This is a genomic window from Telluria sp. AC161 (assembly GCF_979258535.1).
The window spans coordinates 1,086,621-1,142,479 of sequence record NZ_OZ409861.1; the positions used below are offsets into that span (position 1 = coordinate 1,086,621).

Annotated in this window: 54 protein-coding genes and 1 tRNA gene (2 of these 55 cut by a window edge); 33 read left to right on the forward strand and 22 right to left on the reverse strand. The window is 61.3% G+C overall.

What is annotated here, in order from left to right:
• On the forward strand, positions 1-709 hold the 3' end of the coding sequence (locus ACZ0AJ_RS04865; RefSeq protein ID WP_499454054.1) for a penicillin acylase family protein. The gene continues 1,697 nt to the left of window position 1, outside the view; 709 of the gene's 2,406 nt are visible here — the last part of the coding sequence; the start codon falls outside the window, past its left edge; the stop codon is at positions 707-709.
• Positions 710-729: 20 nt separating this feature from the next.
• On the opposite strand, the gene ACZ0AJ_RS04870 is transcribed toward ACZ0AJ_RS04865, so the two are convergent.
• From ACZ0AJ_RS04870 to ACZ0AJ_RS04880, 3 genes are all read right to left on the reverse strand, one after another.
• Entirely contained in the window at positions 730-2,889 is a 2,160-nt protein-coding gene (locus ACZ0AJ_RS04870) for a putative bifunctional diguanylate cyclase/phosphodiesterase (RefSeq protein WP_499454056.1), read from the reverse strand.
• Position 2,890: 1 nt separating this feature from the next.
• Entirely contained in the window at positions 2,891-5,761 is a 2,871-nt protein-coding gene (locus ACZ0AJ_RS04875) for a hybrid sensor histidine kinase/response regulator (protein ID WP_499452962.1), read from the reverse strand.
• Between the two features lie 440 nt (positions 5,762-6,201).
• A complete protein-coding gene (locus tag ACZ0AJ_RS04880; RefSeq protein ID WP_183550574.1) occupies positions 6,202-6,837 on the reverse strand; it encodes an NAD(P)H-dependent oxidoreductase in 636 nt (211 codons plus the stop codon).
• Between the two features lie 96 nt (positions 6,838-6,933).
• Between ACZ0AJ_RS04880 and ACZ0AJ_RS04885 the strand changes: the two genes are divergently transcribed.
• The gene (locus ACZ0AJ_RS04885) at positions 6,934-7,860 is read left to right on the forward strand and encodes a LysR family transcriptional regulator (protein ID WP_499454059.1); all 927 of its coding nucleotides are present in this window, start codon (positions 6,934-6,936) and stop codon (positions 7,858-7,860) included.
• 127 nt (positions 7,861-7,987) lie between these two features.
• Positions 7,988-8,548, forward strand: coding sequence for a GNAT family N-acetyltransferase (locus ACZ0AJ_RS04890; protein ID WP_499452964.1), 561 nt, complete (start codon positions 7,988-7,990; stop codon positions 8,546-8,548).
• Between the two features lie 164 nt (positions 8,549-8,712).
• Here the strand turns inward: ACZ0AJ_RS04890 and ACZ0AJ_RS04895 are convergent, their stop codons facing one another.
• Both ACZ0AJ_RS04895 and ACZ0AJ_RS04900 read right to left on the reverse strand, forming a co-directional pair.
• A complete protein-coding gene (locus tag ACZ0AJ_RS04895) occupies positions 8,713-8,907 on the reverse strand; it encodes a YbdD/YjiX family protein (protein WP_183550582.1) in 195 nt (64 codons plus the stop codon).
• A complete protein-coding gene (locus ACZ0AJ_RS04900) occupies positions 8,907-10,973 on the reverse strand; it encodes a carbon starvation CstA family protein (protein ID WP_499454062.1) in 2,067 nt (688 codons plus the stop codon). Before ACZ0AJ_RS04900 ends, ACZ0AJ_RS04895 begins: the two co-directional genes overlap by 1 nt.
• A gap of 202 nt (positions 10,974-11,175) precedes the next feature.
• Here ACZ0AJ_RS04900 and ACZ0AJ_RS04905 point away from each other — a divergent pair, with 202 nt between their 5' ends.
• The 12 genes from ACZ0AJ_RS04905 (at position 11,176) to ACZ0AJ_RS04960 (ending at position 25,153) form a co-directional block, all read left to right on the forward strand.
• Entirely contained in the window at positions 11,176-12,534 is a 1,359-nt protein-coding gene (locus ACZ0AJ_RS04905) for a cache domain-containing protein (RefSeq protein WP_499452966.1), read from the forward strand.
• A gap of 4 nt (positions 12,535-12,538) precedes the next feature.
• Positions 12,539-13,171 carry a response regulator transcription factor gene (locus tag ACZ0AJ_RS04910; protein WP_499452967.1) on the forward strand — a complete coding sequence of 211 codons (633 nt, stop codon included), beginning with the start codon at positions 12,539-12,541 and terminating at the stop codon, positions 13,169-13,171.
• Between the two features lie 79 nt (positions 13,172-13,250).
• A complete protein-coding gene (locus ACZ0AJ_RS04915; RefSeq protein ID WP_499452968.1) occupies positions 13,251-14,429 on the forward strand; it encodes an HDOD domain-containing protein in 1,179 nt (392 codons plus the stop codon).
• On the forward strand, positions 14,422-16,485 hold the full coding sequence (locus ACZ0AJ_RS04920; RefSeq protein WP_499454065.1) for a putative bifunctional diguanylate cyclase/phosphodiesterase: 2,064 nt from the start codon (positions 14,422-14,424) through the stop codon (positions 16,483-16,485). The genes ACZ0AJ_RS04915 and ACZ0AJ_RS04920 overlap by 8 nt, the downstream gene beginning before the upstream one ends.
• An 86-nt stretch (positions 16,486-16,571) precedes the next feature.
• Positions 16,572-16,661, forward strand: a tRNA-Ser gene (locus tag ACZ0AJ_RS04925).
• A gap of 173 nt (positions 16,662-16,834) precedes the next feature.
• The gene (locus ACZ0AJ_RS04930; protein ID WP_499454067.1) at positions 16,835-17,440 is read left to right on the forward strand and encodes a type IV toxin-antitoxin system AbiEi family antitoxin domain-containing protein; all 606 of its coding nucleotides are present in this window, start codon (positions 16,835-16,837) and stop codon (positions 17,438-17,440) included.
• Between the two features lie 176 nt (positions 17,441-17,616).
• Entirely contained in the window at positions 17,617-18,069 is a 453-nt protein-coding gene (locus ACZ0AJ_RS04935; RefSeq protein ID WP_499454069.1) for a DNA cytosine methyltransferase, read from the forward strand.
• Entirely contained in the window at positions 18,062-18,805 is a 744-nt protein-coding gene (locus tag ACZ0AJ_RS04940; protein ID WP_499454071.1) for a DNA cytosine methyltransferase, read from the forward strand. Before ACZ0AJ_RS04935 ends, ACZ0AJ_RS04940 begins: the two co-directional genes overlap by 8 nt.
• Positions 18,802-19,806, forward strand: a complete 1,005-nt coding sequence (locus ACZ0AJ_RS04945; protein WP_499452970.1) for a phosphoribosyltransferase-like protein — start codon at positions 18,802-18,804, stop codon at positions 19,804-19,806. Before ACZ0AJ_RS04940 ends, ACZ0AJ_RS04945 begins: the two co-directional genes overlap by 4 nt.
• 8 nt (positions 19,807-19,814) lie before the next feature.
• Positions 19,815-21,869, forward strand: a complete 2,055-nt coding sequence (locus tag ACZ0AJ_RS04950; protein WP_499452971.1) for an ORC-CDC6 family AAA ATPase — start codon at positions 19,815-19,817, stop codon at positions 21,867-21,869.
• Entirely contained in the window at positions 21,866-22,891 is a 1,026-nt protein-coding gene (locus ACZ0AJ_RS04955; RefSeq protein ID WP_499452972.1) for a hypothetical protein, read from the forward strand. The genes ACZ0AJ_RS04950 and ACZ0AJ_RS04955 overlap by 4 nt, the downstream gene beginning before the upstream one ends.
• Positions 22,892-23,509: 618 nt before the next feature.
• Positions 23,510-25,153, forward strand: coding sequence for a methyl-accepting chemotaxis protein (locus ACZ0AJ_RS04960; RefSeq protein WP_499452973.1), 1,644 nt, complete (start codon positions 23,510-23,512; stop codon positions 25,151-25,153).
• A 29-nt stretch (positions 25,154-25,182) separates the two neighbouring features.
• On the opposite strand, the gene ACZ0AJ_RS04965 is transcribed toward ACZ0AJ_RS04960, so the two are convergent.
• Positions 25,183-26,640 carry a carboxylesterase/lipase family protein gene (locus tag ACZ0AJ_RS04965; RefSeq protein ID WP_499454074.1) on the reverse strand — a complete coding sequence of 486 codons (1,458 nt, stop codon included), beginning with the start codon at positions 26,638-26,640 and terminating at the stop codon, positions 25,183-25,185.
• 304 nt (positions 26,641-26,944) lie between these two features.
• Between ACZ0AJ_RS04965 and ACZ0AJ_RS04970 the strand changes: the two genes are divergently transcribed.
• The 4 genes from ACZ0AJ_RS04970 (at position 26,945) to ACZ0AJ_RS04985 (ending at position 31,032) form a co-directional block, all read left to right on the forward strand.
• On the forward strand, positions 26,945-28,603 hold the full coding sequence (locus ACZ0AJ_RS04970) for a diguanylate cyclase domain-containing protein (protein WP_499452976.1): 1,659 nt from the start codon (positions 26,945-26,947) through the stop codon (positions 28,601-28,603).
• A 55-nt stretch (positions 28,604-28,658) separates the two neighbouring features.
• Entirely contained in the window at positions 28,659-29,390 is a 732-nt protein-coding gene (locus ACZ0AJ_RS04975; RefSeq protein WP_499452977.1) for a helix-turn-helix domain-containing protein, read from the forward strand.
• A 136-nt stretch (positions 29,391-29,526) separates the two neighbouring features.
• Positions 29,527-30,498: a porin gene (locus ACZ0AJ_RS04980; protein WP_499454077.1), complete on the forward strand. Its 972-nt coding sequence runs from the start codon at positions 29,527-29,529 to the stop codon at positions 30,496-30,498.
• Between the two features lie 99 nt (positions 30,499-30,597).
• Positions 30,598-31,032 carry a hypothetical protein gene (locus tag ACZ0AJ_RS04985; RefSeq protein ID WP_183550623.1) on the forward strand — a complete coding sequence of 145 codons (435 nt, stop codon included), beginning with the start codon at positions 30,598-30,600 and terminating at the stop codon, positions 31,030-31,032.
• Here the strand turns inward: ACZ0AJ_RS04985 and ACZ0AJ_RS04990 are convergent.
• From ACZ0AJ_RS04990 to ACZ0AJ_RS05000, 3 genes are all read right to left on the reverse strand, one after another.
• A complete protein-coding gene (locus tag ACZ0AJ_RS04990) occupies positions 30,994-32,016 on the reverse strand; it encodes an SDR family oxidoreductase (protein WP_499452979.1) in 1,023 nt (340 codons plus the stop codon). The two genes, ACZ0AJ_RS04985 and ACZ0AJ_RS04990, sit on opposite strands and share 39 nt — an antisense overlap.
• Before the next feature lie 209 nt (positions 32,017-32,225).
• Entirely contained in the window at positions 32,226-33,227 is a 1,002-nt protein-coding gene (locus ACZ0AJ_RS04995; RefSeq protein WP_499452980.1) for a sulfate ABC transporter substrate-binding protein, read from the reverse strand.
• Between the two features lie 109 nt (positions 33,228-33,336).
• A complete protein-coding gene (locus ACZ0AJ_RS05000; protein WP_183550633.1) occupies positions 33,337-33,549 on the reverse strand; it encodes a hypothetical protein in 213 nt (70 codons plus the stop codon).
• Positions 33,550-33,689: 140 nt separating this feature from the next.
• Between ACZ0AJ_RS05000 and ACZ0AJ_RS05005 the strand changes: the two genes are divergently transcribed.
• Together ACZ0AJ_RS05005 and ACZ0AJ_RS05010 are read left to right on the forward strand one after the other, a co-directional pair.
• Complete coding sequence (locus tag ACZ0AJ_RS05005) at positions 33,690-34,439, forward strand: phosphatase PAP2 family protein (protein ID WP_499452981.1); 750 nt, start codon at positions 33,690-33,692, stop codon at positions 34,437-34,439.
• 11 nt (positions 34,440-34,450) lie between these two features.
• Positions 34,451-35,287: a metallophosphoesterase family protein gene (locus tag ACZ0AJ_RS05010; protein ID WP_183550639.1), complete on the forward strand. Its 837-nt coding sequence runs from the start codon at positions 34,451-34,453 to the stop codon at positions 35,285-35,287.
• Positions 35,288-35,304: 17 nt separating this feature from the next.
• Here ACZ0AJ_RS05010 and cls read toward each other — a convergent pair whose 3' ends face one another.
• Together cls and ACZ0AJ_RS05020 are read right to left on the reverse strand one after the other, a co-directional pair.
• Positions 35,305-36,693: a cardiolipin synthase gene (gene cls, locus ACZ0AJ_RS05015; protein ID WP_183550642.1), complete on the reverse strand. Its 1,389-nt coding sequence runs from the start codon at positions 36,691-36,693 to the stop codon at positions 35,305-35,307.
• The gene (locus ACZ0AJ_RS05020; protein WP_499452982.1) at positions 36,690-38,891 is read right to left on the reverse strand and encodes a site-specific recombinase; all 2,202 of its coding nucleotides are present in this window, start codon (positions 38,889-38,891) and stop codon (positions 36,690-36,692) included. Before ACZ0AJ_RS05020 ends, cls begins: the two co-directional genes overlap by 4 nt.
• A gap of 195 nt (positions 38,892-39,086) precedes the next feature.
• On the opposite strand from ACZ0AJ_RS05020, the gene ACZ0AJ_RS05025 reads away from it, so the two are divergent.
• The gene (locus ACZ0AJ_RS05025; protein ID WP_499452983.1) at positions 39,087-39,923 is read left to right on the forward strand and encodes a branched-chain amino acid aminotransferase; all 837 of its coding nucleotides are present in this window, start codon (positions 39,087-39,089) and stop codon (positions 39,921-39,923) included.
• Positions 39,924-39,994: 71 nt separating this feature from the next.
• Here the strand turns inward: ACZ0AJ_RS05025 and ACZ0AJ_RS05030 are convergent, their stop codons facing one another.
• The 4 genes from ACZ0AJ_RS05030 to ACZ0AJ_RS05045 form a co-directional block, all read right to left on the reverse strand.
• Entirely contained in the window at positions 39,995-40,663 is a 669-nt protein-coding gene (locus ACZ0AJ_RS05030) for a YiaD family glycine zipper/OmpA-like lipoprotein (protein ID WP_183550648.1), read from the reverse strand.
• 108 nt (positions 40,664-40,771) lie between these two features.
• Positions 40,772-40,918 carry a lmo0937 family membrane protein gene (locus tag ACZ0AJ_RS05035; RefSeq protein WP_005671362.1) on the reverse strand — a complete coding sequence of 49 codons (147 nt, stop codon included), beginning with the start codon at positions 40,916-40,918 and terminating at the stop codon, positions 40,772-40,774.
• Positions 40,919-41,004: 86 nt separating this feature from the next.
• Positions 41,005-41,229, reverse strand: a complete 225-nt coding sequence (locus tag ACZ0AJ_RS05040) for a hypothetical protein (RefSeq protein WP_183550651.1) — start codon at positions 41,227-41,229, stop codon at positions 41,005-41,007.
• A gap of 174 nt (positions 41,230-41,403) precedes the next feature.
• Entirely contained in the window at positions 41,404-42,102 is a 699-nt protein-coding gene (locus ACZ0AJ_RS05045) for a glycine zipper 2TM domain-containing protein (RefSeq protein ID WP_499452984.1), read from the reverse strand.
• Positions 42,103-42,287: 185 nt separating this feature from the next.
• Here ACZ0AJ_RS05045 and ACZ0AJ_RS05050 point away from each other — a divergent pair, with 185 nt between their 5' ends.
• A complete protein-coding gene (locus ACZ0AJ_RS05050) occupies positions 42,288-43,016 on the forward strand; it encodes a Crp/Fnr family transcriptional regulator (protein ID WP_499452985.1) in 729 nt (242 codons plus the stop codon).
• Between the two features lie 102 nt (positions 43,017-43,118).
• On the opposite strand, the gene ACZ0AJ_RS05055 is transcribed toward ACZ0AJ_RS05050, so the two are convergent.
• The 3 genes from ACZ0AJ_RS05055 to ACZ0AJ_RS05065 form a co-directional block, all read right to left on the reverse strand.
• The gene (locus ACZ0AJ_RS05055; RefSeq protein WP_183550660.1) at positions 43,119-43,340 is read right to left on the reverse strand and encodes a YMGG-like glycine zipper-containing protein; all 222 of its coding nucleotides are present in this window, start codon (positions 43,338-43,340) and stop codon (positions 43,119-43,121) included.
• A 20-nt stretch (positions 43,341-43,360) separates the two neighbouring features.
• Complete coding sequence (locus ACZ0AJ_RS05060) at positions 43,361-43,687, reverse strand: BON domain-containing protein (RefSeq protein WP_499452986.1); 327 nt, start codon at positions 43,685-43,687, stop codon at positions 43,361-43,363.
• A 119-nt stretch (positions 43,688-43,806) separates the two neighbouring features.
• Positions 43,807-45,876 (reverse strand): AsmA family protein, encoded by a 2,070-nt coding sequence (locus ACZ0AJ_RS05065; RefSeq protein WP_499452987.1) that lies wholly within the window; start codon positions 45,874-45,876, stop codon positions 43,807-43,809.
• 210 nt (positions 45,877-46,086) lie between these two features.
• Between ACZ0AJ_RS05065 and ACZ0AJ_RS05070 the strand changes: the two genes are divergently transcribed.
• From ACZ0AJ_RS05070 to ACZ0AJ_RS05100, 7 genes are all read left to right on the forward strand, one after another.
• The gene (locus tag ACZ0AJ_RS05070) at positions 46,087-46,476 is read left to right on the forward strand and encodes a DUF4398 domain-containing protein (RefSeq protein WP_183550666.1); all 390 of its coding nucleotides are present in this window, start codon (positions 46,087-46,089) and stop codon (positions 46,474-46,476) included.
• Positions 46,477-46,569: 93 nt separating this feature from the next.
• The gene (locus ACZ0AJ_RS05075) at positions 46,570-47,493 is read left to right on the forward strand and encodes an OmpA family protein (protein WP_499452988.1); all 924 of its coding nucleotides are present in this window, start codon (positions 46,570-46,572) and stop codon (positions 47,491-47,493) included.
• Between the two features lie 37 nt (positions 47,494-47,530).
• Positions 47,531-48,064 carry a ferritin-like domain-containing protein gene (locus ACZ0AJ_RS05080; RefSeq protein WP_258837450.1) on the forward strand — a complete coding sequence of 178 codons (534 nt, stop codon included), beginning with the start codon at positions 47,531-47,533 and terminating at the stop codon, positions 48,062-48,064.
• A gap of 63 nt (positions 48,065-48,127) precedes the next feature.
• Entirely contained in the window at positions 48,128-48,472 is a 345-nt protein-coding gene (locus ACZ0AJ_RS05085; RefSeq protein ID WP_258837451.1) for an ElaB/YgaM/YqjD family protein, read from the forward strand.
• A gap of 13 nt (positions 48,473-48,485) precedes the next feature.
• Entirely contained in the window at positions 48,486-48,872 is a 387-nt protein-coding gene (locus tag ACZ0AJ_RS05090; RefSeq protein WP_183550679.1) for a phage holin family protein, read from the forward strand.
• 23 nt (positions 48,873-48,895) lie between these two features.
• On the forward strand, positions 48,896-49,291 hold the full coding sequence (locus ACZ0AJ_RS05095; protein ID WP_499452989.1) for a hypothetical protein: 396 nt from the start codon (positions 48,896-48,898) through the stop codon (positions 49,289-49,291).
• 203 nt (positions 49,292-49,494) lie between these two features.
• Positions 49,495-50,637: a DUF3616 domain-containing protein gene (locus tag ACZ0AJ_RS05100; protein ID WP_499452990.1), complete on the forward strand. Its 1,143-nt coding sequence runs from the start codon at positions 49,495-49,497 to the stop codon at positions 50,635-50,637.
• Between the two features lie 28 nt (positions 50,638-50,665).
• Here the strand turns inward: ACZ0AJ_RS05100 and ACZ0AJ_RS05105 are convergent, their stop codons facing one another.
• On the reverse strand, positions 50,666-51,013 hold the full coding sequence (locus tag ACZ0AJ_RS05105; RefSeq protein WP_499452991.1) for a hypothetical protein: 348 nt from the start codon (positions 51,011-51,013) through the stop codon (positions 50,666-50,668).
• 117 nt (positions 51,014-51,130) lie between these two features.
• On the reverse strand, positions 51,131-51,589 hold the full coding sequence (locus tag ACZ0AJ_RS05110; RefSeq protein WP_183550703.1) for an outer membrane lipoprotein: 459 nt from the start codon (positions 51,587-51,589) through the stop codon (positions 51,131-51,133).
• Between the two features lie 248 nt (positions 51,590-51,837).
• Between ACZ0AJ_RS05110 and ACZ0AJ_RS05115 the strand changes: the two genes are divergently transcribed.
• The 3 genes from ACZ0AJ_RS05115 (at position 51,838) to ACZ0AJ_RS05125 (ending at position 54,085) form a co-directional block, all read left to right on the forward strand.
• Entirely contained in the window at positions 51,838-52,389 is a 552-nt protein-coding gene (locus ACZ0AJ_RS05115; RefSeq protein ID WP_499452992.1) for a hypothetical protein, read from the forward strand.
• Between the two features lie 79 nt (positions 52,390-52,468).
• A complete protein-coding gene (locus tag ACZ0AJ_RS05120) occupies positions 52,469-52,783 on the forward strand; it encodes a BON domain-containing protein (RefSeq protein ID WP_183550710.1) in 315 nt (104 codons plus the stop codon).
• Positions 52,784-52,828: 45 nt separating this feature from the next.
• Positions 52,829-54,085 carry an AI-2E family transporter gene (locus ACZ0AJ_RS05125; RefSeq protein WP_332529896.1) on the forward strand — a complete coding sequence of 419 codons (1,257 nt, stop codon included), beginning with the start codon at positions 52,829-52,831 and terminating at the stop codon, positions 54,083-54,085.
• 37 nt (positions 54,086-54,122) lie between these two features.
• On the opposite strand, the gene ACZ0AJ_RS05130 is transcribed toward ACZ0AJ_RS05125, so the two are convergent.
• Together ACZ0AJ_RS05130 and ACZ0AJ_RS05135 are read right to left on the reverse strand one after the other, a co-directional pair.
• Positions 54,123-55,037 (reverse strand): YihY/virulence factor BrkB family protein, encoded by a 915-nt coding sequence (locus ACZ0AJ_RS05130; protein ID WP_499452994.1) that lies wholly within the window; start codon positions 55,035-55,037, stop codon positions 54,123-54,125.
• A gap of 86 nt (positions 55,038-55,123) precedes the next feature.
• On the reverse strand, positions 55,124-55,859 hold the 3' portion of the coding sequence (locus ACZ0AJ_RS05135; RefSeq protein ID WP_499452995.1) for an OmpA family protein. 293 nt of this gene lie beyond the right edge of the window; the window shows 736 of its 1,029 coding nt (coding positions 294-1,029); its start codon lies beyond the right edge, outside the window; its stop codon occupies positions 55,124-55,126.

A 55,859-nucleotide genomic window follows, 5' to 3' on the forward strand; every position in this document is an offset into this window, starting at 1 on the left:
CTGGCGCGACCGCGCACTGGCCGCGCTCGACGCCGGGGCGCTGGCAGGGCATCCGGCGCGCGCCGAGTTCCGGCGCCTGCTCGAGACCAGCTGGGATGGCCGCGCCAGTGTGAATTCGGTCGGCTACCGCCTCGCGCGCGATTTTCTGTGGGCGCTGCACGACCTGCTGTACGGCGGCGCCAACCTGGCGCTGAAGGACATCGACCCGAAGGCCAGCGCCGCCGGCGCCAGCGCGCGCTGGCCAGCCGTCGTGGCGCGCCTGCTCGACACACGGCCGGCCGGCTGGCTGCCGCCGGGCCACGCCGATTGGCAGGCGCTGCAACTGGCCGCGGTGGACCGCGCGATCGCCGCGCTGCAGGACGCCGGCACGCCGCTGGCGCAAGCCACCTGGGGCCAGCGCAACACGGCAGGCGTTGCGCATCCGATCAGCATGGCGGTGCCGGCGCTGCGGCCCTGGCTTGCCGCACCGGCCGACCAGCTGGCCGGCGACGCGCACATGCCGCGCGTGGCGGGGCCGAAGTTCGGCCAGTCCGAACGCCTGGTCGTGTCGCCGGGGCGCGAAGAGGAGGGTTTGTACAATATGCCGGGCGGGCAGAGCGGGCATCCGCTGTCGCCGTTTTTCCTGACCGGGCATGGGGCCTGGGTCGATGGCACGCCGACGCCGTTGTTGCCAGGCGCGGCGCGCTACACGCTGCGCCTGCATCCGTGAATCAGCTGGTGCTGCCGGCCTTACCTGGCCGGCAGCACCAGTTGTTGCACGACCTGCAGCAACTCGGTGATCGTCTCGGCGCCCGACGGGTGGCCGAGATAATAGCCCTGCACCATATCGCAGCCATATTCTTCTAGCAGCAGGAGCTGTTCGCCCGTCTCGACGCCTTCGGCCACCACGACCATTTTGAGGCCATGCGCCATCGCGATGATCGCGCGCGTGATAGCCGCGTTTTCGGAATCCTGCGGCAGCCCAGAGATGAAGCTGCGGTCGATTTTCAATGCGCGCACGTCGAAGCGCTTCAGGTAATTCATCGACGAATACCCGGTCCCGAAGTCGTCGATCGACAGGTGCACGCCGATATTGCGCAGGCGTTCGAGCGTGACCATCGTGGCGCGCGCATCGTCCATCAGCGTGCCCTCGGTGAGCTCGAGTTCGAGCAGGCGCGGCTCGAGCCCCGTGTCGAGCAGCGCCGAGAGCACGATCTGCGACAGGTTCTCGTCCTTGAACTGCTTGGCTGACAGGTTCACCGCGATGCGCAGCGTGCGCTGCGTCAGGCGCTGCCAGGTGCGCGCCTGGCGGCAGGCGGTGCGCAGCACCCATTCGCCGATCGGCACGATCAGGCCCGTTTCTTCGGCCAGCGGAATGAATTCGGTCGGCGCGATCAGGCCCCGTTCGGGGTGGCGCCAGCGCACCAGCGCTTCGACGCCGACGATCTCTGCGCTGCGCACGTCGCGCTGCGGCTGGTACACCAGATACAGCTCGTCGTTCTGCAGCGCGCGGCGCAGGCCGACTTCGAGCTTCACGTGGCTCATGATCTGCATCGTTAGCGAGGAGCTGTACAACTTGGCGTTGTTCTTGCCGCAGCTCTTGGCGTGGTACATCGCGGTATCGGCAAACTTGAGAAGCGAGACGCAATCGTCGCCGTCTTCCGGAAACAGCGAGATGCCGATGCTGGCCGTGACGAAGATCTCGTTGCCTTCGATGATGAACGAGCGCCGCATCGCTTCCTTCACCCGGTGCGCGACGTTGAGCGCATGCTCGACCCGCTCCAGGTCCGGGATCAGGATCGTGAATTCGTCGCCGCCCAGGCGCGCCAGGTTGCTGGCGCCGTCTTCGTTCATGTCGCCGCCATCGCCGCGCGAGACCAGGTCGCTCGGGCGCGTGGTGTCGCGCAGGCGCTCGGACACCATCTTGAGCAGCTGGTCGCCCGCATTGTGGCCAAGCGTGTCGTTGATGCGCTTGAACGCGTCGAGGTCCATGAACAGCACCGCGAACTTCTTGTTGCCGATCCGTGAGCGATGCAGCTCGCGTTCGAGCGTTTCCAGGAACGCCTGGCGGTTCGGGATCCCCGTCAGGCCGTCGCAATAGGCCAGGCGCCGGATCTGTTCTTCGGTGCGTTTGCGCTCGCTGATGTCGCGCACGAGACCCAGCACTTCGGACGAACTGGTAGCCACCAGCCGCGCCTCGAAATGCTGGGCCACGCCGGCGTCGACCAGCTCGTACTCGACCGAGCGCACCTGGTGCGTGGTGAGCACGGCTTTCATCTGCTCCAGCATGCGCCCGGCGATGTCGGGCGGCAGCGTCGCGGTCAGGTGTTTGCCGATGAAGCGGGCGCCGGTGCTGTCGGGCAGGTCCGGGCGGCTGGGTCCTCCTGGCCCCGGACGTTCGTGCCCCTGCTCGTAATCCAGATAGAAGCCATCGGCATTCAGGCGAAAGAAGGTATCGGGAATCGCTGCCAGCACGGCGCGGTTCTGGGCGTCGGCGATGCGCAGGCGGGCGATGGCGTCGCTGGCGCGCAGCACGTACAGCACGCGGTGCCCGAGGATCTGCCAGTTGATCGGCTTGGAGACGAAATCGGTCGCGCCCACTTCGTAGGCGTGGGTGACGGCTTCAATGTCGTCGCTGCCGGTCACCATGATGACCGGCACGCAGACGCCATCGCGTTCGGCAGCGCGGATGGCGCGGCAGGCAGCGAAACCGTCCATGCGCGGCATGTCGACGTCCATCAGGATCAGGTCGGGCTGGCCGGTGCGGGCCTGGTCGAGGGCCTCGATGCCGTCGCCGGCCTGGATCCCGTCCAGGCCAACCTGTGCCAGCATTTCGAGCATCAGCATCCGCATGACCGGATCGTCGTCGGCAACCAGGACCGTCACGCGCTGGGTGGGAACGGAAGGCATGTCAGGATTCCTTTTCAAGCGCTGCATGAAGCGACAGTCTTACCGCGCGAAATTCGCGTGCCAGGTCGGCCAGCAGCGGGCCGCCGCTGTCCACATTGCCGCTGCGTCCCAATTGTTCGAGTTCGCGGCACAGGCTCGAGAGGTGCGTGGCGCCGATATTGGCGCTGGCCGATTTCAGGCCGTGGGCCACGCGCCGCACGCTCTCGGCATCGCCTTCGCCCAGCGCCTGGCGTAGCGCATGCAAGTGGCGCGGTGTGTCGCCGACATAGGCGGCGATCACCTTATGCACCAGCGCGTCGCCGTCATCGCGGCTCAGCGCGCGGATATTCTCCAGGGCGGCGCGGTTGATCGGGTCGGCGCCTGGTTCGATTCGCGTGGGTGCAGGTGCGGTCGCCGGCTCAGGCCGGGCTGATGGCAGCGGCAGCGGCGTCGCCGGCGCGATCTCGACGACCGGCTCGTCGCCATGCTCGCGCGCCGACAGCAGCGGCATCGCGATCCAGCGGCCGATGACGGTGGCCAGCTGCTGCTGGGTGAAGGGCTTGGACAGGTAATCGTCCATGCCCGCCGCCAGGCAGGCTTCGCGGTCGCCCTGCAGCGCGTTGGCGGTGATCGCAATCACGGGCAGGCCACGCTGGCGGCCCATTTCGCGCTCGTGGCGCCGGATCTCGCCGGTGGCCGCAAAGCCGTCCATCACCGGCATCTGGCAATCCATCAGCACCGCATCCCAGCGGCCTTCGTGCACCGCGCGCAGCGCTTCCTGGCCGTTTTTCGCGCAGCCCGTTTCGAGGCCCAGGCTTTCCAGCATCGCGCGGGCGACTTCGACGTTGACCGGGTTGTCCTCAGCCAGCAGCACGCGCCGCGCGCGTTTGACCGGATGCTGCGTGTGCTCCTGGGCGCTGCCTTCGGCCGGCGGCGCGGCCGGCCTTTGCAGGCGCGCCGCGCGCACTGCCAGGCACGCATACAGATCGGCCGCGCGCGCCGGTTTGACCAGCTGGTACGCCACGCCCGCTTCGCGCCGCTGTACCGGATCGGCGGCCAGCCGTTCGGGGCTGAGCAGCACCAGGTGCGTGTCGCGCGCAAGCGGTTCGGCGCGCACTGCGGCGGCCAGGGCCAGGCCGCTGGTCCCGCGCAGTTCCATGTCCAGCACCGCGGCATCGTAGGGCCGGCCAGCGCGGGCCGCGTTGACCAGCCGCTCGAACGCGAGCGCGCCACCGACGTCGTCGCACTGCGCATGCCACGCGGTCAGCTGCTGCACCAGCGCCTTGCGGCTGGCATCCTGCTCGTCGACGACCAGCACGCGCAGGCCATCGAGTGTGTTGAGGTGATGGCCGGGCGCGTCCGGGTCGACGCGGTGCTTGTCGAAGCTGACCGTGAACCAGAAGACCGAGCCGCGCTGCTGTGCATTCTCGACGCCGATGGCGCCGTTCATCAGTTCGACGATCTGCTTTGAAATCGCCAGCCCCAGACCGGTGCCGCCGTACTTGCGGGTGGTGGAGTCGTCGGCCTGCGAGAAGGCATTGAACAGGCGCGCCCGTGCTTCGCGCGAAATGCCGATGCCGGTGTCGTGCACCTCGAAGCGCAGCACGACCTGTTGCGGGTCTTCTCCCGCCACGCGCACGCGCGCCAGGATGCGGCCATCGTCGGTGAACTTGAGCGCGTTGCCCAGCAGGTTGGCCAGGATCTGGCGCAGCCGGTTCGGATCGCCGCAGATCGCCACCGGGATATCATTGGCGATGTCGAAGTCGCACGCCAGGCCCTTGGCCGCGGCTTGCGGCGTGTAGACCTTGTGGATCTCGTCGAGCAGGTCCCACAGGTTGAAGTTGATGTACTCGATCGTGAGCTTGCCGGCTTCGATCTTGGAAAAATCGAGGATGTCGTTGATGATCACCAGAAGGTGCTCGCCTGAGCGTTTCACCAGCTGCGTGTAGTTGCGCTGGGCGTCGGTCAGCGACGTGGCCAGCAGCATGTCGGTCATGCCCAGCACGCCGTTCATCGGGGTGCGGATCTCGTGGCTCATCGTGGCCAGAAAGCCGCTCTTGGCGCGGCTGGCCGCTTCGGCCGCATTCTTGGCTTTCTCGAGCTGCTCGGTGCGCACGCCGACCTGGCGTTCGAGCTCGTCGCGGTGGTGCAGCAGGGCGGCGCCGCGCTCTTCGATCTGTGCCAGCATGCCGTTGAAGCTGTCGATCAGCACGCCCAGTTCATCGCTGCGCGTGTGCGGGATGCGCAGGCCGTAGTTCTGGCTGGCCGAGACCTTGTGCGCGGCCTGGATCAGCTTGGTGATCGGCTCGGCGATGCTGTGCTTGAGGCGCCCGGCCAGTACCAGCGACACAAGCAGCGCCGCGCCCATCGCCAGCCCGATCACGCCAAGGCTGGTGGCGATGTCGAGCCACATCGGCAACAGGTCGGCTTCGATCATCACCGCGCCCACCACCAGTTCGCCGTGCCGCACTGCCTGCACCACGCGCATGTGGCGCGCCAGCAGCGCCTGGCCGCCGCGGTTGATCCGCTCGAGCGTGCCGGCCTCGATGTCGTCCAGCGGCGCGAGGGCGGCGGCCTGGCGCCCAGGCGTATGGTAGGTGGCGATGGGCTGGCCGAAACGGTCGTACAGCACGGCGGCCGAGACGCTCTGGCGGGCTTCGAGGGCCGAGAGCGTCGCGCCGGCCTGCTTGCGGTCGACCAGCATGAGGTCGCCGGCGCAGGCCGCGCCGATGACGCGCGCGAACGCCGTCAGTTGCGCGGCTTCGGCACGCCGGTGATTGTGGATGGAGGTGACGGCAAACGCGCCGAACACGAACAGCAACGCCGTCGCGGTCGAGAGCAGCGAGATGATGGTCAGCTTCCGGTTCAGGCTCGAGCGCTCGAAGTTCGGCATCGCAATTCCCGCAGTGGGCACAGCGGCATGGACCTGCACGACGCGGATCCTCCGCGCGGGCAAGAGCCCGCAGGAAAAAAATATACGGGGTAGGGGCGTGCGCGGCTTTGCGTGAACGCAAAGGGGGCGGGCGAACCGGGTTCGTGTTGCAAACACGCCCAACTTGAAAGGGAGCGCGTAGATTGGGTGCTGAAGGCTGGATGGACTGATCCGGACAGCGACGTCTAAGCCCCATTCGGCAAAAATGTAACTAACCAACGGTGATGATCGTGACCAGCGAAAAGCGGCGATCAGGGCCGGGCCCTGCCCATGGCGCCTCATGGTCGGACGCAGAGGGCAGAGGCGATGCTGGGATAGTGAGTCATTCCCCTGATCATGACTGGGGAGAAGGGCGGCGTGCGGAGATCGACGCCGCCCGGGAGGTTACGGCAAAACGGGAATCAGTCGATTTCGCTGACGAACTGGTCGAGCGGGCGTCGCACTTTCGCCAGGCCTGCCAGCCAGTCATCTTCGGCCTTGCGGTAGCCCAGCGGCAGAATGACCACGCTACGCAGGTGGCGTTCGCCGAGGTTCAGGATGCTGTCGACAGCGGCCGGATCGAAGCCTTCCATCGGCGTGCAATCGACTTCCTCGAAGGCTGCGGCGATCATCGCCGCACTGAAGCCGATGTAGGCCTGGCGCGCCGCGTGCTCGAAGTTCACCTGTGCATCGCGGCCTGGGTAGGTTGACAGCAGTTGCTGGCGATAGGCTTCCCAGCCTTCGTTGCGGAAACCGCGCACTTCGTTGGTCAGGTCGAACATGTGGTTAATGCGCTCGGGCGTGTAGTTGTCCCAGGCCGCAAACACCATCAGGTGCGAGGCATCGACCACCTGCGCCTGGTTCCAGGCGACGTCCTTGATCTTGGCGCGCAGCGCCTGATTCTTCACGATCAGGATTTCATAGGGCTGCAGGCCGGACGACGTCGGCGCCAGGCGCGCCGCTTCGATGATCCGATCGATCTTCTCCTGCGGCACCTGACGGGTCGGGTCCATCGCCTTGGTGGCATAGCGCCAGTTCAGTTTGTCGAGCAATTCCATGTGAATCCTTTCAGATAAAAGATTCACCATTGTATTTTTTCTCAGCAGATAGATAAACTACGATTCTGGCAAATGATTTGTTCTTGAGGAAGCAAGATGGCGAGAAAGTTTGATCACCTGGCTGATGTGGAGGTGTTTCTGAGCGTCGTGGAACACGGTTCATTCAGCGCAGCGGCGGTCGTGCTGTCGACCACGCCGTCGGTGCTGAGCCGGGCCCTGTCGCGACTCGAAGCACGGCTCGGCACACAGCTCTTGCGCCGGACCACGCGCAGCCTCAGCCTCACCGACGCCGGCCAGCGCTACGCCAACGAGGCACGCGACGCCTTCGCCCGCCTCGGGCAGGCAGAGCAGGCGATGCGCAGCACGACGGCGCAACTGAGCGGCAAGGTCCGCATGAGCGTGTCCACCGGCTACGGCCAGCAGCGCCTGCCACCGATACTGGCGGCCTACGCGCGCGCCTATCCGCTGGTCGAGCTGGACGTCGATATCACCAACCGCAATGTGGATCTGGTGGCCGAGGGATTCGACCTGGCGATCCGCTCCGGCCCGCTGCCCAGCAGCACGATGGCGTCGCGTCAGCTGGAAGCATCGCCCCTGTGCCTGCTGGCATCCCCGGCCTATCTGGAGACCGCCGGATCGCTGGCAACGCTCGAGGATCTGGCGCGCCAGCAGTGCATCGCCTTTGTCCGGCCCAACACCGGACGAGTATTCCCCTGGCAGCTGCGGGACGGCGGGCGCGACATCGACTGGATCCCGCCGGCGTCGGTGATGGTCTCAACCGACGCGATGGGCGTCATCTGGCTGGCCGAGCAGGGGATGGGGATCGCATTGTGTCCGCGCCTGTTTGCCGAAACCAGCCTGGCAGCGGGACAGCTGGTGGAGATATTGCCGCAGCTAAGTGGCCGCACACGCGCATTCTCGGTCGTCTACCCGGCCCACCGGGGCCTGTCGGCAGCATCACGTGCGCTGATCGACATGCTGGTGGCAGCGCACGACCGTTCAAAAAGCCGGGGTCAGGTCTGACATTTGGACACGGGCTCTTCTTTAGTCCGTTCATAGCCAGGGTCAGGTCTGACATTCGGACACGGACTCTTCCTTAGTCCGTTCACAACGTCTTTCATAAACAGGCTATTGTTGAACTCGTGTCCGAATGTCAGACCTGACCCCGGCTGTGATTCTGGTTGCTGGTCAGGCCAAGCGGCAACATTCATTCTCAAATACTGGAGCAAATGTGCATAACGAATTACCCGCTACATCTTCCAGCGTCCGGGTCCGTCAGGCCAGCCTCGCGGATCTTGATTTGCTCGTTCCGATGTTTGACCAATATCGTCAGTTTTACGACCGGGACAGCAGCCTCGCCGCAGTGCGAACGTTCCTGGCAGAGCGTTTAACGAATGGTGATTCGGTCTTGTTTCTCGCGCAGGATGGCGAGGAGGCGCTTGGATTTACTCAGCTGTATCCGAGCTTTTCATCCGTATCAATGGCCCGAACTTTTATACTCAACGATCTGTTTGTCGCAGAAAATGCTCGCCGCCGCGGTGTCGGCAAGGCGCTGATCGACGCTGCGATACGGCACGGCAAGGCGACCGGTGCGATCCGCTTGGGCTTATCCACCGCAACAGCCAATGAAACCGCACAGGCGCTGTATCAGGAAACTGGCTGGGTACGCGAAGAAGCCTTTGTAGCGTACAACCTTGGCCTGCTCAACTGAGGGAGCCTCAGACCTCTCGCGTTCTGCCAGCGCTGGTTCGCAAGGCTTGACCGGGTTCTTGGTAGCACCCCCTCGGTCATGAAAAAACCCCAAAAGTTGACATTCAACTTTTGGGGTTTTCAGTTCACGCGGCGTCGTCTTGACGACGCCCAGCTGCTACAGGCTCAGCAGCACGAAGCCCGACTCCCCCCGTACCGCGCCTCCTGGCGCTCACGGAAGAATTCCTCGTACGTCATCGCCGGCTCGTCCGGATGCGTACGCTCCATATGCGCCAGGTACGTGTCGTACTCGGGCAGGCCGACCATCAGGCGCAGCGACTGCCCGAGGTAACTGCCGGCCTGCTTCAGGGTGCCGAACATCAGGTCACCTGCGATGCGGGCATGGCGACGTACGGCGACTCTTTTGCGGTCGCGCCATTCGCCTTGCGGGCATCCATCACCGTGCGCAGGCCATAGAACAGCACGGCCAGCACGACGAAGATGAAGAAGCCGGCCAGGCTGGCGTTGACGTAGTCGTTGAAGATGATCCGTTCCATCTCGACGATCGACTTGGCCGGTGCCAGGATCGTGCCAGCGTCGTGCGCGGCCTGGTACTTGTTGGCGTGCGCCACGAAGCCGATGCGCGGGTCGTCGTGGAAGATCTTCTGGTAGCCCGCCGTCAGCGTACAGGCCAGCAGCCACACGGTCGGCAGCGCAGTGACCCACGCGTACTGGCCGCGCTTCATCTTGAACAGGACGCAGGTGCCGAGCATCAGCGCAATACCGGCCAGCATCTGGTTGGCGATGCCGAACAGCGGCCACAAGGTGTTGATGCCGCCCAGCGGATCGACCACGCCCTGGTACAGGAAGTAACCCCAGGCCGCGACGCACAGGCCGGTGGCCAGCAGGTTGGCCGGCAGCGAATCGGTGCGCTTGAGCGATGGTGCGAACGCGCCCAGCAAATCTTGCAGCATGAAGCGGCCGGCGCGGGTGCCCGCATCCACCGCGGTCAGAATGAACAGTGCCTCGAACAGGATCGCGAAGTGGTACCAGAACGCCATCATGGTCTGGCCACCGACCAGGTTCGACAGGATGTGGGCCATGCCCACTGCCAGCGTCGGTGCGCCACCAGCGCGCGAGATGATCGTGTGCTCGCCGACGTCACGGGCCATTTGCTCCAGCGCTTCCGGCGTGATCACGAAGCCCATCTGCGAGACGGCAGCGGCGGCCGATTGCGCCGTGGTGCCCAGCAGGGCGGCCGGGCTGTTCATGGCGAAGTAGACGCCCGGGTCGATGGTCGACGCGGCGATCAGCGCCATCATGGCGACAAAACTTTCCATCAGCATGCCGCCGTAGCCGATGAAGCGCGCCTGCGTTTCATTTTCCAGCATCTTCGGCGTGGTGCCCGAGGCGATCAGCGCGTGGAAGCCCGACACGGCGCCGCAGGCAATCGTGATGAACAGGAACGGGAAGATGCCGCCCGACCAGACCGGGCCCGAACCATCGACGAACTTCGTCACCGCTGGCATGCGCAGGTCCGGTGCAACGACCAGGATACCGATTGCCAGCGCGAGGATGGTGCCAATCTTGAGGAAGGTCGACAGGTAGTCGCGTGGCGCCAGCAGCAGCCACACGGGAATCACGGCGGCGACAAAGCCGTAGCCGATCAGCATCCAGGTCAGTTCGGTGCCGGTGAAGGTGAACATCGGGCCCCAGACTGGCGAATCGTGCACCCACTGGCCGCCGATGATGGCGAGCATCAGCAACACGAAGCCGATCAGCGAAATCTCGCCGATGCGCCCGACCCGCACATAGCGCGAGTAGATGCCCATGAACAGCGCGATCGGGATCGTGGCCATCACGGTGAAGGTGCCCCACGGCGAACCGGTGAGCGCTTTCACGACGATCAGCGCCAGCACGGCCAGAATGATCACCATGATCATGAAGGTGCCGAGCAGCGCGATCATGCCGGGGATTTCGCCCATTTCGGATTTGATCAGGTCACCGAGCGAACGGCCGTCGCGGCGCGTGGACATGAACAGGACGATGAAATCCTGCACCGCGCCGGCGAACACGACGCCGGCCAGAATCCACATCATGCCGGGCAGGTAACCCATCTGCGCAGCAAGCACGGGGCCGACCAGCGGGCCGGCGCCGGCAATCGCGGCGAAGTGGTGACCGAACAAAACGTTCTTGTTGGTCGGCACGTAATCAAGGCCGTCGTTGAACTTGTGGGCGGGTGTCTGGCGAGTGGCGTCGAGCCCCAGCACCTTGTTGGCGATGAACTTCGAGTAGAAGCGGTAAGCGATGAGATAGACGCAGCCGGCGGCCGCGACGATCCAGATGGCATTGATGGTTTCACCGCGTTTAAGCGCGATGTAGCCGAGCGAAAACGCGCCCAGGATGGACAAGGCGATCCATCCGAGCATGCTCGTCATTTTCTTCATTGGTGACTCCTCCGATATGGATTGATGCTTCGTACGCCAGTACATGCCGGCGCGATTCTTTACAGCATGGCAATGAGTATCTTGCACAAATATCAGGACTGCAAGCGCAACTATTACGCAGAAGCTACGTACCACTACGTAGGACGCATGCCCGTAACGCACGTAAAATGCCTTGCTTTCCCCATCAGAAGGCAGTCGGCCCATGCGGCTCAAGCAAAAAGTCATCATGCTGGCGGTCGCGCCGCTGGTCGTGGCCCTGTGCGCGATTACCCTCTATGTCCGCCAGCAAGCTGTCACTCTCGCGCAACAGCAGCGCGACACGATCGGCAGCGCCTACCTGGCCAGCAAGGAGGCCGAGCTGCGCCACTACGTCGAACTCGCCACGCGCTCGATTGCGCACCTGACCCAGAGCGGGCGCAGCGACCCGGCCACGCAGGCCGAGGCAATCCGCATCCTGTCGTCGCTGAGCTACGGCGGCGACGGTTACTTTTTTGTGTATGACACGCGCGGCAAGAACCTCGCGCATCCGCGCCAGCCCGAACTGGTCGGCACCGACATGTGGAACTGGCGCGACTCGACCGGCTCACTCACCATCCAGCGCCTGATCGGACTGGCCCAAGGCGGTGGCGGCTTCCTGCGCTACACGTGGGCCAAGCCGTCGAGCAAGACGGCGGCGCCCAAGCTCGGCTACGTGGTGCCGGTCGCGCACTGGGGCTGGGTCATGGGCACCGGCATTTATCTCGACGATGTCGAGGCGGCGCTCGAACTGGTCGAGGCCCAGCAGTCGCGCAACAGCGACCAGACGCTGCTGTGGATGGCCGTGCTGGCCACGCTGGCGACAATCGGCGTGGCCGGTGGCGGGCTGGCGCTGAACATCAGCGAAGGGCGCCTGGCCGACGCCAAGCTGCGCGCGCTGGCCCAGCGCGTGGTGGAGTCGCAGGAAGAAGAACGGGCGCGCCTGTCGCGCGACCTGCACGACGGGATCAGCCAGGCGCTGGTGTCGGTCAAGCTGCAGCTGGAGGCGGGCATCATCCGCCTCGACGGCGATGCCGGCAAGCGCGAGCAGGCGCGCGCCGGCCTGGAACGCACCGTCGACCAGGTCAACACGGTGCTGGGCGAAGTGCGCCGCATCTCGCACGACCTGCGCCCGACGCTGCTCGACGACATGGGCCTGGCGCCGGCGTTGGAATACCTGGCCCGCGAATTCGGCGAGGACGCCGGCACGCCGGTGCGCTTTCGCGCCGTCGGCGCCGTGGATGCGTTGCCCGACATGGTCGGCACGGTGCTGTTTCGCATCGCGCAAGAGGCGCTGACCAATGTCGAGCGCCACGCCCAGGCGGGCACCATCGAGCTCTCGCTCGAGCGCGTGGCCAACCGCGTCAGCCTGTCGATTGCCGACGATGGCGTGGGCTTCGACACCGACGACGTGGCCGTGCACCCGAAGCGGGGCATCGGCTTGAGGAATATGATGGAACGGATGGAAGCGATCGGCGGACGCCTGTCGGTCGATTCGACGTCCAGCGGCACCAGCGTGGTGGCCAGCATCGACTTGAAGGAGTAGGGCAGTGAACGGTGAAACGAAAGAAGTGAAGATTCTGCTGGTGGACGACCACCCTTTAGTGCGCGACGGTCTGCGCGCGCGGCTCGAGTCGGCGCCGCACCTGAACGTCGTGGCCGAAGCCGGTTCGAGCGCCGAGGCGCTCGAGCGCGCCGGCGAATACCATCCCGATTTGGTACTAATGGACGTGAACATGCGCGGCGGCAGTGGTATCGAAGCCACGTTCCAGCTTACGGCGCGTTTTCCCGGCATTGCGGTCCTGATGTTGTCAATGCACGACAAACCGGAATACGTCAGCCAGGCGATGGGCGCCGGTGCCCGCGGTTACGTGCTCAAGGATGCGCCGGGCAAGGACATCGTGCTGGCCATCGACACCGTCATGGGCGGCGGCATTTATTACAGCGCTGCACTGGCGCGCCAGCTGGCCAATCCGGCCGCCCCGAGTGATCAGCTCACGGCGCGCGAGCACGAAGTACTGGGGCATATCGCCGCCGGCCAGTCGAACAAGCAGATCGCGCGCGACCTCGATCTGTCGGTGCGCACGGTCGAAACGCACCGTCTGAATATCAAGCGCAAGCTGGGTATCGAAGGCCAGGCAGAGCTGATCCGGTTCGCGGTCCAGCGCGCCGGTGGTAACTGATGGTCAATACGGGCTGTCCGGTAGGAAACTTCGATTTGCTTTATGGCATTCGGTGCAATAAGATTGCCTGGATACTACTTTGAAACTTTCCATGGCAGAGCAGGAAACATATCCGCTGGTGGCAATCGAGCCGGTCGCGAATGCGCAAAATGAATGGGTCGCGCTCAACGTGCGCCTGGCGCCGGGCGCTGACCTGCCGCAGCGCCTGCACACGGTGTTCGGCACACCCGACCTGTTGGCCGCTGTCGCGCCGCTCGACTGCCTGCTGACGCTGGACGACCCGCTCCATTTGACCGCCGAGGTGCTGGTGCTGTTGCCCGCCGATCGCGTCGGTTTCGTGGTCGACGCGAACGCGCTGGCCACCGATGGTGTGGCGCAAAAGCTCGTCGAACTGCATGCCTGTGGTTACCGTATCTGGCTGGACGGCGACATTCCCGACGGCGTCACCGCGCCGCCCGCGCTGCGCTCGGTCGCGCGCAACTGCCGCGTCGCCCCATTGCCGCCCGGCCGCCTGGTGGCCCTGTTCGCCCCGCACATCGCTTACGGCGTCGACAGCGCGCGCCGCTTCTTCGGTTGCGAGATCGCGGGCTTTGACTGGTTCATCGGCGACTATGCCTACGATCCGGACATCGCGCCGTCGCCCGACGACGACGGCAGTTCGCGCCGCCGCATCCTCACGCTGCTCGGTCTGCTGGCGCGCGACGCCGACTCGTGCGAGCTCGAAGAACAAGTCAAGCAGGATCCGGCACTGGCCTACAACCTTCTCAAACTGGTCAATTCGGCCGCGTTCACCGTCACCACGCAAATAACCAGCTTCGCGCAAGCGATCACGGTGCTCGGCCGGCGCCAGTTGCAGCGCTGGCTGCAACTGCTGCTGTACGCGCGCCAGCAACCGGATGGCTTGCCCAACCTGCTGCTACCGCTGGCCGCGCGCCGCGGCGCCCAGCTCGAAGCGCTCGCACGCCTGCAGGGCGACGACCGCGATGCGCAGGACCTCGCCTTCATGACCGGCGTGTTCTCGTTGCTTGACCGGCTGCTGCACATGCCGATGTCCGAGATCGCGGGCGACCTGTACTTGCCCGAGGACGTCTATGGCGCACTCGTCAACCACAGCGGCCAGCTGGGCGCGTGGCTCGAACTGGTCGACGCCAATCCGACCGAGACGGTGCTGCAGGCCGCCGGCGTGAGCCTGGAGCACTGGTGGAGCAGCCAGCTGCACGCCTACCACTGGGCAATCGAGGTGGGCCGCAATGTCTGACGTACGCGAACTGGCCCCGACCGCTTTCGTCCAGGGCACGAGCGCCGTCTGCGACGCCGTCCTGCGCCTGCGCGGCGACGCGCTGGTGCTGGAACTGAGCCGCCTGGTGCGCACCCTGACGGGCAGCGCGCAGGGCCGCTTTGTCCCCGGCCCGGGCCTGGTCGATCCGGGCGTGCCCGGCGGGCGCGTGCTGCGCCATGCGGTGGCCGTGGGCCTCGAGCAATTCGGCTGGTATGAAGTGAGCGGCTTTAACGACCATGCCGAGGCCAGCGCGCACGCGCTCGCCGCGCTCGCGCAACTGACGGCAAGCCTGATGCAGATGCACTCGCTGGCGCAGCGCTCGACCCACGCCTACGCCCAGATGGAAGCGCAACTGGCGCACCAGTCGCAGATCCTCGACCAGATCCACGAGTCGGTGCTGACGATGGACCAGATGGGCTACATCACCAGCTGGAACCGGGGCGCTGAACGCCTGTTCGGGTACACATCGTTCGAAGCGGTAGGCCGCAACATCCTGTTCTTGTACGCCGATGAAGACCTGGGCGACGAGGAGGGCGGCGCGCTGCCTGACCTGTTCGCCGAGCACGGCGGGCGCATGATGGAGGTGAAACGTCGCAAGAAGTCGGGCGACATCTTCTGGGCCAGCCTGTCGCTCTCGCCACTGCGCGACCTGGCCGGCCGCCCGAACGGCCTGATCGCCTACCTGACCGACATCACCGAGCGCAAGCAGGCCGAAGAGCAGCTGCACCATCTGGCCTACTACGACGAACTGACCGGCCTGCCGAACCGCACGCTGTTCGCGCGCCTGGTCGACCAGGCCCTGATGGTGGCGCAGCGCAACGAGACGGCCGGCTGCATCCTGTTCATCGACCTGAACCGCTTCAAGCGCATCAACGACACGCTGGGCCGGCGCATCGGCGACGAACTGCTCAAGCAGGTCGGCCAGCGCTTCAAGGCCACGCTGCGCGACGAAGATCTGGTGGCGCGCCTGTCGGGCGACGAATACGCAGTGGGCCTGGCCGACGTGCGCCAGCACTTCGAAGCCACCACGGTGGCGCAAAAGCTCCAGGCCGCGCTCGACGCGCCTTTCATGATTGCCGGCCACGACCTGCGCGTGGGCGCCAGCATCGGCATCAGCGTCTACCCGCAGGATGGCAACGACGCCGAAACGCTGCTGGCGCTAGCCGACATCGCAATGGAACGGGCCAAGGGCGACGACGCCAACCCGGACCGCAGCGTCGCGTTCTACAGCCAGGACATGAACAAGGGCATGCAGGAGCGCATGCGCATCGAATCCGGCCTGCGCCATGCGCTGGGCAATGGCGAGCTGGTGCTGTACTACCAGCCGAAGTTCGAAATCGCCAGCGGTCGCCTGGTGGGCGCGGAAGCGCTGGTGCGCTGGATGCATCCCGAGCGCGGCATCGTGCCACCCGGCGAATTCATCCCGCTGGCCGAAACCACGGGCCTGATCGTGCAGGTGGGCGAGTGGGTGCTGGAAGAAGCCTGCGCGCAGGCGTCGATCTGGCAACGTTCGGGCATCGCCCCGTTCCGCGTCGCGGTGAACGTGTCGGCCCGCGAATTCACGCCATCGCTGCCGGAGCGCGTGGCCACCACGCTGCGGCGCTATCAGCTCGATCCGTCGTGGCTGGAGCTGGAGATCACCGAGAGCACGCTGATGCACGACGTGGATCGCGTGACGGCGATCATGGACCAGATCACGGCGCTGGGCGTGTCGCTGTCGCTGGACGATTTTGGGACCGGGTTCTCGAGCCTGTCGTATCTGAAGCGGTTCCCGATTCATACTTTGAAGATCGACCGGTCGTTTACGATGGGGATACCGGCGGATGGGAGTGACTGCGCGATTGCGGGGACGATCATCAGCATGGCAAGGCAGTTGTGTTTGCGTGTGATTGCGGAGGGTGTCGAGACGCTGGATCAGCTGGCGTTCTTGCGCGGCGCTGGATGTGACGAGGTGCAGGGGTATTTGTATGCGGCGCCGTTGCCGGCGTATGCGTTCGAGAAGGCGTTGCGGGAGAACTGGGCATTGGTAGGGTGAGAGGGAGATCGTGCGTGAGCGCCACTGTCTTGCCTGGCTCAGAACTCCCTCATCCGGCCTATGATTATGTATAATGCCGTGCAACAGGAAGCGTGGCCGAGTGGTTGAAGGCAGCAGTCTTGAAAACTGCCGACGGTGTGAGCCGTTCGTGAGTTCGAATCTCACCGCTTCCGCCAAGGATACTAAGCAATAGCCCCACATGCTGGGGCTTTTTTTCGTCTTCTCATCGAGGGAATTTCAACGTTGCAGTTCGCAGTCCTCCTGTCCAGTCGAGTAATCATATTGAGAAGCAATGCACAATATGTCGGCAAATATGGATAAGTGCCGATCTTTTGTATAGACTGGCCACATGAGCGAATCAGCTGAACGAATTCTTGCACTTGCAAAGTCCAAAGGCATACTGCGTACACGAGATGTCGACATTGCCGGTGCACCGCGCGCGCTGCTCGCCTCGCTGGCCGACGACGGGCGGTTGCTCAAACTCGGCCGCGGGCTGTATACGCTGCCCGACCGGGCTGCGTCGGAGCACGAAAGCTTTGCTGAAGTAGCTGCACGCAGCGAAAGCGGGGTGCTGTGCCTGCTTTCCGCGCTGCGTTTTCATGATTTGACCACGCAGCAGTCGTCCGACATCTGGCTCGCCATCCCACACAAGGCTCGTGCTCCGCGCTTCGATTATCCGCCGCTCCGGATCATCCGCATGTCGGGGTTGGCAATGACCGAGGGCGTCGAGATTGTAGACGTTGGTGGTGCCGAGGTACGCGTATTCAACGTCGCGAAGACGGTTGCTGATTGCTTCAAATTCCGCAACAAGATCGGCCTCGACGTAGCGCTCGAGGCCTTGCGCGAAGCCTGGAACGATAAGCGTGCGAAGATGGACGACCTGTGGCGCTATGCCGAGATCTGCCGGGTAGCGAATGTCATGAGACCGTATCTGGAAACAGTGGGGAGATTATGAAAGTCGACCCTACACTCTTCTAGGAGCTAATATTACGGTTGTAGAGGAGTTGCAATGGGTACAGAGATCGAGAAATTGAGGTAAAATATTGAGTAAAAAAACTTTTATCTTCCCATATTCTGACTGCAGTTAGTGTCCTCGACCCCGAAATAGATACAGGTTTACTGTAAATTAAAATGTTTTACAACTCGGCTCCCAAATATCTAAGTCTATTTTCAGGTTGTGGCGGACTTGACTTGGGTTTCTCAGACGCAGGATTTGAAGGTGTCCTTAGTGTTGATATTGATGACGCTGCGCTACTGGTTCATTCAGCCAATTTCAAACATCCAGTAAGCAAACTTGACCTTACAAAAGAACTACCCCGTTTAGATCCTGCGGTCGAGATAGACGTTCTATTGGCAGGATCGCCATGCCAAGGTTTCTCGACAGCAGGATTGCGAAAGGTCGATGACCCAAGGAATTCATTGCTTTTTGTGGCTGCTCAAGTTTCGTCCAAGATGAAGCCAAAAGTCGTTGTTGCTGAAAATGTGCCAGGTGCTTTATCAGGGGAACATAAAAAATACTGGACAGCATTGCATGAGCAACTTAGGGCACAAGGGTATAGCACCCAAGAATCTGCATGTGAATAGCGCCGACTTTGGGGTTGCACAACGACGTAAACGTATCTTCCTTATTGCCTGGCGTACTGGTGTCGTAAGTGATTTTCAAATGAAAAAGCTGCCTCCTATATCTCTTGGGGATGTTCTTGGTAATTTGACCGGTCTTGCGAATCATCAGCCAATACTTCTCGATAAAAATTCGGACGACTATAAAATTGCGAGAAGAATTGGCCAGGGTCAAAAGCTGACCAATTCGAGAGGTGGTGATCGAGTTATACACACGTGGGACATTCCTGAAGTCTTTGGAATTACAACTGTGATGGAACGTGTTTTATTATGCAACGTTCTAAAACTGCGTCGACAGGTTCGCCGTCGTGATTTTGGGGATGCCGACCCAGTTTGTACAAAATTGCTAACAAGTATATATGGGGGGGATGTAGTTCAAAGTCTAGTTCATAAAAACTATCTTCGGCAGGTGGGGGATTATCATGACTTAACGAACACATTTAATGGAAAATTTCGGCGTCTTGAGCTTCAAAGTCCGAGCCGAACTGTAGATACCAGATTTGGTGACTTCAGATTGTTTCTACACCCACTGGAAAATAGGGGTTTTACGGTCCGTGAAGCAGCAAGAATTCAAGGTTTTCCAGATAATTTCTCGTTCGCCGGTAGTCTCACTCAACAATTTAGGATGATCGGAAATGCAGTTCCGCCTCCCCTTGCTTACAGCGTCGCACAACTAGTCACGTCGTTTTTGAATAAATGAGTATATCAATTGAATCTCTTGTTCAAGGCTGGGGAGATAACGAATCTGCAGCTTTGCGATTAAGAATTACCAATCTCGAAAAGTGGCTTTATCACACATATGAGCCTGACAAATTCGGAGATGGTGATTTTGAGCAGCGCTTAGAGCGTTGGATTAATAATGTTGCGTCCGATGATGAGAGGCGGACGCTTTTCAAACTTATTACCGAAATTTTCTATATTGGGCCAGTAGAGTTTGAAGAACTTTACAGGTGTGCATATCAAGGACCTATAGCCCGTTGGTTAATTGACGTGGAAGCCATTGACATCAGTTCAGTAGATTCCCATCTTCGACTTATTGAAGCCGCAAGTAGAACATGGTTCTGCCCAGTATCTGACAGCTTCAGAGTGAATGCATTTTTTCATATAAACAATTTGGCCGCAGGAGCGAGTCTGCGACCTGATTGGCGCTCGCTATACGAACTTGGCGATCCAAAAAAGATAGCTGAGTACGTAAGGCGTAGTGGCATTACAAGGCTAGTATTGTTGGAAGATTTTGTTGGCGGTGGTTCACAAGCCATCGAGGCTGTTGAATTCGCAACGAAGATACCCGGATTGCAGGTATTATTTGTCCCACTTGTGATATGCCCTGATGGAGTATCACGAATGCGAGTTACCGAAGAAAATATATGTTACGCGCGTCCCGGAGCCTTTAAGTACGAAGCTGTTATGGAGCTTCCATCTACAGCTTTCTTAACGCCCAGTCAAAGTCCATTCACCAATAACGGTCCATTTACAGACGCAGTTCGGAAGTTACTGAATGATACGTATCCGCAGGTTGGTGGTGGGCTACTTCCAGGTCCTCTAAAGCCATATCATCCCTATGGATATCCTCATCACAAACCTACTGGTGGATTGGTAGTTATGTACAGCAACACTCCTGATAATACTCTGCCAATAATTCATTGGCGTCCCAAGAGTAAATCTTGGAGTCCATTGTTTCCGAGGCACAGCCGCGACTAGAGGTATATATGGCGAGTAATCCTTTTCATGATCTTTATCTAAGCGAAGCTATTTCTGAAGATGATTTGGTGCGTTTTTTTAGCCCAATTATTGTAGAGCATTCAGGAGTGGTATTCGAGTCTGGCAATGTAATCATCCGTGGTCTACAAGGGACCGGGAAGACGATGTTGCTAAATCTGCTGCGCCCTGAGTTACGATTGGCATACAGGCGTGCGAATGTACAATTTCCTGTGCCTCCGCGTGCTTCTCAGTTCATCGGAGCAGGGATTAATTTAAGAAAATGCGGAATCCTTGAATTTGCTCAGTTAATAGACAAAGGAATAACACCTAAAGAGTTTCAGGAGCTGGCTCTTCTATTTGCTGATTTTTTCAATTATTGGGTGGTTTCTGATCTTATTGATTCAATTTGCCTCTTTTATGAAGCAGGGGACGCAGACTTAAAAAGTGAGATTGGACTTAAAGGTAGTTACGAAAGGTTAGATGACTTCGCGCGAAAGCTTTCTACCGATGATTGTTGGTTCGGAGCGTTAGATGGCGTAGATGATTTGAATTCTCTCAAATCAAAAATTAGCGAAAGAATTGCAAATTATCGCAGATATTTAAATCTTAATGTCGATGAGTTGCCGTTGTCGATTACCGAGACGAAAACAGTAATCGGCGACCCAATACTTAAAGCAGTAGATGCCCTTCGCCAAACGGACGTTATCGATGAAAAGACAAAAATTTTTGTTCGTATTGATCAATATGAACAATTAACGACCCTTAACGTTCTAGGAACTCAATATGGAACTATCTGTCAGGAGCTTATCCATAAAGCGTTAGGCGCGCGTGATGGTAGAGTATCCTATCGGATTGGTACTCGTACGCATGGGTGGGACGAGAGGCCTGCGATTTATCGCACAAATGATGTGCTAGAACGCAAGCGTGACTTCGACATTCACGATATGGACGAAATTTTCCGACGTCGTGAGAATCGGGCCACATGGCGATTTCCTGAGTTTGCTCAGGATATTTTTCTCCGAAGAATTAAGGGCAGCGAGTATATGGAAGGAGGTGTTGTTCCTTCAATGGGTATCGTTCTTGGTAAAAGTCTGACCGCGACTTCGCGTGCTGACGCGTATGTCTCTAATCCCGAAAGTCGACGTCGATTGATTGAAGTTGCAGTTTTGGGTTTGCCGTCCGAAACACCCGGGAATTGGATCGAATATGTGAAGCGATTATCAGCAGAAGACATACTTTCAGCTTGGCTCGCTAGTGCTTGGATTAGGCAAAAGATTGTTCCAAAAAAAGGCGCAATATCAAATGTGCAGCCTCCAAGTGATGGTTCTTTACCTTGGACCGACAAACCATATTGGCAGAAAGAGCGTGTTCAACTTGCTTTAATGCAGTTGGCATCAGCTAATCGGCAAGCGCCAATGTGGAGCGGAGAGGGGGATGTATTAAGTTTAAGCGATGGACAAATTTTACTATTTCTGTTTATTGTCCAACATATATGGGATGCTTGGCTTCGCGAACGACGGGGCGGAAAATTCAATGACTTCAGTTTTCCAATTAGGCAAGAGGTGCAGAGCCAAGGCGTTCGAGAAGCCAGTAGCGAATGGCGTTCGAAACAGACTGAAGGACCGAACGCATTTAAAAGAAAAACTTTTGTCGATGCCTTGGGTGAGCGTCTGTATGTCAGTTTGACCAATGATAAGTCCATGTCAAATCCCGGTGCAAACGGGTTTTCGATTGAAAATGGCGACCTATTGGCCAACGTAGAGATCAGGGACTTTTTGATGGATGCGGTTAGTTATGGAGACCTAGTGCAAGCGGAACACACGTCAAAAAAGAAAGGTGAACGCCGTACAAAATATTATCTGACGCCAATATTGAGTCCGTATTTTCGTATTCCTAGTGTTCACACTAAAGAGCCAGAATATGTTACCGCAAAAGAAATATCAGGTTGGATGCAAGGAACCTCGGCTGCACTGACCGCCAAACAAATCGAGCGGAAAGCTCTCAAGATTGACGAAGTGCAAGAGAATAAACAAAAAAGTTTGTGGGACGACAATATTTTATGATCAATGGAGCTTTTCGGCCTTGGGGTAAGCTGCAATGGCTTCTCGGTTCCCCGTCCCTGCAGAATCTGGAATGGTTTCTCATTGGTGTCATCTCAACGCAAGATCGTTGTCTGTCGACTTTGCGCCATGGAAACTCAACCTTTAAGCTCTGTCATGCGGCGTTTTTGGAAATTGTCGACGAGCCATCTCAGTTTTCGAATCTGAGTGAAATTCGTCGCGATCAAAATAGAAGAATTTTTGAGATAGAAACTAATTTTTTAGCCCGAGAAAATCATGTGTTTGGGATTTTTGATCCGATAAGATCGCTAAAGCGGCTGGTTGATAGTTGGTTGGCAAGTGGCAAAGCCGGAAACGTAATTTTGGATGTATCTACATTGCCAGAGAGATTTCTTTTCCCGATATTGCGCTGGCTAATAGCCTCCCAAGTTGTCGAAAATCTAGTAGTAACCTGTATGATTCCTGAGAAATATACTCATGAGGATCTAGCATTCGATGCCCAAGATGCCAGTCATTTACCTACATTTGCGAATGATCCAGCACAAACGGAAAAAACTATAAAACAGGTAATTGTTGGAGTTGGTTTTCTGCCATTCAGTTTGCCTGATTGGCTCAAGAAAACTTATTCCAACCCCAGATCGAGGATATCACTAATATTTCCGTTTCCATCAAATCCCGACAACGTGAGAAAAGGTTGGGAATTTGTTAGACGGGTAGATGCCAATGTAAGTTTGAATGATGATCGTCAGATATCGCGGGTTGCAGCGTATGATATATCTGGTTGCTTTGATCGAATTAACTTAATTACATCAAATGGAAGTTCTCCTGCTGTATATGCTCCGTTCGGACCTAAGGCGCATTCGGTCGCGATGTGCCTCCAAGCCTTGAGGACCGGTGCTGAAGCATATTTTGCACATCCATCTTATTATCACCCAGAATACAGTACGGGTATTCGATTGAATAACAATTCGCCTGATGGGAATGCGTACGCAATTAAGCTGTCTGGAAATAGTTTGTACCTATGAGAGCGCTTGATCGAAATAGAAGTAAATAATTTATTAACTGAGTAATTTTCGAAAATTATTGTACGGTTTGGATGCAGATAGCGCGATTGGGTAAGTGAAAAAATATTTAATCAAGGCACTCATGTGCGGACAGTCGTCATTCTTTTGGATCCCGCAGCATATAGCTAGCATCATCTAATCTGGGTTTAATCAGATAATCTTACTTATAGGCGAAATACCTTGAAGTGATGCAGTTTGAAATTTATAGCTGTTGGACGAGGCCATGACGTCGTTCGATTGTACAAAAGTTGCTAGGCATCGGACTTGAACTTTAGACAAGTGTCCCCCGACGCAAATCGGGCTACACTGGAATCAGTATAGGTCGATATCTTCTAACTAAGCGTTTGATAGAATTTGGCACCTGCAAATCTGAAAAAATAATTCTGTCACCAAGGCGAGTCCTGTTGGAGCACTGCCTTCGACGACTTCCAATCCTAAGTTGTTGTTTGGCCTCTTGCCCAAACAACAACTGTAAATATTGTCAGACGAAAAGCCATGTTTCTTTTTCGAAATCTGGCTGAAGTGCGTGGATAATCGACCCCCTCAGCGACATCGCTTGCGCCCCACTTCCCATCCATCATGAAAAACTTCAGCATCAAGTACGTGATCGCCGCCGTCATCGGCTTGCTTATCCTTGCCGTGATCACCGTCGGCGCCCTTGGCTACCACGCCACGCAGCGCTCCGTTGACCTCCTCGAAAACCTCGCGCTCACCACGGCCAACCAGCAGATCGGCATGTCCGACCTGAAAATGCGCATGGAAACCAACCGCAGCCATATCCTGCAGGCGCTGCAGCACAATCCTGAAAACAAGCACGCGTCGCTGCACAACCACCCGTTGACGTTCCACAGCGATTTCATCGCCAAGAACAGCGAAGAGATGCGCAAGGAGCAGCAGGAGCTGCAGGCGAGTTTGCGCTTCCCCGAAACGCGCGAGCGTTTTGCTGCATGGATGACGGCCAGCGACAATCTGGGCATCGACATGATCGGCAATGCCATGCGCGCGATTCAATCCGGTCAGTGGGATGACGCCAACCTGATGCTCGGCAAGCAGATCAACCCGACCTACAACAAGTCGACCGAGGCATTTGCGGCACTGCAGAAGCTGATGAGCGAGCGCAACATCCGCCAGGGCAAGGAACTGCACCAGGAACTCGCCGTGCTCAACACGGTCGTGATTGCCGCCATCGTCGTGGCGATCCTGCTTAGCATCGGCGCCGCGTTCTACCTGGTCAGTGCGATCAATACGCCGCTGATGCAGGCCGTGGCCGTGGCACGCCGTGTTGCCGATGGCGACCTGAGTGTCCAGGCGCCGGTCAAGTCGACCAATGAATTCGGCCAGCTGCTGGCTGCCTTGCGTGACATGACCGCATCGCTGGCCGGCATCGTCAAGGATGTGCGCAGTGAAAGTGAAGTGATTGCCACGGCGTCGACCCAGATCGCTGCCGGCAATATGGACCTGTCGGCGCGTACCGAGCAGCAGGCCAGCGCGATCGAAGAGACGGCTGCATCCGTCGAAGAGCTGACCAGCACCGTGCGCCAGAATGCAGAAAATGCACGTCAGGCCAATGAGCTGGCGGCATCGGCCACGCAGATCGCCACCCGTGGTGGTTCAGTCGTGACCGAAGTCGTGGGTACCATGGGCGAGATCAATGCGTCGGCACGCAAGATCGTCGATATCATCGGCGTCATCGATGGCATCGCGTTCCAGACCAATATCCTGGCGCTCAATGCAGCAGTCGAAGCAGCGCGTGCCGGTGAACAGGGCCGCGGCTTTGCCGTCGTTGCGAGCGAAGTGCGCAATCTGGCGCAGCGTTCGGCCAGCGCCGCCAAGGAAATCAAGGAACTCATCGGCGACTCGGTCAGCAAGGTGGATGCGGGCACGCGCCTGGTCGACCAGGCCGGTGCAACGATGGAAGAAATTTTGCAGAGCGTGCGCCGGGTGGCGGGCATCATGGGTGAGATCAGTGTGGCCAGCGCCGAGCAGAGCTCGGGCATCGAGCAGATTCACCACGCGATCAGCCAGATGGATCAGGTGACGCAGCAGAACGCCGCCCTCGTCGAGGAAGCTGCCAGCGCTGCCACCTCGTTGCAGGAAAGCGCTGCCGGGCTGGCCGATCGCGTCAGTGTGTTCAAGGTCGCGCCGGCCGCCGTGTCAGCCCCGGTGCAAGCCGTGACGACGCGCCGCCCGAACGCGATTACGTTCCAGGCGCAACTGGCCTGATGTAAATCCGAGCGCCAGAAACTGGCGCTTCAGCGACGCTCGCCAGCCTTGGCGGGCGTCGTTTGCGCCGCATCGATGTCGGCGCCCCAGGCATCCTTGCCCATCACTGCGGTTCCGTTGGCGGTGAAGTCCATGATGGCGTCGGCCGCACGCGCATAGCGTTCCCACGTTGGCAGTCCGGCCCCGTTCGGATCCCCGCGCTTCGCAAAATTCACCATATACGTACTCATCGTCTTGCCCATGCCAAGATCGCGGGCCGTCGCCTGCGCGCCGTACTTGATCGCCACTGTGTCGAAGAAGAACGGAATATCGGTCGCATGCCCGGCGCCAGCGCCCGGTTTTTCATTTGCCTGGTGCACGTACGAAAAGCGGTACGCATACACGGGCGCGCCGTGCCCGGCCAGCGTCGCTGCAAGGCTGCGCGCACCGGCCACCATATACCCGGTCTTGCCGCCGATATCGGCGCTGGTCGCACCGATCATCACCGGCACCTTGTGCATGCGGCCTTCGGCAAACGCGGCGCGTGAATCGATGGCCAGCTTGCCGTCGACATATGGCCCGTGGTACGTCGGCTTGTCGCGCTGCATGAAGTTGGCCAGGTTCAAACCGTCGGCGATTGCGTCTGCCGGCAGCGCCCGCAGTTTCTCCAGCGCTTTTGGATCGTCCGCCGCGATGCCCTTGCCGGCGGCGAAATTCACGCCAATGCGTTCGATGTCCGCCAGCGGCGTCGGCGCCGTCCCGCCATCGCCGCCCGACATGACCACTGCCTTGGCAAACAAGCTCTTGCTCATTGGCGAAGTCAGCAGCGTATTGACCGACATGCCGCCCGCCGATTCACCGGCGATCGTGACATTCGCCGGATCGCCGCCAAACGCCGCCACATTGCGCTTGACCCATTCCAGCGCCGCGAGTTGGTCCATGAAGCCGTAGTTGCCAACCACGCCTTTAGTGCCGCTGGTGCCCGTCTCGCGCGTCAGCTGTGGATGGGCAAAGAAACCAAAGCGCCCGATGCGGTAATTGAAGCTGACGACAAGCGCGCCCTGTTTCGCGAGTTCAGCGCCGGAATAGGTTGGGGGCGACGCGCCCCCGTTGACGAAGCCGCCGCCATAGATCCAGACGATCACGGGAAGTGGGCCCTTGGCATCGGCCGGCTTCCAGACGTTCAAGTACAGGCAGTCTTCGCTTGGCGTTGTGCCCAGCGGTGCGGCGTCGCTGGGGAAGGGCACTTGCATGCAATCGGCCGCGTAGGCGGTGGCCTGCCGCACGCCCGGCCACGGCTTGGCGGGTACTGGCGGGCGCCAGCGCAGCGTGCCCACCGGCGGGGCGGCGAACGGGATCCCTTTCCAGCTGGCGATGCCTGCATCGCTCGAGCCTGCCACCTTGCCCGTGTCGACGGTAATCACCGGTGCGTCTGGCGATGCGGTTGCGCCAGAGGCGGCCACGATGAGCGACATGGCAAGCAGGGGAGGAAGGGAACGATGCAACATGAATGGGCCTCTTGATCGGTGGTTGAACGGTTGTCGGTAATAGTACGCGAGCAGCCAGCGCACCGGCGGTACCCGAGCGCAGCCAGGGTTCGGGTGCCATCGCAGCGTAAAGATAGTCAGTGCCCCCTATCTCCGTTACAGTGTTGCAATTCATCCAAAATAGCGGCCTGGAAATGTATTTCCACGGCGCATCTGAATTAATCCGAATTCACTCCCGGTTTCGGCGCTATCATGATGAGCTATTACCCGTTTGCTAATACCGCACATGCAAGGTTTGCTCTGTAGATTTCGACTGTCCACCCTGATGACCCTGGCCGTGTGCGCCACGGTGGCACTGACGGTCGCTCTGCTGCTGGCGGTGGTCAACCATTTTGCGGTGCGCCAGGCCAATGCTGAAGCGCAGCTTCGGCTGCAACAGTTGTCATGGCAGATGCGCGATTCGCTCAACCGCGTGGTCGAGCAGGCCACGGGCGACGCCCGCCTGCTGGCCGCCTTGCCGCAAGTGCGCAACGCGCGCAGCCCGGCGTCCGCGCGCGTTGCGCTGGAAAGCCTGCAGCAAACCTTCCCCGATTACGCCTGGATCGGCCTGGCCGACATCGATGGCAAGGTCACTGCCTCGACCAAAGGCCAGCTCGAAGGCGCCGACGTCAGCGCCCGGCCCTGGTTCAAGTCGGGCCAGGTCGGCGTGCGCGCCACCGATTACCATCCTGCCGTCATGCTTGAAAAGCTCATGCCCCACGGTACCGATCCGTGGCGATTTGTCGATGTCTCCACGCCCGTGTTCAGCCACGACGGCGAGATGTTTGCCGTGCTCGGCCTGCACCTGAGCTGGGACTGGGCACGGCGCCAGGCGCGCAAGCTCCTGACGCCGGCGCTGCGCGAGTACGGCGCCGAGATCCTGGTCGTGCGCAATGACGGGACCGTCATGCTTGGCCCGCAAGAACTGGTCGAGAAAAAGATTTCAACGGAAAGCCTGCGCCGCGCCAGGCTCGGCGACACGGGCGCGCTGCGTGAAGCGTGGCCCGATGGGCGTACCTATCTCACCGGCTATAGCCAGACGGGCCAGATCGGCAACGAGGCGTCGCTGAACTGGGCGGTGCTGGTGCGCCAGGACGAAGACAAGGCGTTACAGAGTGCCAAGCTGCTGCAGCACCGGATGCTGATGTGGAGCGGCTTGCTGGGCGTGGTGCTCGCCGTCGTCGCGGCCTTGCTGGCGCAGCGCCTGGCGCGTCCGATGACGCGCTTGGGCGAAGCGATCGAGCGGGTGACGGAAGCCACTGCCAGCGGTCACGAGTTGCCGACGATTCCGCATATCCAGGGCTTCTACGAAGCCAATATGCTGTCGCGCACGATGCGCAACCTGGTCGAGAGCGAAGAACAATACCGGCGCGCCCTGCAGCAGATGAATGAACACCTGGAATCGAAGGTGGCGCAGCGTACGGCGGAACTGCAGGCGCTGCTGCTGCGCGACGTGCTCACGGGCTTGCCGAACCGGCGGGCGCTGCTCGAAACGTTGCCCGAAGCGATGGGCCGCGCCAGCCGGGGTGGGCGTCCGGCGGCGCTGCTGTTCATCGACATGGATGGCTTCAAGGCGGTCAATGACAACCACGGCCACGAAGAAGGCGACGAGCTGCTGCGCCAGTTTGGCGCGCGCCTTGCCGAGTCGATCCGCATGACCGATATGGTCGCGCGCCTGGCGGGTGACGAATTTGTCGTCGTGCTGGAAATGCTGACCTCGCGCACCGATGCCGAGGAAACTGCCTGGAAGCTGCTCGACCGCCTGCGCGAGCCATATGCGCTCAGCACCACCGACGTCACCGTGGGCGCCAGCATTGGCGTCGCGGTGTTTGCGCCGGGCGATAAGCCCGATCTCGATGCTTGGCTGGCGCGCGCCGACCATGCCATGTACGCCGCCAAGCGCGGCGGCAAGAATGCGGTGGCGCTGGCTGCCGTACCGATTTGAGGCGCAGGCTGGCCTTCACGCCCCAAGTTGTCCTTTGCGATTGCCAGTAGCCTCCATGAACCAGATCAGTCAGATCATTGCCACCATCAAGCGTCAGCTGAAACTGCAGGGGCTGACCTACCGTGACGTTGCCGTCGCGCTCGACTTGTCCGAGCCGAGCGTCAAGCGCCTGTTCGCCAGCGAGCAATTTACCCTCGACCGGATCGTCGAAATCTGCAGCCTGCTCGGCTTCACGCTGGCCGAGATCACGCAGGAAGCCCAGGCCGGCCAGCGCCGCCTGCGCACGCTCAGCGCCGGGCAGGAAGCCGAGCTGGTGTCGGATCCGAAGCTGCTGCTCGTCGCCGTATGCGCGCTGAATCACTGGCGCATGCTCGACATCCTCGGCGCCTATGCCCTGACCGAAGCGCAATGCGTGCAGCACCTGCTCCATCTCGACCGCCTGCAACTGATCTCGCTCTTGCCCGGCAACCGCATCCGCGTGAACGTGGCGCGCGATTTCGACTGGTTGCCTGACGGGCCGATCCGGGCGTACTTCCGCGAGCAGGGCTTGCCCGAATTCGTGGCCGGTGCGTTCGGCGGGGTGGGCGAGTCGCTCGATTTTGCGCATGGGATGCTGACCGAGAGCGCGCGCGCCAAGCTGCAGCAGGAGCTGCGCCAGTTGCGCAGCCGCTTTGCGCAATTGCACGACGAAAGCCTGGCCGCGCCGCTGGCGCAGCGGCGTGGTACCGGCTTGCTGCTTGCACTGCGCGAATGGGAGCCAGCAGGCTTTGCGGCGCTGCGCCGGTAGCGTATGATCGGTTGCACGTACTGCACAGTGCCGGATTGGAAGCAGGCGCTTCTGTAAAGTAATGTGAAGTAATAGACAGATGGATTCGCGGCATTTCGCGGATAGTAGGTGTCAGGGAGAGTGTGACGCCATGAAAATGTCTTTCATCGCTATGGCCGTGCTGGGTTCAAGTACGGTATGTGCTTCGGCGCAGGAATCGGTGGCCACCGCAAGGGACGCCGGCAATGTTGCGATCCCTGAAACCGTGTGCGCGCATGATTGTCTGGTCCAGCTCCAGTTGGGCGCGCGCGCCGATGGCGTGAATGCGCCCGCGGGCAATGCCGTCTTCACCCGTGAGTCTGCCGCCGAGCCCGAGCCAACCCCCGCGCACATCGGTGCCGGCACGCTGACCGTGGGCCGGCAATTCAATATCGACTACACAACGCTCAATGACGTGGGCGATCCGTTTCACGGCGGCCTGGCCGCCCAGGCTGCGCCACGCGGCGCACGCGCCGACGACAGCGTCGCTTACGAAGGCAAGCTTGCTGGCGTGTCGACCGGCGCCAAGTGGGGCAAGGGCGATGTCGACGGTTCGCCCTCGGGCCGCGCTTGGGGCATGTCGGTCGGCGTCAATCTCGGGCCACTGACCATTCGCGCGGCCCACCAGAACCGCAACGTGGCCAAGGTCACGCGCTACGACCAGATCGACATCACGATGGCGGCCAAGAATTCCATCGTTGCCGCCAATATGCGCTTCGACTGGGGCACGGCGTACGCCGCCTACAGTGCCAGCCGCGGCTGGGGCAACTCGCCGCTGTTCAATCCCGATAATCCCTACAGCGCCGGCGTGGCCGCCACGCGTTCCACCAACAGCCGCGACGTGCTGGCCGGTGTGGCGGTGCCCATGAGCCACTCGACCACGCTGCTGGCCTCCTACATCCGGCGCAACGACCGCGACCTGTCCAACCGCGATGCGCGCCAGGTCGCCGTTGGCGCCAGCTACGCCGTCTCGCGCCGCATGGATTTCTATGCCGCCTATTCGCGCATCCAGCATCTGGCCGGCGTGCACGCGGGCGTCAAGCCGGGCAGTGGCTCGTCGCTCAACGTCGGGATGCGGCGCGCATTCTGATCGCGCCGTGCCCGTTCGTGCGCCGGTCCTGCGTTGCGACAGGAATCGGCGAAATTCAGTAATGTGTCTCCATGGTTCATTAACTATTGAGGAGACCTTATGACTGGTACCAGCACACTTGATCCGGATAACTTCCCTGAAGCACCAGACCGCAGCCTGGGCAAGGGCCATGGCGTCGACGCACTCGGCCCGAGCGACTTGTCGGACACCGGCAGCGATGTCGTGGGCGGTCCTGGCTTTGCCAGCAATATCGATCCTGAGCAGACGCTCGACTTCGACGGCGGCACCACGTCCGACCTCGAAGCCGGTCATGCAGGTGAAACGGCCGGGCCTGATGTCGGCGACGCCGATTTCTCGGGCGACAGCGACCGCAGCGGTACGGGCGAACGCGCCGCAGCCGGGCGCGACGCCGTTGTCAGGGATGGCGCCGATATCGACACCGACCGCATTGAATCCATCCCCGATCTGCCACTGACCGAGGATGACACCGACTTCTTAACGAGTCTTCCGCCGGGTCAGGACGTAAGCCGCTAACAAGGCGCCGCTGCCCAGCAGGGCGGCGTTGATGTACTTCGAGCGCAGCGCTGCCGCCGTGTATTCGCTGTGCTCGATGACGTGATGTGGCGAGCCCTGGCGCTCACGCAATTCACGTGTGTAGTCGGGCTTGTGCAGGGCGTCGCGCCGGCTTGGGTCGGTGTCGACGTCCAGCTTCTGGTTCACAAACATTGTCGCCTGCAGGAATTTATCGAACACGCGTGGCAGCAAGCGCGCTCCCGTCGAATTCATCTTGGCCGCACCGCCGACGAACACGTCGCGTTTCGGATGCTGGGCCGCATACAAGATTGCATCAGCAACGATTTCTGGCGCATAGACCGGCGCCGGCAGCTTCGGTTCCTTGTCCATATAGTTTTTTGCGTGCACCGCAAACATGGTGTCGATCCCGGTTGGCTTGATCAGCGTGACCGACATCGGTGCGCCTTCTTTGTCCAGTTCGATGCGCAGCGAATCCGTAAAGCCCTTCACGGCGTGCTTGGACGCCGCGTACATGCCTTGCAGCGGGATGGCGTGGTCCGACAGCTCGCTGCCCAGGTTGATCAGCGCGCCGCCGCCGCGCAGCTTCATGCGCTTGACCGCTTCCATCGAGCCATTGACCACGCCCCAGAAGTTGGTCTGGAACAGGCGGTGGTGGTCTTCGGGCGCCACATCTTCCATCCGGCCGAAGATCGAGATGCCCGCGTTATTGATCCAGGTGTCGATACGGCCGAAGCGCTCGATCGCGGCGTCGCCAATGCGCGCCACATCGTCGATATTGCCCACGTCCGCCGTGACAGTGACGACCTCGGCGCCGATCGTGGTCAGTTCTTCAGCCAGGTGGGCGAGGGCGTCGTCGGCGCGTGCCGCCAGCACCAATTTGGCGCCGCGTTCGGCGGCCATGCGGGCGGTGGTCAGGCCGATGCCGCTGGTGGCGCCCGTGATGACGATGACTTGCTCATTGATTTTCTTCAGTTTGACTGACATGGATGATCCTTTTTTCTTTGATTTGGTCGAGGAGGGAGTTATTGAAATGATCACTTCGTGTTGCATAGTGATATTTCAAGAGAAAACGTGGCGCGCGGGTGACGTGACGGGGCAGGTAGTCGCCGGATAACGAAAAACGCCGTTCCCACACGATGCGGGAACGGCGTTTTACGAGAACTGCGCGGGCGCAGGCGCGGACAGGCGACAGGTTATTTCTTGGAATAAATCTGATCGAACACACCGCCATCGGCAAAGTGGGTTTTCTGCGCCGCGGTCCAGCCGCCGAAATCGCTGATCTGGAACAGCTTGATCTGCGGGAACTGCGACGCGTATTTCTTGGCGAATTTCTCGACCGAAGGGCGGTAGTAGTTCTTGGCGATGATGTCCTGGCCCTGGTCGCCGTACAAAAATTCGAGGTAAGCCTGCGCCACTGGCCGCGTACCGCGCTTGTCGACGGTCTTGTCGACCACGGCCACCGGTGGCTCGGCCAGGATGCTGACCGACGGTGCGACGATCTCGAACTTGTCCGGGCCGAGTTCACGCAGTGCCAGCAGCGCCTCGTTTTCCCAGGCCAGCAGCACGTCGCCGATGCCACGCTCGACGAAGGTCGTGGTGGCGCCGCGGGCGCCGGAATCGAGTACCGGCACGTTCTTGTACAGGCGCGCCAGGTAATCACGCGCTTTGGCGTCGGTGCCGCCTGGCTGGCGCAGCGCGTAGCCGTAGGCCGCCAGGTGGTTCCAGCGTGCGCCGCCGGACGTCTTCGGATTCGGCGTGATCACCGAAACGCCCGGCTTGACGAGGTCGCCCCAGTCGCGGATCTGTTTTGGATTGCCCTTGCGCACCAGGAATACGATGGTCGACGTGTACGGCGCGCTGCGGTATTTGAGTTTTTGTTCCCAGCCCGGATTGATCAGGCCCTTGTCGCGGATGGCGTCGATGTCATACCCCAGCGCGAGGGTGACGACATCGGCCTGCAGGCCGTCGATCACCGAGCGTGCCTGCTTGCCCGAGCCGCCGTGCGATTGCTTGATCGTGACGTTGTCGCCGGTCTTTGCTTTCCAGTGCTTGGCAAATGCCGCATCGAACTCGTGGTACAGCTCGCGCGTCGGATCATACGATACGTTGAGCAGGCTGATGTCGGCGGCAAATGCAGGCGCGTGCGCCAGAAGGGTCAGGGCTGCCAGCGAGCTGATGAAGGTTTTGCGAAGCATCGAGTGTCTTTCTTCAGGTTAGAGACGGTAGAGTACGGTCTCGGCCTGTAGAAAGAAAACGAATAAATTCAAGCAACCTTATACGATTTCTGCGCCGGCACAGGTGGGCTCAGTTTGCCTTGGACAGGATGACCAGCCAGCGGCGGAACAGCAGGATCTCGACGTGGCCGGCTTCGACGCCCGTATCGCACTCGATGACTGGATTCACGGCGTAGAAACGCTTGCGGAAGTCGCGGGTCACCAAAATTTCGCGACGGCCAATGCGGACCATGAAAGGGGTCGGGGCGTGTTCCATACCAAAAGAGCTATTGAGCGTGGTCATGTTCGTTTCCTCGTATCGAGTGGTTATGCAGTGAGGTAAGAATACCATAACTACTGTATGAATCAACAGTTACTGTTCGGGCATACAGTAGTTTTTGCTGTGTGTGGTATTTTCGCCAAGTCAGTCATAATCGCGTCATCATGACCAAAACACTGCCTCGTCTCCAACGCTTTGCCGCCAACCGCTTTTCCGCCGAGGGCGAATACGGGCTGCACCTGACCATTGGCGTGGCGCTGCTGCTCGCTGCGATGGCGGTGTTCGCCCAGCTTGCCGGCGCCGTCGTGGCCGGCGCGCCGATTACCCAGTTCGATGCCGAGATCGCCTACTGGCTGCACCTGCACGCGCGCCAGGGCGGCCTCTTGCGTGACGTGCTCCTGCTCATCACCCACATTCACAGCACGCCGGGCATCCTCATCATGGCGTTCTGCGCCGCGCTGTGGCTGTATCGCAGCGGTCACCGTTACTGGACGATGGCGGTCATCGCCAGCGTGCCGGGCGGCATGCTGCTCAACGTCGCGCTCAAACACACATTCGAGCGTGCCCGGCCGCACTTCGACGAGCCGATCGTCACCTTGACCACCTACAGTTTCCCCAGCGGGCACACGATGGCCGCCACCGTGCTGTATGGCGTGCTGGCCTGCTACTTCGCGCGGCGCGCCCATACATGGCCGGGCAGGGTGCTGCCGTTCGTGCTGGCGGCCCTGATGATTGGCGCCGTGGCGTTTTCGCGCATGTATCTCGGCGCGCACTATCTCACCGACATCCTCGCCGCACTGACGGAGGGCTGCGGCTGGCTCGCAATCTGCATCGGCGGCACCGCTACCCTCAATCGCCGCCGCAGGGCCCGTGAACAGCGCCAGTCCGGCGCGACCTCACCCCAAGACATGTAAGGAATTTTTCGATGCGCACTCTCGTTCACTTGTCCGACCTGCACTTTGGCCGCGTCGACCAGGCCCTGCTCGGTCCGTTGCGCGAGCTGGTGCACAGCATCGCGGCCGACGTCGTCGTCATCTCGGGCGACCTGACCCAGCGTGCCAAGGTGGAAGAATTCGAAGAGGCGCGCGCGTTTCTCGATTCGCTGCCCGGGCCGCAGATCGTCGTGCCGGGCAACCACGATATTTCGTTGTACAACGTACTGCGCCGGTTTGCCCGGCCGCTGTCGCGCTATCGCCGCTACATCACCGACGATCTCGAGCCGGTCTTCATCGATGACGAGATCGCCGTCGTGGGCGTCAACACGGCCCGTTCACTGACCATCAAGGACGGGCGCGTCAGCCACGAGCAGATCGCCGCACTGCGCGAGCGCCTGAGCGGCCTGAGCCCCGACGTCACGCGCATCGTGGTCACGCACCACCCGTTCGACTTGCCCGATCATTTCGAAAAGCGCGACCTGGTCGTGCGCGCGCCGCTGGCGATGGAAGTGTTTGCCGAAACCGGCGTCGATATCCTGATGGCCGGGCACATGCACGCCAGCCACGCCGGCAGCACGGCGGCGCGCTACCAGATCGATGCCTATGCGGCGCTGGTGATCCAGGCCGGCACGGCGACCTCGACGCGTGGGCGCGGGGAAGTCAATTCGTTCAATGTGGTACGGGTCGATGCGCAGCGGGTCGAGATCGACCGCTATGGCTGGGATGCGGTGGGCGGCAAGTTTGAGCTGGTCAATACCGAAAAGTTCATGCAGGCCGGCAGCGTCTGGTCGCCGCACACCGACGGCATGCTGGCAGCGGGGCTCTGAGGCCCCGCCAGGCGCGCTCAGATCCAGTATTCGGTCAGGCGCGCCATCGCTTCGCGCAGGCGGTCGGACCATGGCCGCCGCTTCCACGCGTCGAGCTTGATTTCCTTCGAATGCACGACGTCTTCCTTGAACGCCGCTTCCATCTCGCGCCCGAAGGCCGGGTCCAGCACGACCACATTGACTTCATAGTTGTGAATGAAACTGCGGCGGTCGATATTGGCCGAGCCGATGGAGGACCACATGCCATCGATCACTGTAGTCTTGGCATGCAGGACCGCCACCTGCAACTGGTGGATGCGCACGCCGCCCGCGAGCAGCTCTTCGTAGAACGATTCGCCCGCATGCCGGATGAAGCCGTGATCGGACACGCCCGGCAGCACGAGCTGCACGTCCACGCCGCGTTTGGCAGCAGCGATCAGGCCGTCGACGATCTGGCGGTCCGGCACGAAGTAGGCGGCCGTCAGGTAGATCGATTTCTTCGATTCGCCGATGGCGACGACGAGTGACTTGTAGATGGACGAATCGTGGTCCGGGGATGTGGCCAGCACGCGCACCACCTTGTCGCCCGCAGGCGCCAGTTGCGGGAAATAATCGATCTGCGGCAATTCACCGGCGTCCTGGTGCACCCAGTTGTCGATGAAGGCCCACTGCAGCGCGCCGACGGCCGGCCCCTGGATCTTGATGTGCGTGTCGCGCCAGCCGACCTTGTCCTGGCTCACGTCGTCCGGGCGCTTTTTGGACCGGAACAGCGAGCTGTTGGCATAGGTGCTGCTGATGTTGATGCCGCCGGTGAATGCCACGAGGCCATCGACGATCATGATCTTGCGGTGATCGCGGTTGTTCAGCGCCCATTTGCCGGGCCGCTTGGTGGGGTCGACCGGATTGAAGACCAGCACGTTCACGCCCGCCTGGCGCAGCCGGTCGAAGAATTCCTTCGGTGTGGCCAGCGTGCCGACCCCGTCGACCATGATATTGACCACGACGCCTTCGCTGCGTTTCTGCATCAGGATCTCGGCAAACTGCCCGCCAATCTCGTCGTGGTCGAAGATATAGGTTTCCAGGTTGATCGATTTTTTGGCCCCGCGCGCCGCTTCCATCATCGCGCGCATCGTCGCCGGGCCGTCGAACAGCAGCGTGACGGCATTGCCGGCGATCATCGGCACGCCGGTAGCCTGTTCTTCCAGCACCGCCAGCCCCTTGAGATCGGTCGACGCGCGCGCCCAGCGCCGCTTGAGCAGCGCCGCCGCCTGTTTCTGCTTGAGTTCGCCATGCTGCGTCGTGACCGTCGGCGTCGACTGACCAGGCGCCCCGGTCATCGTGCTGGCATCGGGCAGTGACTTGCAGGCCGTCACCGCGCAGGCGAGAGCGGCGATGGCACACCAGGCGGCGAAGCGCTGTTTGATCATTTTGATCCTCGTACGGGTTCTGCATCGGGGGGCGCCAGTTGGCGGTGCTTGGGGCCGAGGAAGAACTCCACCGGCGAATACGCAAAGCGGCGGCCCAGTGCCTGCACCAGCAGGATGCCGCGCTTGAAGCGGATCTTGCGTGCGCGCAGGGCAACCCACAGCGCCAGGCCGAAGCTGACCAACAGGTTGACCGTGCCGATCAGCAGCACGCCAGCGGTCGCGTTGAGAATCTGCGGCAATGTCATCTGGTAGTCAAGCGCCACCAGTGCGGTCGCGAAATTGGCGGCCGAGAACGTGATGTGGCGAATGTCGATCGGCAGGCCCAGCAGGAAGCCCACTGTGCCCGTGGTGCCCAGCAGAATGCCGAAGAAGAAGTTACCCATCAGGCCGCCCAGATTGTTCTCGACATACGCGCCCAGGCGCGCCAGCCGTGCGGGACCGAGCAGCGTGCGCAGGCCGCGCAATTGCTGGACGCGCTGGCCCATGCGGGTGTACAGGGCCTTGTTGTCGTAGTAGCCCGACACCAGGCCGGCCACGAACAGCCAGACACCGGCCACCGCCGCATAGAACAGCGCAGGGCTGTTGACGGGATCGATCTCGTTGAGCAGGTGCAGCGCCTTGATCGGGTCGACCAGATGCTCGCCCCGGTACCAGCGCACGCCTTCGGCGATGGCCCAGGCCACCGGGAACGCGACCAGCACGTTGCCGAGCACCGCCACCATCTGGGTGCGGAACACTTTGTTGACGAGCTCAGCAAGCCGGTCGACGTCGAGGCCACGCCCGGTCGCCGAACGATGCAATGAAGCTGCGATGCGCTGGGCCGTCATGGCCGGCTGCTTGGTCGCCACGGTAAAGTGCAGCATGTGGATCAGCACGAAGCCGAACGAGTAATTCATGCTGAACAAGAAGGCCTGGACCAGCGGCGGCGAGTGCAGATAGCCCAGCAGAATCTTGAGCAGCGCCATGAAGCCGACGATGAAGCCGGCGCCGGACGACGACCACAGCATCTTGCGCAAGCCCTTGCGGTCTTCGGCGATGTAGTGCTCGCCGGTGCGGCTGGCGTTTTCGGTGACGTTGCGCGCCAGTAGGTCGACGTTGTCGCGTACCAGGTTCGTCACTTGGTACTTGGTGTTGTGCGCTTCGATGAGTTCTTCGGCCAGCTCGATGACGGCGCGCTCGCGTGCAGTCAGTACGAGCGGCGGCTGGTCAGTCGCGACGGCGATATTGCCTTGCGGTGTCAGCGTGACGGCCGATGCCCCCGCGCCGGCCAGCTGCGGGGTCCCGGCTGCCATGGCGCTCAGCACGCCCTGGGTTGCAGCCTCTGTGTCAGCCGCCGTGTCGGCGTTTGTGGCAACCTCGGGCACGTCCACCAGAAACAGCAGCTTTTGCAGGCGGTCGATACTTTGCTGCAGCGCGACCAGCAGGTAGGTCAGGGCGATGCTGGTGCCGCTGCTCAGCGCCAGGCGCCGGATCTTGAGCACCACGTCTTCGCACTGGTCGAGCATCACGAGCAGGTGGCGCGCGTCGTCCGGACGCGGGATGTCGCCGTTCAGGTAGCGCGCGTATTCATCGAGATACCGGTTGACCTCGATGTTCTGCATCAGGAACGGCGAATCGAAGTTCTCGATCTGACTGTAGCTGTGCACCAGGCGCGGCTCCAGGCCCAGCGCGCAGACGCGGCACGACAATGTGCGGATCGCATCGAGCAGGCCCTTGAGCGTGACCACGCGCGCGCGGCCAGGGTTCGCATCGGCCGGGACCGGCGCGCCTTCGATCACATGGAACAGCGCCATCCAGTCGGTGTCGGGCACCGCGCGGATCCACTCGAAATCATCCTGGCGATACAGCACCTGGTCGAGTGCATCGGACAGGTACAGGTCCTCCAGTGCCGGCGGCAGGAAACGGTACGTGATGCGGCTTTTCAGCTCGGTGACGAAACCATCGTTCGACAGGATGCCGATGTCACTGTACAGGCTGGTGTGGCGGCGTTTTTCGAGCAGCGTGGTGATGTAGCGGCGCAGCGCCCAGGCCTGGTCGGGATTGCCCTTGAGAAGCTGGGTCAGCGTACGGACCGCCTGCGCCGGGTCATCGGCCGTTTGCCACACCCAGCGCTGGCGCGGGCGTAAATGGCAGACGAGCTCGACCAGTAAGTCGATCTTGTCGCTGTGGGGATCAATCCGTTCAAGTGTTGCAAGCATGAAAAAAAATCTGTACAGAAAAGCGCCAGTGTACGCGAGGACTCGGGGCAATATGGTGTGGCAACGAACAGTAACCTCGTGGAAGTATCCCGTAGCACGGTTCAGACCTGCACCCTGGCGCTGGCGGCTGGACGAGGGCAGGGCAATCCCGCTACACTGAACTGGATTTGCAATGTTGCAGTGACGAAGGAAACCATGTACCTCACGTATTTCAACGGCCAATGGGCCGAGGGCAATGTGCCTTTGTATGGCGCGATGGACCACAGCCTGTGGCTGGGTTCGTCCGTCTTCGACGGCGCGCGTTCGCTGGCCGGCAAGCTGCCCGATCTGCGGCCGCACCTTGAGCGCGTCATCAGCTCCGCCGAGAAACTGGGCCTGGCCTGCCCCCTGAGCGTGGACGAGATGGAAGCGCTGGTGCACGAAGGCGTCGCGAAGTTTGCACCGGATGCCGAGCTGTACGTGCGCCCGCTCGTATTCGGCACGGAAGGCTTTCTGATTCCGGTTGCCGAGAAAAGCCAGTTCGCGCTGACGCTGTTCGATGCGCCGCTGCCGCCGTTTGTCGGGTTTTCGGCCGGCCTGTCGACCATGCGGCGTCCCCAGCCGAGCATGGCGCCAACGGATGCCAAGGCGTCGGCCCTGTACGCCAACTCGACCCGCGCCATGCGCGAAGTGAAGGCGCGCGGCTTCGAGCAGGCGATCATGCTTGACGGCGAAGGCCATGTCGCCGAATTTGGCGCCTCGAACCTGTTCCTGGTCACGGCCGACGGCAAGGTGGTCACGCCCCGCTTGAACGGCACGTTCCTCGCGGGCATTACGCGTGCGCGCGTGATGGCACTGCTGGCCGGTGTCGGCATCGAGGTCGAAGAACGCACGGTCGACGAAGCCGAGCTGCGCACCGCGCGTGAAATCTTCAGCACCGGTAACTATGGCAAGGTCACGCCATGTACCCGCTACGAAGAGCACGTGCTGGAAGTCGGGCCGGTCGCAAGCCAGGCGCGCGAACTGTATCTGGCGTTCACGCAGGCCGCGTAAGCGGTCCTGGTCTGTGCCAATGACAAAGGCCGGCAATTGCCGGCCTTTTGTATTGCTACGCTACGTGGCGATTAGCCGCGTGCTGGTTCCGCGACATAGATCTCGACGCGACGGTTGCGCGCCTTGCCTGCGTTGTCGTTGTTCGACGCGATTGGCTCGCGCGAACCGCGGCCTTCGATGGTGATGCGGTTCGGGTTCACGCCGCGGCCTGCCAGGTAGTCACGGGTGCGCGATGCGCGGTCAACCGACAATGGCTGGTTGATGCTGTCGCTGCCGGTGCTGTCGGTGTGGCCGATGATCACGACGTTGGTGTTCGGGTTTTCTTGCAGCGTCGAAGCGAAGCGCTGCAGCACTGGCTGGAAGTTGCCCTTGATGTCCGAGCGGCCCGTGTCGAACGAGATGTCGCTCGGGATTTCCAGCTTCAGGCGGTTGTCCGAGGTCTGGGTGACTTGCACGCCGGTGCCCTGCGTCGCTTGTTCCATGGCTTGTTTTTGCTGTTCCATGCGCTTGGACCAGATGTTGCCGATCACGGCGCCGGCTGCTGCGCCAATTGCTGCGCCGCCTGCCACACGGCCGCCGCCACCGCCGCTGGTCGTGCCGCCGATCAGGCCGCCAAGGCCCGCGCCAATGCCGGCGCCGGTTGCGGTACCGCGCTGGGTGCCGGTCATGTCTGCGCAACCGGTGGCCGTCATGACGACGATGGCAACTGCTGCGGTGGTTTTGATGAAGTTTTTGTTCATGGTGGAACTCCTTAAAAGTAAGAAATCCGTTTCGCTGTCACGCCATCAAAAGGCGCGACCGCGAAACGGATTGGATTTTACGACAAGCAGAGACTTGCCATAAAAATGCTATATACCGCGACCGCTGATCAGGCGAACCAGGATCATGATGACGGCGACGACGAGCAGGATGTGGATGAAACCGCCGATGGTGTACGAAGTGACCAAGCCGAGCAGCCAGAGGATAACGAGAACGACAGCAATTGTGTACAGCATGATGAATCTCCTAGAAGGGGTGCGCCGGTTGCGCTGTGTGACCAGTATGTTGTTTCCTGAAAGCGACTACCGTACGATGGCGTACATTAAACGCAACTTTTTTGTTTTTGCACGCCAGGGATCCAGCCCATCATCCCGATCAGGCCAGTAAAGCCGATCAGACACGTCAACAGGCCGCCAGCGATCAGGAAGAGCACGTCATGCGCCTCGACCAGCCCTTGCACGGCAGGCGCCGGGCCGGCCGACAGCAGGCCGAAAAGAGTCAGTACCATTCCCCAAATGATGATGCCGATCCAGGTCAATGTGTTCATGCGCGGCTCCCTATGAATGCTGTTCGCCAATCGATTCAGCATGGGAACAATTGTCGCCTTAGCTCATCAATAATTCCGTGCGATGGCACACATTGCAATTAGGAAAAAAAATTTGGCCGGGATGCTTGCGCGATCCCGGCCATTGGTGTTGCTGTAAAAAAAGCTGATTCCTGGTTATGCGACCGAGCGCAGACGGCCCTTGACGATGCGCACGCGGTCGCCGCTGCCCCATTGTGGCTGGCTGGTCTGGCGGAAGGTACGCAGCGTGCCGTCGTCCAGGCGCACCCGGATTTCATAGCTGGTCGTTGCTTTCACGTTGCCCTCGACCTGGTTGCCCACGACAGCGCCGCCGATGGCGCCCGCCGCGGTGGCCAGCGTCTTGCCATTGCCGCCACCGATCTGGTTACCCAGCAAGCCGCCAAGCACAGCGCCACCGGCTGCGCCCAGGCCGCTGCCTTCGGCACGTTGCTTGATCGCACGCACCGATTCCACGTTGCCGCAGTTTTCACACCAGTTGCTCTTTGCTGCCAACTGGGTCGGCTCGCTTTCCTTGATCTGCGTCACAGGCGCAGCTTGTTTGACAGGTGCCGGTGCAGGTACGGGAACCGGCGCAGGGGCATAGGCTTGCGCTGGCGCCTGGGCGTCTGCAGGGTAGGCGTAGCCGGGTTGCGGCGCACCTTGTGGCAGGGTCGAGGCGAGCGCCAGGCGATCGGCTTCGGTCAGTTGACGGTTGGCCGGGCCGCCGACCGACGATGGCAGCCAGCCCATGATGGCGGCGGTGCCGACCAGCGAGAACAGCACGACAGCGGCGGCGGCCAGGAGCAGCAGCGGGTGGGTGCGGTTCTTGACCGGCATGGTTGGAGGGGTTGTCATCTTTTGTTCCTTTCGTATAGGCATTAAGCCGGATGTCCAATGATTGTCCTCAGGAACAACTAATGCTTCCGTGCGTCACCGTACATACCTGCGCACCCTGTGCGATTAGGCTCCATCACATTGTGTGTAAATGTAACTGGTCGTAGCGGTCCCGGCTGGCCCACGTACCAACCTGTGAGGAAATAATGAATTCTGCCGTCCACCCGCCTGTCTTCGAGCCCAACAGTAATTTGTTACTCGCAGCACTTCCCCCGCACGATCTCGCCCAGATGCTGCCGCAGCTCGATGAGGTCAGGGTGGAAGCTGGCCAGGTCTTGTGCGAAGCGGGCGATCCCATTCTTCATATCTATTTCCCCCACGATTGCCTGGTATCGCTGCTGGGCGTGGCCGAAGGGCGCATGACGCTCGAGGTTGGCCAGGTCGGGCGCGAAGGCATGCTCGGCGCCACCACGGCGCTGGGCCACGACATCACGCAAGTGCGTGCAGTCGTGCAGCGCGCCGGTAGCGCGAGCCGGATGGAGGGTGGCCGTTTTCGCCTCGAAGTCTCGCGCAATCCGGCGTTGCAGCGCGTGCTGTATCGCTACACCGATTCCTTGCTGGCCCAGGCGATCCAGATCGCCGTGTGCAGCCGCTTTCACGTGCTCGAGGCGCGCCTGGCCCGGTCGCTGCTCGTCACGCGCGACCGCCTGCAATCGGATAAATTTCATCTGACGCACGAGTTTCTCGCGCATGCATTGGGCGTGCGCAGGGTCGGCGTGACCAAGGCGGCCAGCGCGCTGCAGCAGCAGGGCCTGATCAACTACAGCCGGGGCAATATCGAGATCCTTGACCCGGAGCGCCTGGCGGCAGCGGCGTGCTCCTGCTACCAGATCGTGCGTGAAGCCGGGTCTGCGCCGGCCACAGATACCGTCTGATTGGTCCCGGCGGTAACACGGCGCACCAAAACAAAACGCCCGGCAAGCCGGGCGTTTTGCATTCACTGACAGTTCGCTGGCATCGCTGCCAGCGAACGGAAATCAGTTGGTGGTCTTGACTTGGTTGCCGACCACGCCGCCGACAGCTGCGCCGCCAACGGTGCCGACTGCGCTGCCGCCGGTCAGAACGCCACCGATCACAGCACCGGCGCCAGCGCCGACTGCGGTGTTACGGTCTTGCTTCGACATGTTCGAGCAGCCGACCATACCGAAAGCGGCGGTCGCCAGGGTTGCCGTCACTACCAGGTTTTTGATGAGTTTCATGAAGTTCTCCTTTGATGGGGTTATTTCAGGCGCAGGTCATTCCTGACCGATTTCACGCCGTTGACGGTTCGCGCGGCCGAAGCCGCTGCGGCGACGCTGTCGGCCGAAGAGACGAATCCCTGCAACCGGACAATGCCTTGGTACGTATTGACATCCAGATCGGACACCTTCAGGTCGGGATCGCGCCTGATGGCGCTGTGCACCCCGGCAGTGATGACATCGTCCTGGACCGCTTCGACCTTGCCGAAACCGGGTAATCCGGACGTGCATCCCGTCAATGCTCCACCAGCCAGTGCGACCAGTAAAACGGGGATGCTGCCAAAACGCTTGATGCTCGATCCGTTCATGCGGGTGTTTCTTTTCTTGATGACTTGGGCACGATCATAGTCAGGATTGCCAAATTGATCTGTTCGGCAACACACAGAGCCCGTGCCAGGTTGTTACAGGTTGTATCCGTGAGGCTATTTCAGCGACGCTGGCGTCGGCCTGGTGGCGGCGCACTGGGCGCCTGCCGTGCCTGGGCCAAGAGGCGCGCGCAATCGCTGTCTTCGCCCGGCCCCGTATTGATCAATGGGAGCAGGGCGGCCAGTGGCGCGGCCACGACGGCCAGTGCTGCAGCGCCGCCCGCCTTCATTGCCAGTACACCTTTGTCGATGGCGACGTCTGGCTTGCTGAACGGGCCGCGCACATACAGTGGCGCGCGCAGCGAAAAGATGCGCAGCGCCTTGGTCTCGGGCCGGATGCGCAGTTCCATCTGCTCGCCCGCCAGGTTGATGGCGCCGTCGACGGTGATGATGGCTTCCTCGGTGTCGACGATGAAGCTGCGCGTGCGCGCGACGCCATCCTGAACGGCAAAGTCGGCCGCCACGCAGTTGAGCTCGACCTGCTTGTCGCCGAACAGCTTGGTGACGACGATGTTCGCCACGTTCAAGCCCGCCATTTCCAGCAACATCTTGCTCACCGTGCCTTCGCTGACGAGTGCCTTGAGTTCACCATTCGATGTCGCCAGCAGTGATGCGACCGAGTTGCCGGTGGCCGACAGCTTGGCGTCCGCATTGATCTGGCCAGCGGTTGCCTGCATCTGCTCGATCTTCGGGAACAATTGCTTGATGCCGATCTTGCGCGCCCGCACGTCTGCCATCGCCTTGATGGCGTTCTTGCCGCTGCGCCCGCTGCCATCGAGGCGAATGGTGGTGCGCACGGTACCACCAGCCATGCCAAATTCGAGCGGGTCGAGCCGAAGCACGCCGTTGTCCATCTTGATGTGGCTGCTGAGTTTGCTGATCGGCAGCGCCTTGTCACGCACGATATTGTCGGCGGCAAAGCGCACGTCGGCATCCAGCGCTGTCCAGCGTTCGGTGTGGAATTCTTCTACTGGCAATACCTTGCCGCTCGGCTGCTTCGTCTCGACACCGCGTGCTGCCTTGCTGGCGTTCGAATCGGCGCCGACGAGTGGCGCCAGATCGGCAAACACGAGCTGGCGCGAGCGCACATTGCCTGACAACACCGGACGCGCGCCACCGGTCGCGTACTCGAGGCGCCCGCCGATATCGCTCGCGCCAACCTTGCCGGCAAACCCGTCGTACACCCAGCGACTGGCACCCTTGGCCAGGCGGCCGGTCAGGCGGCCCGACGTGGAAAACGCCGGCGTTTCCGGCAATAGCACACCGGTAAAGTGATACAGGCGGGCCATGCTGGCGCCGGCCAGCTCGAGTTGCACGTCCAGCGCGGCGAGCCGGGCCGGATTGGTGACGGTGCCGGCAATGGCGATGCGCGTCTTGCCCGATTTGAATTCACCCTGGATCGGGTAAGGCGCGGTGGCGTCCTTCAGGGAAAACACCGAGCCGAGCTTGCCGCCGCCGCCCACTTTCGCGCCGTTATACGTGCCGTCGAGCGTGAACGCCACGCCATAGACCGGATCGCGCTCGAGCGTGCGCACCCGGGCCGTTACATCGGCCTTCGTGACTGCATCCTTGACGTGGATGACGCCGTCGGTCAGCACGACACGCTCGAGGTCAAGATTCCAGCGCGACGGTTGCTCGTTGCGCTGGAAGGTCCAGTTATTCGTGGCCGCGTTCAGGCGCAGCAGGTCGACGCGGGGCGCGTCGAAGCGCAGCAGCGGGATGCCGATCCGCTTGTCCAGCAGCGCGAGCGGATCGAGCGAGAAGGAAAACTGGCCCACGCTGGCCATGTTCCCGGTCGCCATGCCGGCCGGGTTGCCAATCGTGGTGTTGCGCGCCACGAGGTAGGGCCACGGGATGTGGTCGCGCCATGTGCGTTCGGCCGGCGCCATGCGCGCCCCGGGACGCTCCCACGACACGGTCAGGTCGCCCTGGATGGCAAACGGGCGATCAATGGCGTCGCTGACCTTGCTGTTGATCCATGGCCGGGCGCGGTTCCAGTCGAAGGTCGCAATGACGATGATGGCGATGACGGGCAGCGCGATCAGCACGGCAAGGATCCACAAGCCGATCTTCTTCTTGCTGCGGCGCGGCCCCGGTGGGCGCTGCGCCGGCAGCGGCATTGTCTCGGCCATGAACGTCCTTTATCAGTAGTGGATGTGATGCGTGCGGCGAGGGTAGCCTACGCTGGTCTGTGTCAACGTGCGATGGCGCACCCAGTGCCGGCGATAAGCGCCGTATGCAGCCGGGGTGCGCATCGCTGCAGGCAATGTGCGTCACCGAACTGAGCGCATTCCATAACAGGTTTATAACGTTATCTACACCACTTCCGAGGAGAAAATGTAATGAATAAACATCAATCGATGACCGGGTTTGCCCGCCTTGGCTGCGTTGCCGCTCTGCTGGCACTGACGGCCTGCGCAAGTCCTGACAAGGCGCCTGCGACGGCGGACGTGGCTGTCTCGCGCAACGCGATCGAAAACGCCGTGTCGGCAGGTGCAGCTGACCTGGCGCCGGCGGAGATTACCGCGGCACGCGAAAAGATGGGCAAGGCCAATCAGGCCCTGGCCGCGCGCGACTACAAGCTGGCTCGCGAACTGGCAGTCCAGGCCCAGGCCGACGCCAAGCTGGCGCAAAGCAAGGCCGTGTCGAGCAAGGCAACTGCCGCATCGACCCAGCTGAATGAAGACTTGCGCGTGCTGCGTGAAGAAGTCGACCGCGCCAACACCAACTAATACCAGGCAAGCAATTGCACTGCTTCCTGTCTGATACAGACAGGAGTTCGCGCCGACGATCCGGCGCATATGGAAAATAAAAGGAATAACAACATGAAAAACCGCAAATCCGCCGTATCGATCCTGGCCGCCGCCGTGCTGGCCGCCGCCTGCGCCAGCGCACCGATGACCACGCCAACGCTTGACCAGGCGCGCGCCGACTTTGTCAGCGCCAACAATAATTCGCAGGTCTCGACTTACGCACCTCTCGAATTCAAGCAAGCCAGCGAAGCCCTCGACCAGGCCAACCAGGCCGCAGCCCGCCGCGAAAGCCTGAGCGACATCGACCGCCTGGCCTATGTGGCCAAGCAGCGCATCGCCACGGCGCAAGAAGTCGCCAAGGGCAAGGCCGCCGAAGCGAATATCGCAGACGCAACGCGCCAGCGCGATATGGTTCGCCTGGATGCCCGCACCGCCGAAGCCGATCGCGCCAAGCGTGACGCTGAAGCCGCCCAGGCTGCTGCCCAGCAGGCCCAGGGTCAGGCGCAGCAAGCCCAGATGCAGGCACAGGCAGCCCAGGCTGAAACGGCTGCCATGGCCGAACGTGCTGCCAAACTCGAAGCGCTGCTGGTTGACCTGCAGGCCGTGAAAACCGAGCGCGGCTTTGTCGTCACGATCGGCGACGTCCTGTTTGCTACCGACCAGGCCGTGCTGAATGCAAATGGCGTCTCGACGCTGCGCAAACTGGCCGACGTCATGGCCCAGAACCCGAACCGCACCGTGCTGATCGAAGGCTTCACCGACAGTACCGGCAGCGAGAGCCACAACCAGCAACTGTCGGAACGTCGCGCCAGCGCTGTCGCAACCGCGCTGGCCGGCCAGGGCGTGCCACGCGAACGCATTGCCATGCGCGCCTACGGTGAAGCCTTCCCTGTTGCATCGAATGACAGCGCAGCAAGCCGTCAGCAGAATCGTCGCGTCGAAATCGTTCTGTCGAACGAAGGCGCCGCCATTCCGCCACGTGCAGCAGCGCGTTGAACCTGTTTTTGAACCGACTCTGAATTAAGGAATGACAATGGAACAAACCAACAACCTCGGCCACGGCTTTGATGTCTCGGCAATCCGCAAGGCAGCCGCCAACCTCGACGACGGCGCCGTGACCGAGGGCTACCAGGCCGACCGTGAAGCGGTCATCGCGATGCTGAACGATGCACTGGCCACCGAACTGCTGTGCGTGATGCGCTACAAGCGCCATTACTACACCGTCAGCGGTCCAGGCACCGGCCAGATCAAGGCCGAGTTCCTCGAGCACGCGCAGCAAGAGCAGGAGCACGCTGACCGCATCGCCGAACGCATCGTGCAACTGAATGGTTCGCCAAACTTCAACCCGGCCACCTTCGCTGCCCGCAGCCACGCTGAATACGACGAATCGCTCGAAGCCCAGGACATGGTCCGCGCCGACCTGATCGCCGAGCGCGTGGCGATCGAATCGTACCGCCAGATGATCGTGGCGATCGGTGACAAGGATCCGACCACCCGCAACATGCTGATTGAAATCATGGCCGTCGAAGAAGAACATGCCGACGACATGCGCGACCTGATGGCCTGAGCTTGACCGTGACCCGCCCCGTGCGGGTCAGTTTCAACGATTGATTAGTGACAGGAGTAGAACATGCTAGACACTTCCCGCAACAGCAACGGCAGCATGCACCCGATCAGCGGCAGCACCTATGCCACCCAGTCCGACATGAAGGCCCTCGTACGTGACGCGCAGTCGATGCTGACCGCCGCCGCATCGCTCACCGGCGAGAAAGCCGAAGAGCTGCGCGAGCGTGGCATGGCGCTGCTCGACACCGTCCTGGGCGGCGCCAGCCTGGTCCCGACCCAGGCCGTGGTCAAGGGCAAGGAACTGGTTCATACCGCTGATGTCTACGTCAAGGACAACCCGTGGCGCATCGTGGCAGTAGCGGCAGGTGTCGGCGTGCTCATTGGCGTGCTAATTAGCCGCAAACATTAAGGTTGGGGGCTACGTGGATAAAGAAGAAGCAGTCGTGCATAACCCCGGCGTATTCGCCGGCATTTCCAGTCTGTTCAAGAGTCTGTTCGGCCTGGCCGTCTCGCGCGTCGAACTCGCCGCGCTGGAGCTGGCCGACATCCGCAATCACATCATCGAGCTGGTGGCCATTTTTGCCGTGGCTGCGCTGGCGGTCTGGTTTGCCATCGCCTTCGGTGCAATGACGATCGTCGCGCTGGCATGGGAATCGATGGGCTGGACCATCCTGCTGATCATGTTTGCGGTGTTTGCACTCATCACGGCCATTCTCGTGGCCAAGGGCATGGCGCTGATCAAGCAGAACAAGCTGGGCTTCCCGGCGACGATGAAAGAACTGAAAAACGACCGCGAGATGCTGCTGTGAGCGGCGCACCCAAAGAGGCCAACATGCACAAACACGACAAGACGACCGGGTTGGCCGGTCATCAACACAGCCTGGACCCGGCAATCCGCAAGCAGGAACTGCTGCGTGAAGGCGAGTTCTTCCGCGCTGGCGTGGCGCATGCCAAGGCCAGCATCCAGCACGGCATGAAGCCTGAGGTCATGCTGCGTTCGGCGTTCGACCATACCACCGTGGCGCTGCGCACCAGGGCCGACGCGCTGCTCAAGCCGACGGGCACCAATGTGTCGATGCTGCTGCCGTATGCCATGACGGCGGTGAACTTTGTGCGCCAGCGTCGCATGGGCAAGCAGGCAGCGGGCGCCGCGGTCGGCGTGGGCATTCTGGGCTGGTACCTGAATCGCCGCCGCACGCGCAAGGCCAAGGCAGCCAAGGAAGCATGAAGATGAGCATGAACCGGTGCTGGCGCCTTCGCGCGCCGGCACACGAACTGACGATCACGAATGACGCTGCAGGGTAGTACGCTGTACCGGCTTTGGTGGGGCTTGAACGGCGTTCCAATCGCAAGTTGGACGCCGTCTTTTTTTGTCTGTCTGCTTCCCACCGATCCAGTATGCTGCACCCGTCCCTTCACCGCGAGAACCCCATGCATCCCTCAAATATTGTCCTGCTCGAATTCCATCCGGAACGCGATGACCTCAGTCCCGACAAGGAGTTGCGCAATGGCTTGTCGGTAGCACTGCGCATGGGCAAGACGCTATGGCTGGCAAATGATGAGTCCGTCAGCATCGAGCGCCTGACGCTGGTGGAAGAAGACAGCCGCGGCCAGAGCAGCTTTGCACGCGAGCACCACCAGTTCGCGCTGCACGATTTCTTCGACCTGCCGCTGCCGGCGTTCGATGCCGAGAAAGGCCGCATCAATGAGGCCGATGTCGAAGGGCTGGCCTGCGACGGCAAATATATGTGGGTCACCGGCTCGCACAGCCTGCGCCGCAAGAAGCCCGATCCGCTCGATGGCAACAAGCGCACGCACAAGCGCCTGGCGACAGTCAGCGCCGACGGCAACCGCTATCTGTTGGGCCGCATTCCGATGGGCGAACAGGATGGCGTGCCCACCTTGCTCAAGGAGGTCGAGCACAAGGGCAAGCGCCGCACTGCTGCGCTCCTGCGCGGCGATGCGCACGGCAACGAACTGACGGCGCAGCTGAAGCAGGATGAACACCTCGGCCCGTTCCTGGCCATCCCAGGCAAGGACAACGGTTTTGATATCGAGGGCATCGCGCTGGCGGGTAAGCACGTACTGCTGGGCCTGCGCGGGCCGGTGCTGCGGGGCTGGGCCACCATCATCGAAGTGGCCCCGATCGATGACGAGACGCCGGGTTCGCTGCGCCTGGCGCCGCTCGATGCGGATGGCAATCTATACCGCAAGCACTTCCTCGACCTGGGCGGACTGGGCATTCGCGACCTGTGCAAGCAGGGCAGGGATCTGCTGATCCTGGCCGGGCCGACGATGGATCTCGACGGTCCCGTGACGCTGTTCAGATGGGTTGGCGGCGCCGAGCCGGATGGCGAAACGGTCGTCTCTGCCGAGGTACTGGAGCACGTGCTCAACCTGCCGTTCGGGCAGGGCGTGGATCATCCGGAAGGCATCGCGCTGTTTGCCAGTCGCGACGGGGCCGATGAGGGTTTGCTGGTGGTGCACGATTCGGCGTCGCCGAGCCGGCAGATCGGGGAGAGTACGCTGGTGGCGGACGTGTATCCGCTACCGTCGCGCAAGAAAAAGCGCTAAAGCCAGTTGGCGCTGGCGAACTTCTGCCTCAGTTCGATGGCGCCTTGGTCAGCAGCGCCGAATCGCGCTGGAACGTTGCACGTGCTTCGGCCACGCAGGCCTTGCGATCGGCGGCAGGCTGTTGCTTGCAAGCGTTCTGCGCTTCCTGCAATGCGGCGCGCAGTTCCTTGCGCAGCGTCTGTTGCTCGGAATCGTTGCGGTACCAGCGCGCCGGATCGCCATTGGCAATTTCCTGCGCTTGCTGACGGGCAGCGACCTGACTGACATTGGCGTCGCCACCGGTGGCCGGCGTCGCTTGGGACGCAGCGCTCAAGCAGGTGAGGGACGTTGCGAGCGCGAGCAGGCAAGCGGTGGCGGAGCGAATGACGTGGGCCATGATGGTCTCCAGAAGCGGTGCAAAAGAGGGTCGTTCTGACGAGGTGGGAGCGGAAGCGGAAGCGGGCGTATGCCCGATCTCCGCTCCTGCTCCGGTGGTGCCGGGTCGATCTGTGGATCAGTAACGGTACACGCGGCCATCGACGATGCGAACGCGGTTGCCCACGCGCAGATCGTAGACGCTGTCCTGCATCACGGCGCGGTATTCGCCGTTATCCATGCGGACATTGATCTGGTACTGCTCAGGACCCTGTGCATTGCGGTTCTTTTCCACATTGTTACCAATTGCTGCACCGGCGACACCGGCAGCCACGGTGGCTGCAGTGCGGCCGCCGCCGCTACCGATCTGGTTGCCGGCCAGTGCACCGACCACACCGCCCAGGATGGCGCCGGCGCCGCTCGTGCGGTTTTCACCTTGTGCGACCTGGATCGAATCGATCACGCCGTAGCCGGCCGAGGCGCTGCTGCTGGCATTGTTGTAGCCGCCGCCGAATGGCTGCTGGCTGTTGCTGGCGCAACCGGTGAGCAGGGCGCCGGTGGCAAGGACGACAGCGATAAGTTTACGGTTTGCATTCATATTGTTCTCCTGACAAAAGGTTTTACTCAGAATAGACACGCCGGAGATGGGGGTCTGTGCGTTGCCGCACCCACCTTGTTTTGCTTTGGGGTCCGACATGTCGTCAGGGGAGTGTAGGTATGTCAGGCAATGAGCGTTGTTTGCGTGACACAGCCTAACACTCTGCGTCTTGTGTTCGCCAGCGTACAGAAGGCGGGTGTGGCGCATGTAAAGATAGCGCCAGTGTTGACAAATGGTGAACAAAAATAATGAAGACTCCGCATGTGATGTTCCTGATCGCTGTTGCCATGGCCTGGACTGCTCCGGCTCTGGCGCAAGGCGCAGGGCAGGATGCGAAGGCCGCTTATCAATACGCGATGGACACTGCCGAAGCCGGCTATGATGCGGCCAAGGCCAGGTGCGACACCCTGGCCGGTGTGCCGCACGAGATCTGCGTTGCCGATGCTCGTGCAGCACGGGTCCGGATCGAAGAAGAGGCGACGGCAGCCCAGAAGAACACGCTCGCGGCCTATACCCAGGCACGCATGCGCATTGCGACCGCGTTCCATGAACGCGACAAGACGCGCTGCGGCGCATTGGTAGGGAATGACCGCGAAGTCTGCCTGGCCCAGGCCAAGGCGACACTGGTTGCGCTCCAGGCTGATGCCCGGGCCGACCGCAAGGCGATCGAAGCGCGTCTGGATGCCAATGACGTCAAGATCGAAGCCGAATATCGCGTCGCACTGCAGAAGTGCGATGCTTTCGCCGGCGCCGTCAAGGACGGGTGCGTGAGCACCGCCCGGACGGCATACGGCAAATAAACCTGCGGGCCGGCTTGCCGGCGCCGCGCAATCCGCCCGCAAGGGTAAGTTTTAAACATGATCATTATTAGGAGCCATCATGAAAATCGCTAAAAGCATCATCTCCGCTGCCATCTTCGCTACCGTCGCTATCACCGCTGTCGGTTGCTCGTCGACCAACAAGCAAGCCAGCACCGGCGAATACGTCGACGACGCAGTGATCACCACCAAGGTCAAGGCTGCCCTGATCAATGACCCTAACGTGAAAGCACGCGAAGTCAACGTCGAAACCTTCAAGGGCGACGTTCAGCTGTCGGGCTTTGTTGCTGATGCACGCGATGCACAGCGCGCTGTCGAGATCGCACGTGGCGTCAAAGGCGTGACCGCGGTCAAGAACGACATCCGCGTGAAGTAATAGTCGGATCGCCGGGGCGGCCCGGTCACTTGTTCAGGCACACATATGCAGCTAGCTCAATCTGATCCGGCCATGCCGGCAACCCCGCCTGATACTGCCGCCCCGGGGGCTTTGCCCCCAAGCAGTAACGGTGACGCCCTCCATCCCGAGGTGCGTTCCACCGGCGACGATCTCGCACTCCACATCGGTGCCCTACGCGTGCCACTGCACGTCAACGCCCGCGGCCTCGCGCTCGGCGTCCTCGCTACCATCGCTTTCGTCTTCGCGCTCCAATGGGCGCAAAAATTCTTCGTGCCGCTTCTGCTCGGCATTCTCATCGCGTATACCCTCAATCCTGTCGTGCGCTGGCTCGAGCGCTGGCATATCCGCCGCATCGTCGGCGCCACGCTGGTCACCGTCGTGATCGTGGGCGCGATGGCCGGCACCGTGTACCGGCTGCAGGGTGAATTCTTCAACATCATCGACGATCTGCCGACGCTGACATCGAAAGTCACGCGCATCCTGTCGAACACGACGGGCGAGCGCTCGACGCTGCAGCAGATGCAAGCGGCCGCGGCCGAGATCGAGCGCGCCGCCAGCAATGTTGGCTCGGATGCCCGCCGCGTCACGCAGCAGCGGCGCCAGAATGCCGGTGATGCATCGTCGAGCTCGCCAATTCGCGTGATGGATTGGGTGCTGGCCGGCTCGATGAGCCTGGCGGCGTTCATGTCGCAGGCCACGATGGTGATCTTCCTCGTGTTCTTCCTGCTGCTGGCGGGCGACACGTTCAAGCGCAAGCTCGTCAAGCTGACGGGGCCTTCGCTCTCGCGCAAGAAAGTCACGGTCCATATCCTGGACGACATCAACACATCCATCCAGAGCTATATGTTCATGCTGCTGGTGACCAATGTCCTGCTGGCGCTGCTGATGTGGGGCACGCTGCGCGCGATCGGTCTGGAAAACGCCGGCGCATGGGCGGCCTTTGCCGGCGTGGCGCACCTGATGCCTTATTTTGGTCCACTCGTAATCACGGTTGCCACTGGCATGGCCGCGTTCCTGCAATTCGAAACCGTGGGCATGGTCACACTGGTGGCGGGCGCATCGCTGGGCATTGCTACGCTGGTCGGCATGGTCGTGGCAACCTGGATGACTGGAAAGATCGCGCGCATGAATCCGGCGGCAGTCTTTGTCAGCCTGCTGTTCTGGGGCTGGCTCTGGGGCGTCTGGGGCTTGCTGCTGGGGGTGCCGCTCGTGATGGTGCTCAAGGTCGTGGCCGAGCGCGTCGAGGGGATGGAAGTGGTGTCGGAACTGCTGGGAGAATAAGGTCGGCAGCCAGGCCGCCGACCTTCGATTTACAACGTTATTCCGCCTTCGGTTTCGGGTCCACGCCCGTTACCGACTTCGGCTTGTTACGCAAGCTACCCATCTGCAACGCATACTGGCGCGCGAATTCTGCGCCCAGGAAAAAGATCTGCGCCGAGTAATATACCCACAGCAGCAAGGCGATCAGCGAACCGGCGGCGCCGAAGCTGTCGGTGGTGCCGCTGTTGCCGATGTACAGGCCAATCCCGAACTTACCCAGCGTGAACATCGCCGCCGTGCCAAGCGCGCCGATGGCCACGTCTTTCCACGACAGTTTGACGCGCGGCAGCAGCTTGTAGATCACGCCGAACAGGGTGGCGATAACCAGGAAGCCCAGGCCCGAGGCAATCCAGCCCATGACGATTGCGGCGTCTTGCCACATACCACTGATAAATTTCTCAGCCACCGTTGTGGCGGCGCTGATCACCAGTGACACCATCAGCAGGAAACCCAGTACCAGAATCACGCCAAACGACAGCAGACGCGTGCGGATCAGGTTCCAGATGCCGCCATTCGGTGGTGCCGGCAGGTTCCAGATTTCATCCAGGCTGTCCTTGAGTTCTGAAAATACCGTCGTTGCGCCGACGATCAGCAGCAATGTGGCCACGATTGTGGCAAACATGCCCGTTTCCTTGTTTTGCGCGCCGGCCAGGATGGCCTGGATGGTATCGGCGCCCTGAGCACCGACAAGACCGCGCAATTCATTGAGCAATTGCCCTTGAGCTGCTTCCGCACCGTAGAAAAAACCGGCAACGGCAATCACCAGCACCAGGATCGGCGCCAGCGAAAATAACGTGTAGAACGCCAGCGCAGCGCCTTTGCTGGACGCCCGGTGATCGATCCAGTCCATCACTGCAGCGCGCAGCACCTGGTAGATCTGGTGCGTGTACGGGAACCATTTATTCACTGCCATAACCGCTTCTCCAAAAGAAAAGGGGGCCGAAGCCCCCTCGATCTCGCATGGTCACCGCCGACATGCGGCAGTGACAGCTTCAGGTATTAACGCTGGACTGGGACTTCAACCGTGATCTGGTCGACTTCGACGCGACGGTTAGGTTCCAGGCAAGCGATCAGCTGAGCGCGGCCTTTCTGGTTGCACTCGACGACTGGGTTAGCTTCGCCCTTGCCGATAGCGCGCAGACGGTTGCCGTCGATGCCTTTGCCGATCAGATACTCACGCACGGCCATGGCGCGACGCTCCGACAGCTTCTGGTTGTAGGTCTCCGAACCCAGACGGTCGGTGTAACCGGTGATTTCGACGTTGGTCACGCTGGTGTCAGCTTGCAGGGCAGCAGCGATTTCGTCCAGCTTAGGTGCTGGGGTGATCACGACAGCCTTGTCGAAGGCGAACATCTTGGTCGCTTCGAGGGTGACTTTCTGGAAGCGTGGTGCTGGTGGTGGTGGCGGTGCGACTGGCTCAGGTGCTGGAGCTGGTGCTTCGACCACTGGTGCCGGTGCTGGCATTGGTGCTGCTGGTGGTGGGTTGAACGCGTAGTTCACGCCGACGGTCAGCATTTTGTTGTTGCTGCGCTTGAAGCCGAACAGTTCGTCATCACGCAGGAAGCCACGCACGGTGCGCAGGTCAGCTTGCAGCGACCATTGCGGGGTCAGGCTTGCCTGGAAACCGATACCAACGGTGCCGTACGGCGAGTTTTTCTCGACGTTACGCAGTGGGTTGTTGACCTTGTCACGCTCGACGCCCAGACCGAACAGGATGAATGGACGGAAACGCTCA

Excerpts from the sequence above, each read along its gene's own strand:
- ACZ0AJ_RS05130 (WP_499452994.1), bottom strand. The coding sequence starts at position 55,037 with ATGGCAGTGAATAAATGGTTCCCGTACACGCACCAGATCTACCAGGTG.
- ACZ0AJ_RS05000 (WP_183550633.1), bottom strand. The coding sequence starts at position 33,549 with ATGACCACGCTCAATAGCTCTTTTGGTATGGAACACGCCCCGACCCCT.
- ACZ0AJ_RS04960 (WP_499452973.1), top strand. The coding sequence starts at position 23,510 with ATGAAAAACTTCAGCATCAAGTACGTGATCGCCGCCGTCATCGGCTTG.
- ACZ0AJ_RS04975 (WP_499452977.1), top strand. The coding sequence starts at position 28,659 with ATGAACCAGATCAGTCAGATCATTGCCACCATCAAGCGTCAGCTGAAA.
- ACZ0AJ_RS04880 (WP_183550574.1), bottom strand. The coding sequence starts at position 6,837 with ATGGAATTGCTCGACAAACTGAACTGGCGCTATGCCACCAAGGCGATG.
- ACZ0AJ_RS04930 (WP_499454067.1), top strand. The coding sequence starts at position 16,835 with ATGAGCGAATCAGCTGAACGAATTCTTGCACTTGCAAAGTCCAAAGGC.
- ACZ0AJ_RS04870 (WP_499454056.1), bottom strand. The coding sequence starts at position 2,889 with ATGCCTTCCGTTCCCACCCAGCGCGTGACGGTCCTGGTTGCCGACGAC.
- ACZ0AJ_RS04935 (WP_499454069.1), top strand. The coding sequence starts at position 17,617 with ATGTTTTACAACTCGGCTCCCAAATATCTAAGTCTATTTTCAGGTTGT.
- ACZ0AJ_RS04890 (WP_499452964.1), top strand. The coding sequence starts at position 7,988 with ATGTCAGACCTGACCCCGGCTGTGATTCTGGTTGCTGGTCAGGCCAAG.
- ACZ0AJ_RS05075 (WP_499452988.1), top strand. The coding sequence starts at position 46,570 with ATGAAAAACCGCAAATCCGCCGTATCGATCCTGGCCGCCGCCGTGCTG.
- cls (WP_183550642.1), bottom strand. The coding sequence starts at position 36,693 with ATGATCAAACAGCGCTTCGCCGCCTGGTGTGCCATCGCCGCTCTCGCC.
- ACZ0AJ_RS05110 (WP_183550703.1), bottom strand. The coding sequence starts at position 51,589 with ATGAATGCAAACCGTAAACTTATCGCTGTCGTCCTTGCCACCGGCGCC.
- ACZ0AJ_RS05080 (WP_258837450.1), top strand. The coding sequence starts at position 47,531 with ATGGAACAAACCAACAACCTCGGCCACGGCTTTGATGTCTCGGCAATC.
- ACZ0AJ_RS05035 (WP_005671362.1), bottom strand. The coding sequence starts at position 40,918 with ATGCTGTACACAATTGCTGTCGTTCTCGTTATCCTCTGGCTGCTCGGC.
- ACZ0AJ_RS05120 (WP_183550710.1), top strand. The coding sequence starts at position 52,469 with ATGAAAATCGCTAAAAGCATCATCTCCGCTGCCATCTTCGCTACCGTC.
- ACZ0AJ_RS04900 (WP_499454062.1), bottom strand. The coding sequence starts at position 10,973 with ATGAAGAAAATGACGAGCATGCTCGGATGGATCGCCTTGTCCATCCTG.
- ACZ0AJ_RS04990 (WP_499452979.1), bottom strand. The coding sequence starts at position 32,016 with ATGTCAGTCAAACTGAAGAAAATCAATGAGCAAGTCATCGTCATCACG.
- ACZ0AJ_RS05050 (WP_499452985.1), top strand. The coding sequence starts at position 42,288 with ATGAATTCTGCCGTCCACCCGCCTGTCTTCGAGCCCAACAGTAATTTG.
- ACZ0AJ_RS05115 (WP_499452992.1), top strand. The coding sequence starts at position 51,838 with ATGAAGACTCCGCATGTGATGTTCCTGATCGCTGTTGCCATGGCCTGG.
- ACZ0AJ_RS05125 (WP_332529896.1), top strand. The coding sequence starts at position 52,829 with ATGCAGCTAGCTCAATCTGATCCGGCCATGCCGGCAACCCCGCCTGAT.
- ACZ0AJ_RS05045 (WP_499452984.1), bottom strand. The coding sequence starts at position 42,102 with ATGACAACCCCTCCAACCATGCCGGTCAAGAACCGCACCCACCCGCTG.
- ACZ0AJ_RS04970 (WP_499452976.1), top strand. The coding sequence starts at position 26,945 with ATGACCCTGGCCGTGTGCGCCACGGTGGCACTGACGGTCGCTCTGCTG.
- ACZ0AJ_RS04875 (WP_499452962.1), bottom strand. The coding sequence starts at position 5,761 with ATGCCGAACTTCGAGCGCTCGAGCCTGAACCGGAAGCTGACCATCATC.
- ACZ0AJ_RS04980 (WP_499454077.1), top strand. The coding sequence starts at position 29,527 with ATGTCTTTCATCGCTATGGCCGTGCTGGGTTCAAGTACGGTATGTGCT.
- ACZ0AJ_RS04965 (WP_499454074.1), bottom strand. The coding sequence starts at position 26,640 with ATGTTGCATCGTTCCCTTCCTCCCCTGCTTGCCATGTCGCTCATCGTG.
- ACZ0AJ_RS04985 (WP_183550623.1), top strand. The coding sequence starts at position 30,598 with ATGACTGGTACCAGCACACTTGATCCGGATAACTTCCCTGAAGCACCA.
- ACZ0AJ_RS05100 (WP_499452990.1), top strand. The coding sequence starts at position 49,495 with ATGCATCCCTCAAATATTGTCCTGCTCGAATTCCATCCGGAACGCGAT.
- ACZ0AJ_RS05055 (WP_183550660.1), bottom strand. The coding sequence starts at position 43,340 with ATGAAACTCATCAAAAACCTGGTAGTGACGGCAACCCTGGCGACCGCC.
- ACZ0AJ_RS05105 (WP_499452991.1), bottom strand. The coding sequence starts at position 51,013 with ATGGCCCACGTCATTCGCTCCGCCACCGCTTGCCTGCTCGCGCTCGCA.
- ACZ0AJ_RS05005 (WP_499452981.1), top strand. The coding sequence starts at position 33,690 with ATGACCAAAACACTGCCTCGTCTCCAACGCTTTGCCGCCAACCGCTTT.
- ACZ0AJ_RS04955 (WP_499452972.1), top strand. The coding sequence starts at position 21,866 with ATGATCAATGGAGCTTTTCGGCCTTGGGGTAAGCTGCAATGGCTTCTC.
- ACZ0AJ_RS04995 (WP_499452980.1), bottom strand. The coding sequence starts at position 33,227 with ATGCTTCGCAAAACCTTCATCAGCTCGCTGGCAGCCCTGACCCTTCTG.
- ACZ0AJ_RS04920 (WP_499454065.1), top strand. The coding sequence starts at position 14,422 with ATGTCTGACGTACGCGAACTGGCCCCGACCGCTTTCGTCCAGGGCACG.
- ACZ0AJ_RS04905 (WP_499452966.1), top strand. The coding sequence starts at position 11,176 with ATGCGGCTCAAGCAAAAAGTCATCATGCTGGCGGTCGCGCCGCTGGTC.
- ACZ0AJ_RS05025 (WP_499452983.1), top strand. The coding sequence starts at position 39,087 with ATGTACCTCACGTATTTCAACGGCCAATGGGCCGAGGGCAATGTGCCT.
- ACZ0AJ_RS05020 (WP_499452982.1), bottom strand. The coding sequence starts at position 38,891 with ATGCTTGCAACACTTGAACGGATTGATCCCCACAGCGACAAGATCGAC.
- ACZ0AJ_RS05070 (WP_183550666.1), top strand. The coding sequence starts at position 46,087 with ATGAATAAACATCAATCGATGACCGGGTTTGCCCGCCTTGGCTGCGTT.
- ACZ0AJ_RS05095 (WP_499452989.1), top strand. The coding sequence starts at position 48,896 with ATGCACAAACACGACAAGACGACCGGGTTGGCCGGTCATCAACACAGC.
- ACZ0AJ_RS05030 (WP_183550648.1), bottom strand. The coding sequence starts at position 40,663 with ATGAACAAAAACTTCATCAAAACCACCGCAGCAGTTGCCATCGTCGTC.
- ACZ0AJ_RS05085 (WP_258837451.1), top strand. The coding sequence starts at position 48,128 with ATGCTAGACACTTCCCGCAACAGCAACGGCAGCATGCACCCGATCAGC.
- ACZ0AJ_RS04950 (WP_499452971.1), top strand. The coding sequence starts at position 19,815 with ATGGCGAGTAATCCTTTTCATGATCTTTATCTAAGCGAAGCTATTTCT.
- ACZ0AJ_RS04895 (WP_183550582.1), bottom strand. The coding sequence starts at position 8,907 with ATGTTCGGCACCCTGAAGCAGGCCGGCAGTTACCTCGGGCAGTCGCTG.
- ACZ0AJ_RS04885 (WP_499454059.1), top strand. The coding sequence starts at position 6,934 with ATGGCGAGAAAGTTTGATCACCTGGCTGATGTGGAGGTGTTTCTGAGC.
- ACZ0AJ_RS05060 (WP_499452986.1), bottom strand. The coding sequence starts at position 43,687 with ATGAACGGATCGAGCATCAAGCGTTTTGGCAGCATCCCCGTTTTACTG.
- ACZ0AJ_RS04945 (WP_499452970.1), top strand. The coding sequence starts at position 18,802 with ATGAGTATATCAATTGAATCTCTTGTTCAAGGCTGGGGAGATAACGAA.
- ACZ0AJ_RS05040 (WP_183550651.1), bottom strand. The coding sequence starts at position 41,229 with ATGAACACATTGACCTGGATCGGCATCATCATTTGGGGAATGGTACTG.
- ACZ0AJ_RS05010 (WP_183550639.1), top strand. The coding sequence starts at position 34,451 with ATGCGCACTCTCGTTCACTTGTCCGACCTGCACTTTGGCCGCGTCGAC.
- ACZ0AJ_RS05065 (WP_499452987.1), bottom strand. The coding sequence starts at position 45,876 with ATGGCCGAGACAATGCCGCTGCCGGCGCAGCGCCCACCGGGGCCGCGC.